Source organism: Bacteroides sp. PHL 2737, from assembly GCF_004115325.2.
Taxonomy (GTDB): domain Bacteria; phylum Bacteroidota; class Bacteroidia; order Bacteroidales; family Bacteroidaceae; genus Bacteroides; species Bacteroides hominis.
This window is the reverse complement of record NZ_CP040630.1, coordinates 2,537,545-2,595,215: the sequence shown is the minus strand read 5'-3', so window position 1 is coordinate 2,595,215 and position 57,671 is coordinate 2,537,545. Positions and strand designations below refer to the sequence as shown.

The 57,671-nt window shown below is 43.8% G+C and carries 47 protein-coding genes and 1 tRNA gene (1 of these 48 running past the window's edge); 12 read left to right on the top strand and 36 right to left on the bottom strand.

Features of this window, described 5'->3' with window-relative positions:
* The first annotated feature begins 9 nt into the window (after positions 1-9).
* The 4 genes from traN to DBK98_RS10530 are packed head-to-tail and all read left to right on the top strand — an operon-like array spanning position 10 to position 2,335.
* Complete coding sequence (gene traN, locus DBK98_RS10545; protein ID WP_007754128.1) at positions 10-945, top strand: conjugative transposon protein TraN; 936 nt, start codon at positions 10-12, stop codon at positions 943-945.
* Positions 946-948: 3 nt separating this feature from the next.
* On the top strand, positions 949-1,530 hold the full coding sequence (locus DBK98_RS10540) for a conjugal transfer protein TraO (RefSeq protein WP_007754126.1): 582 nt from the start codon (positions 949-951) through the stop codon (positions 1,528-1,530).
* Between the two features lie 13 nt (positions 1,531-1,543).
* The gene (locus tag DBK98_RS10535) at positions 1,544-2,002 is read left to right on the top strand and encodes a DUF3872 domain-containing protein (RefSeq protein ID WP_007754124.1); all 459 of its coding nucleotides are present in this window, start codon (positions 1,544-1,546) and stop codon (positions 2,000-2,002) included.
* Positions 2,003-2,014: 12 nt separating this feature from the next.
* Complete coding sequence (locus tag DBK98_RS10530) at positions 2,015-2,335, top strand: hypothetical protein (RefSeq protein ID WP_007754121.1); 321 nt, start codon at positions 2,015-2,017, stop codon at positions 2,333-2,335.
* Between the two features lie 203 nt (positions 2,336-2,538).
* On the opposite strand, the gene DBK98_RS10525 is transcribed toward DBK98_RS10530, so the two are convergent.
* The 7 genes from DBK98_RS10525 to DBK98_RS10495 all read right to left on the bottom strand — a co-directional run bounded on the left by DBK98_RS10525 (position 2,539) and on the right by DBK98_RS10495 (position 6,912).
* On the bottom strand, positions 2,539-3,021 hold the full coding sequence (locus DBK98_RS10525) for a hypothetical protein (RefSeq protein ID WP_028728958.1): 483 nt from the start codon (positions 3,019-3,021) through the stop codon (positions 2,539-2,541).
* A gap of 11 nt (positions 3,022-3,032) precedes the next feature.
* Positions 3,033-3,254 carry a DUF3873 domain-containing protein gene (locus DBK98_RS10520; protein ID WP_007754116.1) on the bottom strand — a complete coding sequence of 74 codons (222 nt, stop codon included), beginning with the start codon at positions 3,252-3,254 and terminating at the stop codon, positions 3,033-3,035.
* 22 nt (positions 3,255-3,276) lie between these two features.
* Positions 3,277-3,489: a hypothetical protein gene (locus DBK98_RS10515; protein WP_007754115.1), complete on the bottom strand. Its 213-nt coding sequence runs from the start codon at positions 3,487-3,489 to the stop codon at positions 3,277-3,279.
* 52 nt (positions 3,490-3,541) lie between these two features.
* Positions 3,542-4,075 (bottom strand): antirestriction protein ArdA, encoded by a 534-nt coding sequence (locus tag DBK98_RS10510; protein WP_007754113.1) that lies wholly within the window; start codon positions 4,073-4,075, stop codon positions 3,542-3,544.
* Between the two features lie 634 nt (positions 4,076-4,709).
* On the bottom strand, positions 4,710-5,240 hold the full coding sequence (locus DBK98_RS10505; protein WP_032536632.1) for an ORF6N domain-containing protein: 531 nt from the start codon (positions 5,238-5,240) through the stop codon (positions 4,710-4,712).
* Positions 5,241-5,324: 84 nt separating this feature from the next.
* On the bottom strand, positions 5,325-6,554 hold the full coding sequence (locus tag DBK98_RS10500) for a site-specific integrase (RefSeq protein ID WP_007478215.1): 1,230 nt from the start codon (positions 6,552-6,554) through the stop codon (positions 5,325-5,327).
* Between the two features lie 273 nt (positions 6,555-6,827).
* Positions 6,828-6,912, bottom strand: a tRNA-Ser gene (locus DBK98_RS10495).
* 816 nt (positions 6,913-7,728) lie between these two features.
* Here DBK98_RS10495 and pflB point away from each other — a divergent pair.
* Positions 7,729-9,957, top strand: coding sequence for a formate C-acetyltransferase (pflB, locus tag DBK98_RS10490; RefSeq protein ID WP_005776049.1), 2,229 nt, complete (start codon positions 7,729-7,731; stop codon positions 9,955-9,957).
* A 4-nt stretch (positions 9,958-9,961) separates the two neighbouring features.
* Positions 9,962-10,687 (top strand): pyruvate formate-lyase-activating protein, encoded by a 726-nt coding sequence (gene pflA / locus DBK98_RS10485; protein WP_022011845.1) that lies wholly within the window; start codon positions 9,962-9,964, stop codon positions 10,685-10,687.
* A gap of 192 nt (positions 10,688-10,879) precedes the next feature.
* Here pflA and DBK98_RS10480 read toward each other — a convergent pair whose 3' ends face one another.
* The gene (locus DBK98_RS10480; protein ID WP_032535430.1) at positions 10,880-12,139 is read right to left on the bottom strand and encodes a porin family protein; all 1,260 of its coding nucleotides are present in this window, start codon (positions 12,137-12,139) and stop codon (positions 10,880-10,882) included.
* 53 nt (positions 12,140-12,192) lie between these two features.
* Positions 12,193-12,741: an RNA polymerase sigma factor gene (locus DBK98_RS10475; protein WP_005776045.1), complete on the bottom strand. Its 549-nt coding sequence runs from the start codon at positions 12,739-12,741 to the stop codon at positions 12,193-12,195.
* A 189-nt stretch (positions 12,742-12,930) separates the two neighbouring features.
* Here DBK98_RS10475 and DBK98_RS10470 point away from each other — a divergent pair, with 189 nt between their 5' ends.
* The gene (locus tag DBK98_RS10470; protein ID WP_022011847.1) at positions 12,931-13,686 is read left to right on the top strand and encodes a NigD-like protein; all 756 of its coding nucleotides are present in this window, start codon (positions 12,931-12,933) and stop codon (positions 13,684-13,686) included.
* A gap of 103 nt (positions 13,687-13,789) precedes the next feature.
* Here DBK98_RS10470 and DBK98_RS10465 read toward each other — a convergent pair whose 3' ends face one another.
* Complete coding sequence (locus DBK98_RS10465) at positions 13,790-14,716, bottom strand: hydrogen peroxide-inducible genes activator (protein WP_005776043.1); 927 nt, start codon at positions 14,714-14,716, stop codon at positions 13,790-13,792.
* A 140-nt stretch (positions 14,717-14,856) separates the two neighbouring features.
* Here DBK98_RS10465 and DBK98_RS10460 point away from each other — a divergent pair, with 140 nt between their 5' ends.
* The gene (locus tag DBK98_RS10460) at positions 14,857-15,330 is read left to right on the top strand and encodes a Dps family protein (protein ID WP_005776042.1); all 474 of its coding nucleotides are present in this window, start codon (positions 14,857-14,859) and stop codon (positions 15,328-15,330) included.
* A gap of 103 nt (positions 15,331-15,433) precedes the next feature.
* Here the strand turns inward: DBK98_RS10460 and DBK98_RS10455 are convergent, their stop codons facing one another.
* The 8 genes from DBK98_RS10455 to DBK98_RS10420 all read right to left on the bottom strand — a co-directional run bounded on the left by DBK98_RS10455 (position 15,434) and on the right by DBK98_RS10420 (position 27,451).
* The gene (locus DBK98_RS10455) at positions 15,434-16,432 is read right to left on the bottom strand and encodes a glycoside hydrolase family 130 protein (protein WP_005809670.1); all 999 of its coding nucleotides are present in this window, start codon (positions 16,430-16,432) and stop codon (positions 15,434-15,436) included.
* A 53-nt stretch (positions 16,433-16,485) separates the two neighbouring features.
* On the bottom strand, positions 16,486-17,754 hold the full coding sequence (locus DBK98_RS10450) for an MFS transporter (protein ID WP_005809672.1): 1,269 nt from the start codon (positions 17,752-17,754) through the stop codon (positions 16,486-16,488).
* A gap of 245 nt (positions 17,755-17,999) precedes the next feature.
* Positions 18,000-19,013 (bottom strand): BT_3987 domain-containing protein, encoded by a 1,014-nt coding sequence (locus tag DBK98_RS10445; RefSeq protein WP_032535423.1) that lies wholly within the window; start codon positions 19,011-19,013, stop codon positions 18,000-18,002.
* A 22-nt stretch (positions 19,014-19,035) separates the two neighbouring features.
* The gene (locus DBK98_RS10440) at positions 19,036-20,172 is read right to left on the bottom strand and encodes a DUF1735 and LamG domain-containing protein (RefSeq protein ID WP_005809678.1); all 1,137 of its coding nucleotides are present in this window, start codon (positions 20,170-20,172) and stop codon (positions 19,036-19,038) included.
* A 17-nt stretch (positions 20,173-20,189) separates the two neighbouring features.
* Positions 20,190-21,242 carry a glycoside hydrolase family 18 gene (locus DBK98_RS10435; RefSeq protein WP_005818929.1) on the bottom strand — a complete coding sequence of 351 codons (1,053 nt, stop codon included), beginning with the start codon at positions 21,240-21,242 and terminating at the stop codon, positions 20,190-20,192.
* 26 nt (positions 21,243-21,268) lie between these two features.
* Complete coding sequence (locus tag DBK98_RS10430; protein ID WP_005809684.1) at positions 21,269-22,813, bottom strand: SusD/RagB family nutrient-binding outer membrane lipoprotein; 1,545 nt, start codon at positions 22,811-22,813, stop codon at positions 21,269-21,271.
* A 12-nt stretch (positions 22,814-22,825) separates the two neighbouring features.
* The gene (locus DBK98_RS10425; RefSeq protein WP_032535424.1) at positions 22,826-26,131 is read right to left on the bottom strand and encodes a SusC/RagA family TonB-linked outer membrane protein; all 3,306 of its coding nucleotides are present in this window, start codon (positions 26,129-26,131) and stop codon (positions 22,826-22,828) included.
* Positions 26,132-26,440: 309 nt separating this feature from the next.
* On the bottom strand, positions 26,441-27,451 hold the full coding sequence (locus tag DBK98_RS10420; RefSeq protein WP_005809688.1) for a FecR family protein: 1,011 nt from the start codon (positions 27,449-27,451) through the stop codon (positions 26,441-26,443).
* Positions 27,452-27,616: 165 nt separating this feature from the next.
* Between DBK98_RS10420 and DBK98_RS10415 the strand changes: the two genes are divergently transcribed.
* A complete protein-coding gene (locus DBK98_RS10415; RefSeq protein WP_005776032.1) occupies positions 27,617-28,216 on the top strand; it encodes an RNA polymerase sigma-70 factor in 600 nt (199 codons plus the stop codon).
* On the opposite strand, the gene DBK98_RS10410 is transcribed toward DBK98_RS10415, so the two are convergent.
* From DBK98_RS10410 to DBK98_RS10325, 18 genes are all read right to left on the bottom strand, one after another.
* Positions 28,193-30,208 (bottom strand): glycoside hydrolase family 97 protein, encoded by a 2,016-nt coding sequence (locus DBK98_RS10410; RefSeq protein WP_005809692.1) that lies wholly within the window; start codon positions 30,206-30,208, stop codon positions 28,193-28,195. The genes DBK98_RS10415 and DBK98_RS10410 overlap by 24 nt on opposite strands.
* 24 nt (positions 30,209-30,232) lie before the next feature.
* Positions 30,233-31,090, bottom strand: coding sequence for an endonuclease/exonuclease/phosphatase family protein (locus DBK98_RS10405; protein WP_005809693.1), 858 nt, complete (start codon positions 31,088-31,090; stop codon positions 30,233-30,235).
* A gap of 70 nt (positions 31,091-31,160) precedes the next feature.
* The gene (locus tag DBK98_RS10400; protein ID WP_005809694.1) at positions 31,161-32,255 is read right to left on the bottom strand and encodes an AMP-binding protein; all 1,095 of its coding nucleotides are present in this window, start codon (positions 32,253-32,255) and stop codon (positions 31,161-31,163) included.
* Positions 32,256-32,266: 11 nt separating this feature from the next.
* The gene (locus DBK98_RS10395; protein ID WP_005809695.1) at positions 32,267-33,286 is read right to left on the bottom strand and encodes an o-succinylbenzoate synthase; all 1,020 of its coding nucleotides are present in this window, start codon (positions 33,284-33,286) and stop codon (positions 32,267-32,269) included.
* Between the two features lie 47 nt (positions 33,287-33,333).
* The gene (gene menB / locus DBK98_RS10390; RefSeq protein WP_005776026.1) at positions 33,334-34,158 is read right to left on the bottom strand and encodes a 1,4-dihydroxy-2-naphthoyl-CoA synthase; all 825 of its coding nucleotides are present in this window, start codon (positions 34,156-34,158) and stop codon (positions 33,334-33,336) included.
* 18 nt (positions 34,159-34,176) lie between these two features.
* The gene (locus DBK98_RS10385) at positions 34,177-35,181 is read right to left on the bottom strand and encodes a hypothetical protein (protein WP_032535425.1); all 1,005 of its coding nucleotides are present in this window, start codon (positions 35,179-35,181) and stop codon (positions 34,177-34,179) included.
* A 4-nt stretch (positions 35,182-35,185) separates the two neighbouring features.
* Entirely contained in the window at positions 35,186-36,853 is a 1,668-nt protein-coding gene (gene menD / locus DBK98_RS10380) for a 2-succinyl-5-enolpyruvyl-6-hydroxy-3-cyclohexene-1-carboxylic-acid synthase (RefSeq protein WP_005776024.1), read from the bottom strand.
* Positions 36,854-36,869: 16 nt separating this feature from the next.
* The gene (locus DBK98_RS10375) at positions 36,870-37,979 is read right to left on the bottom strand and encodes an isochorismate synthase (RefSeq protein ID WP_022011861.1); all 1,110 of its coding nucleotides are present in this window, start codon (positions 37,977-37,979) and stop codon (positions 36,870-36,872) included.
* Positions 37,976-39,208: a Cof-type HAD-IIB family hydrolase gene (locus tag DBK98_RS10370; RefSeq protein ID WP_005776021.1), complete on the bottom strand. Its 1,233-nt coding sequence runs from the start codon at positions 39,206-39,208 to the stop codon at positions 37,976-37,978. The genes DBK98_RS10375 and DBK98_RS10370 overlap by 4 nt, the downstream gene beginning before the upstream one ends.
* Positions 39,209-39,401: 193 nt before the next feature.
* Positions 39,402-40,976, bottom strand: coding sequence for a peptide chain release factor 3 (locus tag DBK98_RS10365; protein ID WP_005809698.1), 1,575 nt, complete (start codon positions 40,974-40,976; stop codon positions 39,402-39,404).
* Positions 40,977-41,000: 24 nt separating this feature from the next.
* On the bottom strand, positions 41,001-41,864 hold the full coding sequence (gene rfbD / locus DBK98_RS10360; RefSeq protein WP_005809699.1) for a dTDP-4-dehydrorhamnose reductase: 864 nt from the start codon (positions 41,862-41,864) through the stop codon (positions 41,001-41,003).
* Between the two features lie 136 nt (positions 41,865-42,000).
* Positions 42,001-42,546, bottom strand: a complete 546-nt coding sequence (locus DBK98_RS10355; protein WP_005809700.1) for a DUF4924 family protein — start codon at positions 42,544-42,546, stop codon at positions 42,001-42,003.
* Between the two features lie 20 nt (positions 42,547-42,566).
* A complete protein-coding gene (locus DBK98_RS10350) occupies positions 42,567-43,220 on the bottom strand; it encodes a LysE family translocator (protein WP_005776017.1) in 654 nt (217 codons plus the stop codon).
* Positions 43,221-43,261: 41 nt separating this feature from the next.
* Complete coding sequence (locus DBK98_RS10345; protein ID WP_005809701.1) at positions 43,262-45,526, bottom strand: cation:proton antiporter; 2,265 nt, start codon at positions 45,524-45,526, stop codon at positions 43,262-43,264.
* A gap of 75 nt (positions 45,527-45,601) precedes the next feature.
* Positions 45,602-46,345: a hypothetical protein gene (locus DBK98_RS10340; RefSeq protein WP_005809702.1), complete on the bottom strand. Its 744-nt coding sequence runs from the start codon at positions 46,343-46,345 to the stop codon at positions 45,602-45,604.
* A complete protein-coding gene (locus DBK98_RS10335; protein ID WP_032535426.1) occupies positions 46,327-48,066 on the bottom strand; it encodes a hypothetical protein in 1,740 nt (579 codons plus the stop codon). Before DBK98_RS10335 ends, DBK98_RS10340 begins: the two co-directional genes overlap by 19 nt.
* 935 nt (positions 48,067-49,001) lie before the next feature.
* On the bottom strand, positions 49,002-49,634 hold the full coding sequence (locus tag DBK98_RS10330) for an HU family DNA-binding protein (protein ID WP_005809705.1): 633 nt from the start codon (positions 49,632-49,634) through the stop codon (positions 49,002-49,004).
* 300 nt (positions 49,635-49,934) lie between these two features.
* Positions 49,935-50,816: an AraC family transcriptional regulator gene (locus tag DBK98_RS10325; protein WP_005775995.1), complete on the bottom strand. Its 882-nt coding sequence runs from the start codon at positions 50,814-50,816 to the stop codon at positions 49,935-49,937.
* Positions 50,817-51,062: 246 nt separating this feature from the next.
* Between DBK98_RS10325 and DBK98_RS10320 the strand changes: the two genes are divergently transcribed.
* From DBK98_RS10320 to DBK98_RS10310, 3 genes are all read left to right on the top strand, one after another.
* Positions 51,063-53,819, top strand: a complete 2,757-nt coding sequence (locus tag DBK98_RS10320) for a glycoside hydrolase family 2 (protein ID WP_032535427.1) — start codon at positions 51,063-51,065, stop codon at positions 53,817-53,819.
* Between the two features lie 135 nt (positions 53,820-53,954).
* Positions 53,955-57,239, top strand: a complete 3,285-nt coding sequence (locus DBK98_RS10315; RefSeq protein WP_032535432.1) for a TonB-dependent receptor — start codon at positions 53,955-53,957, stop codon at positions 57,237-57,239.
* A 12-nt stretch (positions 57,240-57,251) separates the two neighbouring features.
* On the top strand, positions 57,252-57,671 hold the 5' portion of the coding sequence (locus tag DBK98_RS10310; RefSeq protein ID WP_032535428.1) for a RagB/SusD family nutrient uptake outer membrane protein. 1,602 nt of this gene lie beyond the right edge of the window; 420 of the gene's 2,022 nt are visible here — the first part of the coding sequence; the start codon lies at positions 57,252-57,254; its stop codon lies beyond the right edge, outside the window.

Here is a 57,671-nt window from a genome sequence, read left to right as displayed (position 1 = left end):
CAATTAGCAATGAAACAGATTTTTGTAATGTTCGCCCTCTTGCTGGGCGTGTGTGCGGCAAACGCACAAACCACTGACACCGTGAAGTATGCGGCTGGCAACGACTTGTACCGGGGGATTACCCGGAAACTCCCGTACCGCCAAATGGTTACGCCCTACGGCGTGGAAGTGACCTTTGCCAAGACGGTGCATATCATCTTCCCCGCCGCCGTCCGCTATGTCGATTTGGGAAGCAACCATATCATAGCGGGCAAGGCGGACGGTGCGGAGAACGTAATCAGGGTGAAAGCCACGACAGAGGGCTTTCCGGGAGAAACGAACTTCTCCGTTATCTGCGAGGACGGCAGTTTCTTTTCGTTCAACGCCAAGTACGCCCGTGAACCGGAAATGCTCAACATCGAAATGAAAGACTTCTTGGAGAATGAAGATACGTCCGACTTCTCACATACCCGGATGAACATCTATTTCCGGGAACTGGGGAATGAAAGCCCGCTATTGGTGAAACTGATAATGCAGAGCATCTACAAGAACAATGACCGGAAAGTGCGCCACTTGGGTAGCAAGCGTTTCGGCATACAGTTCTTAATCAAGGGGATTTACACCTATAACGGGATGCTCTATGTACACACGCAGACAAAGAACAGTTCCAACGTGCCTTTCGATACCGACTTCATCAAGTTTAAGATAACCGATAAGAAAGTACCCAAGCGCACGGCTATTCAGGAAACGGTGCTGGATGCGGTACGTAGCTACAACGAGGTGATAGAGATTGCAGGAAAAAGTACCGTGCGCACGGTGTACGCCCTGCCGAAGTTCACCATTCCTGACGACAAGCTGCTGGTCGTGGAACTCTACGAGAAGAACGGCGGGCGGCATCAGACCATACGGGTGGAGAACGCCGACATCGTGAACGCAGAAGTGATTGACGAACTAAAAATCAAATAGGGAATGAAAAGACACATCTTTATAATGATGCTCTTTGCGCTGTGCCTGACCTCGTTTCAGGCACATGCGCAAAGATACCTGCCGGGCATGAAAGGCTTGCAAGTCACGGCGGGCATGGCGGACGGGGTGCATTGGAACTCCGACACGGATTTTGCCTACCACATCGGGGCGGCGTACAGCGTTTACACCAAGAACGCCAACCGCTGGGTGATTGGCGGCGAATACCTGCACAAGAAGTATGACTACAAGGATATGCAGATACCCGTAGAACAGTTCACCGCAGAGGGCGGCTATTACCTGAAATTCCTATCGGACAGGCGAAAGACTTTTTTCCTTTCATTGGGATTGTCGGCTCTCGCCGGGTACGAAACAAGCAACCGAAGCGAAAAGCTGCTGCCGGACGGCTCTACCTTGCTGGATAAGGATTGCTTCATCTACGGCGGTGCGCTGACGCTGGAACTGGAAGCCTACCTGACCGACCGGATAGCCTTGCTTGTCAGTGCAAGGGAACGGGCGTTGTTCGGCTCGGACATAGGCAAGTTCCACACGCAGGTATCTTTGGGACTGAAATTCATTATCAACTGACCGCTATATAATAATGTATATGAAGAATGTAATGTATAAAATCATCATGGGCTGCTACATCGTGGCCGCCCTCGTGCTTGTCACCGCCTGTAATGACAACTTGGATATTCAGCAGGCGTACCCGTTCAGCATCGAAACACTGCCAGTACCCAAAAGGCTGAAAGTCGGGGAAACCGCCGAAATACGCTGCCGACTGGTGCGTGGCGGCTATTACCAGCCGACTACCTATCAGATAAGGTATTTCCAGCCGGACGGCAAAGGGAAGCTGGAAATGGATAACGGCACGGTGTTCCTGCCCAATGACCTCTACCCGCTGGAGAAAGAAACGTTCTGGCTCTACTACACCTCGGCATCGACCGACCAGCAGACGATTGACATTTATATCATCGACAGCTTCGGGCAGATGCAGCAACTTACACTATCATTTAATAATGACAACAGCGAAGAAGAAACGGAAACAATAACCCCCTAATAATAAAACGACATGGTAAAAATAGAATTGGATATAGAAGGCATCTCGTGGTACATAGAAACCACGTTGGAAACAGATACAGTTCCGGCAGTAGGTGACATCATCATTATGGACAAGGACTGTATTTCCGAACGTGACAGTGCTGAATTATGGAAAACGCCGTCCAATCAGGTTTTCAAATGGGCGGACGAAGAAGATGATGCGCCTGTAATGGAATGGTTCGATTGCGACACGGAAATGCTTGTCAATAAACGGACATGGAAATATGACATCGAGGAAGAAGAAACCGTGTGCATACTTGGTGTAAAATTTATTCACTATGAGGATTTATAGTTGCGACATTCGTTTTTATCATCCTCTTGGGAAACCGGGTATGGAATGATACGCAAAGCGTAAATATCGGGCAGACATCCCGCCGGGAAGCATCGGCGGGATGTTTCCATGATAGGGAAAACGAAAGGCTTCTTTGTTACTTTCTTCACCCGCTGGCAGGCTCACGGAAGAAAGTAACGGCGGCAAGCAGCCGCCGTTTTCTATCAACTGGTTTTAAGGCTCTTTATGGACGTGTATTTCTCTAACCACACCTTTACCTGCTCCATGTTATATTCGCCCGTGATGATTGCCGTATGGTCGTCTATAGCTACAAACCGGACACTTTCATAGCTGTTTACCCAGCCTTGCAGGGAACAGACACCCCACGTTGCAACATCTTCAAAAACACTGCGGTCTATCCGGCTGATTGGTTCGCCGAAAACTACCGTCATTATCTGAAAGTCCGGTTTATCCTCCAACAGTTGCAAATGGTGCAGCGTGCCGAACTCGTCTATTTTGCGCCCCCACGCCCACACATCATTATACAAATCATCGCCCCACTGGTGCGGGTGGTCGAAACGGACTTTTACCTCTATGGTGTGTTCGTTTTCTTCTGTGTCCTCGATAACGCCCGTTACCATTAAGCCCGTAAAAATGCACTCGCAACGCCTGCCGATAAGCTCCTTGTTTACTTCTGTTGTTTTCATGTCCCTAAAATTTACTTGTTTATTACTCCGTTCTTCTTCGCTATCCATTCGTCACGCCTGCGGCGGCACTCGTCCAGCGTTTTGGCTACCGTGCTGAAAAGTTCGCCGTCCGTGTGGCGGTAGTCATATTGATAATAAATTTGTCCCCTGAAAGCCCCTAAACAGCATTTCACGAACTTTTCTTCTCCCGGTGTTTGGGTAATGCTTACCCCGTTTTTGTTAAGTGACTGCATGATGTTCTATTTTTTTTAATGGTTATAATATCAGTAAAGAAAGCAACAGCAGGAAAAGCAGAGCCACGCCCAGCGCATAAAGGGCTGAAAGGCAGACCCGGAGCAGGAAACGGGCGGCACAAAACACGATATACGCCGTTATCGCCGTGCCTGCTCCGGCTACGCTGGTAAACCGCCATGCAAGGCAGAGCAGCAACACCCGCCAAAGGATTTTATAAATGCTTTTCCGTTTCATCGCTTGGTCGTTTTTAACGGGCAGGGCTTTGACACCCCGCCCGGATTGGTTGTTATGCCGCACGGAACACAAAACCGTCATCAAACCAGTAATCGCACATAAAAAGGTCACGGGCGAACTTTTCATAATCGAAATAGGTCTTTGCGAACTCCGGCAGGTCGTAGCATTCCTCGATAATTTCATAGGCGAAATCTTCTTCATCGTCATATTGACCCAGATACTCGTCCCGGAAATCACGTACAAGGTCGTCCGCATCTTCCTCGCCCAAATCATGGCTTTTATAGTTGCACCACACGAAAAAGGCTTCCTGCTCGGTGTCGCTCAAATCCTCCACCGCATCACGCAGGGCGAAGAAGTTTTCAGAAATCCAGCTTTCGCCGATTAAGCCCTCCGGCACGTTCTCCCAGTCCTGAAACATGTATTCCGCATCTTCCTCGTCCTTGTGAAGTTCCCGGCAGGCTTCATAAAATTCTTCCTTGTCCGAATAGTCCGAAAGGTCGAGCCATGCGCCGGACAATGAACCGTTGTTGTACTTGGCATAAGTGCCTACATAAACTTTTGCTTCCGATAATACCTTTGCTTCCATATTGCTGTAATTTTTTAAGTTTTTAATTTTATGCGGATTTGAGAGGTGAGGGAGTTGAAGTTTCACTGAATTTTTTTCCTGTTTCCCGTAAATCCGACTTTTTTTTTATGCGTCTTCCGGTCGGGTCGGTCGTTTTCGTTTCACATAGGCGTAAAAGGGTAGTGTTTAGAGTTTGCAAGGTTTTGGGCAAAAAATACCTCGCAAGGCAGGGAAGATTTTTTCGCCAAACCGGAACGGCTCGACCTTGCAAAATCGTGAAGAACACGTAACTACCTTTGCCTATTGAAATGATTAAAACGACTGTCCCGGCTGGGGGACTGCGTAAGAGGAAGATTTACAAATAGGGAAACTGGGGAAAAGTGCCTGTTCTCTTTCATCTTTTAGGGAACACTCCATGCGGGCGGGAAAGGCAAGGGTGTTGTGAGCTTGCTTGCAATACGCTTGTGCGGGTTTCCAACGGCTCTTTTCACGAAATACAGTCAGCCATGCCACGCACGGCTGGCGTTTCGGGAAATGTGCCAGTTGGAAAAGGATATAAAAAATGCGGGTAGTCGGTAGACTGCCCGCAAGGTGGAAGAATGTACAATGCTGGGATATAGGTTATTAAGTGGAATTTCGTTACCGAAATCGTTACCTATTCGTTCTTGCCACGGTTATAGGTAACGAAACCTACCGGACGGCGTTCTTTCTGTTGTTTCGACTGGCTCAAAAGCTGGGTAAGGGCTTGGTACAGTTCGTTGAACTGCGCATCGGTGCTTACCTCCAGTTCCTCGATGCGCCTTGACAGTTCCTCGTAACCGATTGCCATTTGGCGCATGAGGACAAAAGCCCGCATGATTGAAATGTTTACTTCTATGGCTACTTTGGAGCGGAGAACCGAAGAAAGCATGGCTACGCCCTGCTCGGTGAAAGCCATAGGCATAGCAACGCCGAAGTTGTAAGCAGGGGGTATCACATTTTGTGATACCCCTATGGATAACAGCAAGTTAGCTTCCTCTTGGGTGAGTACAAACATAAAATCACCCGGAAAACGCTCGATATTGCGCTTGACCGCCTGCTTCAAGGCTCGTGTTTCCACTTGGTAGAGTTCTGCCAAATGATAATCGAGCATCACCCGGCAACTTCTGACCTCAAAAATCTTGTTTTGGATAATCTGCAAATCCATAATCGTATATTTTAGGAGATTTAGCAATGTTGGAATAATAGTAAGGACTGGTCACAAATTGTGACCAGTTCCATATAATCAAGATTACATGGCAACTTCCTTGTAAATCTTCTCAATGCCGACAAACTTCTTGTCAAGCCCCTGCATATCGCTGCCTATCTTGCTGTTGGTGATGCGGGCGTAGATTTGCGTAGTTTCTATGTTTGTGTGTCCCAGCATCTTGGACACCGTTTCAATGGGTACGCCCTTTGACAGCGTGGTGGTCGTGGCGAACGTGTGCCGGGCAAGGTGGAATGTCAGGTTCTTTTTAATACCGCATATATCGGCAATCTCTTTCAAGTAGGCGTTTAGCTTCTGATTGCTGATTACGGGAAGTATCTTGCCGTCCGGCAACTTGCCCTTGTACTTCTTCAAAATCATCTTGGGAATATCCAGCAGGGGGACATTCACGTCCGTGTTGGTCTTTACCCGCTTGGTGATTATCCAAAGGTTGCCGTCAAAAGACTTTTGGATATTCTCCTGCCGCAAATTGGCGACATCGCTGTATGCCAGACCGCAGAAACAGGAAAAGACGAACAAGTCCCTGACGTGTTCCAGCCGTTCGGAAACCATTTTCTTTTTAAGGATAATTTTAATCTCGTCCTCTGTCAGATAACCCCTGTCCACTTTTTCCAGCCGGATTTTGTAGCTGGCGAAAGGGTCGCCCACCAGTATGCCGTTGTTACGGGCGATGATGATGATACGCTTGAAGAACTGCATGAACTTGGCGGTGGTGTTGTAGCCGCACTTGCAGGCGGTACGCAAATACAACTCAAAATCGGTAATGAACATCGGGCTTATCTCCTTTATGGATATGTCCGATACGTTGTACTTGCTTTGGATAAATTCAGCGAGGTGGCGGCGGGTCACTTCATACTTGCGGTAGGTCGCTATCGTCTTGGATATGCCTACAAGCTGCTTCACATCGTCATTGTGCTTTTGGAACAATGAAAGGATTGTTTCGTGGCTCTCGCTGTGTCCCAAGAACTCGTTTTTCACTTTCTCGGCGGTCACGTAATTGTCACGCCGCTGCATTTCGTGGTAAATGGTATTCAGGGAAGAACGTATGTCGTCCAAAAGGGCGTTTATCCTCCCGGCATCCCTGCCTTTGGCTTTGCCCGCAGTAATGCTCCAGTTGTCGGGCTGGATGCTCTGTTTCGTACTGAACTGGCAAAGTTTGCCGTCTATGGTGATGCGTGCCATAATCATAACCTCGCCGTTTTTCTTTTCAGAACCTTTCTTCAAATAAAAAAGAACCTTGAATGTCGATTTCATAACTCACTTTTTTTAGTTGCAAAATTAATTTTTACCTCTCGTTTTCGAGTTATGCAGACTATGGACTAATCAAGTCATTATCAGGTCATTTATGGACAAATCGTTACCGTTTTTGTCCGGCGGGGAATAGGTAACGATTTAGTAACGAAACTTTGTCTTTTACCGTACTTTTGAAGTCTTGGAAGCAGGACTTTCGGGCAATAAAAAAAGCCACAAATCATTGATTTGTAGCTTTTTGTCCGTTTGCTGACCATTTCTGTCCAGCACGTTCAGCGGAGAGACAGGGATTCGAACCCCGGGTACCTCGCAGTACAACGGTTTTCAAGACCGCCGCAATCGACCACTCTGCCACCTCTCCAAAACTACTTTTCAATAGTGCTTTTCTCTTAAAGCGCTGCAAAGGTACGAATCATTTTTTAATCTGCAAATTTTTCCGCAAAAATATTTGGAAAGAGTCACGGCTCTTTCATTTAACAACCGCCTTCCTCCCTTGTCCCCCCCCCCGCAAAACCTTCCATTCGCACACAGCGATGCGGAAGCAGCGCTTCGTTGTTTCTTTTTTAAGAAAGAATCCGGCCGGCTATTACCGGAGAAGTGTAGTAGATTAACCATTGTCATACAACTCTTTATCCCAGCCCGCATACCCGGGCTGATGAGCCCACATGCCCGGGCTGATGAGCCCGCATACCCGGGCCGATGAGCCCGCATGCCGGGGCTGAGATAAGGATCCGACCATTTGCACTAAAGAGAGTAAGGGAAATGAAATGCTTTTAGAGAGATGAACGGATAAGAAATTGGATATATCCATTTGTTTTCCAAATAGTTACTACTAAAATGCCCCCTAAAACAGCGGGTGGAAGATGGAAGATGGGGGTGGAAGATAAATGGCATAAAAACCGCATCTTCCACCAATCTATACATCTTACAATCAACGATATGCATTCTAAAAGGTGGAAGATGGAAGATCGAAACGTGTTTTTTGTATGAGAGGAAGGCGGGGTAAATGAAAGAGCCGTGGGAAAGAGTACTTCAACAGAGAGGAACACAACCTCCCTATAAGTAGGTATTTTTATGCTATTCAACATAAAATAGGAACCTTTTATATCCCTAAACCGAAAAAAGATCGTAAATTTGCACGCTCTAAAGGATAACTAACCACTAACTGATTAATTTTATGGAATTGAATAAGACCTTTAAAGATGGACTTTGGAGCAAAGAAATCAACGTCAGAGATTTCGTCAGTAACAACATTACTCCTTACGAAGGGGATGCTTCTTTCCTGCAAGGACCTACTGAACGCACTAAGGCTGTCTGGAACAACTGTCTCAAAGCTCTCGAAGAAGAGAGAAACAACAATGGAATTCGCGCACTTGATTACACTACAGTATCTACTATAACCTCCCACCCTGCCGGCTATATCGATAAAGAGAACGAACTGATCGTCGGATTACAAACCGATCAGGTACTGAAACGTGCCATCAAACCGTTCGGCGGAATCAATGTAGTAATGAAGGCTTGCCGTGAAAACGGAGTAGAGGTGGATGATAGAGTAAAGGATATCTTCACTCATTACCGCAAGACGCACAACGACGGAGTATTCGATGTATACACTGATGAAATCCGTTCATTCCGTTCTTTGGGATTCCTGACCGGACTTCCTGATAATTATGCACGCGGACGTATCATCGGTGACTATCGCCGCCTTGCCCTTTATGGTCTCGACCGTCTGATCGAAGCCAAGAAAGAGGACCTCCATAATCTTACAGGTCCGATGACAGAAGCCCGCATTCGCCTCCGCGAAGAGGTGGCCGAACAGATCAAGGCACTGAAAGAAATCAAGGTGTTGGGTGAATACTACGGTCTGGATCTCAGCCGCCCGGCATATACCGCACAAGAAGCCGTACAATGGGTGTACATGGCTTATCTGGCTGCTGTAAAAGAGCAGGACGGTGCTGCTATGTCATTGGGTAACGTGTCTTCATTCCTCGATATCTATCTGGAATATGAACTGAGCCAGGGAACTATTACGGAAACATTCGCTCAGGAGTTGATCGACCAGTTCGTTATCAAACTCCGTATGGTACGTCACTTACGTATGCAGTCGTACAACGATATTTTTGCAGGTGACCCGACATGGGTAACCGAATCCATCGGAGGACGTTTCAACGACGGGCGTACAAAGGTCACTAAAACATCTTTCCGTTTCTTACAGACACTCTACAACTTAGGTCCGTCACCGGAACCTAACATGACTGTACTATGGAGTCCTGAACTGCCGGAAGGTTTCAAGGCATTCTGTGCACAAGTATCCATCGATACTTCATCCGTACAGTACGAAAACGATGACTTGATGCGTGAGGTCCGCCAATCGGACGATTACGGTATCGCTTGTTGTGTTTCTTACCAGGAAATCGGAAAGCAAATTCAGTTCTTCGGTGCCCGTGCCAACCTTGCAAAAGCATTGTTGCTGGCAATCAACGGAGGACGTTGCGAAAACACAGGCACTGTCATGGTAAAAGACATCCCTGTATTGACAGGCGAAACGCTGAAGTTCGAAGAAGTAATGGCCAACTATAAAAAGGTATTGGTACAGATCGCCCGTGTATATAACGAGGCTATGAACATCATCCACTATATGCACGATAAGTATTATTACGAAAAGGCTCAGATGGCTTTCGTAGATACTGATCCGCGCATTAACCTTGCTTATGGTGTAGCCGGACTTTCAATCGCTATCGATTCACTGTCTGCCATCAAATATGCGCATGTGAAAGCGCGCCGCAATGACATCGGCCTGACTGAAGGATTCGATATCGAAGGCGCTTTCCCCTGCTTCGGTAACGATGATGACCGTGTAGACCACTTGGGTGTAGACCTGGTATACTTCTTCAGCGAAGAACTGAAGAAACTCCCGGTATACAAGAATGCCCGTCCTACCCTCTCGTTGCTGACCATCACTTCGAACGTGATGTATGGCAAGAAAACAGGTGCCACTCCCGACGGGCGTGCCAAAGGCATCGCCTTTGCACCGGGTGCCAACCCCATGCACGGACGTGACAAGAATGGTGCGATTGCTTCGCTCAGTTCAGTAGCTAAGTTGCGCTACCGTGATTCACAGGATGGCATCAGTAACACATTCTCTATCGTTCCGAAATCATTAGGCGCAACTCAAGAGGATCGTATCGACAACCTGGTGACCATGATGGACGGATACTTCACCAAAGGCGCACACCACCTGAACGTGAACGTACTGAACCGTGAAATGCTACAGGATGCAATGGAACATCCCGAAAAGTATCCACAACTGACTATCCGCGTTTCAGGATATGCCGTCAACTTCGTGAAGCTGAGCCGCGAACACCAGCTGGAAGTTATCAGCCGAAGTTTCCACGAAAGAATGTAATTGAATGATAAACGTACACTCATACGAGTCAATGGGAACATTCGACGGGCCGGGTCTCCGGCTCGTCGTTTTCCTTCAGGGGTGTAACTTCCGGTGCCTGTATTGTGCCAATCCGGACACAATCGAAGCCAAAGGAGGTACGCCAACCCATCCGGATGAAATTGTCCGCATGGCTGTCAGCCAAAAAGCTTTTTTCGGTAAGAAAGGAGGAATAACTTTCTCCGGTGGAGAACCCACTTTTCAGGCGAAAGCTCTTATCCCACTTTTTAAAAGACTGAAGGAAGCTGGAATCCACATCTGCCTCGACACCAACGGCGGACTGTGGAACAATGATGTTGAAGAACTCTTGGGGTTGACTGATTTGGTTTTATTGGATATCAAAGAGTTCAATCCGGAACACCACCAGTCTCTGACCGGAAGAAGTAACGAACAAACACTGAAAACCGCCGCCTGGCTCGAAGCCAATCAAAAGCCATTCTGGCTGCGCTATGTATTAGTGCCCGGCTACAGCGACTTCGAAGACGATATCCGGCAGTTGGGAGAACATCTTGGAACGTACCGGATGATTCAGCGTGTAGAGATATTGCCTTATCATACTTTAGGAGTTCATAAATACGAAGCGATGGACAAAGAATATCTCTTGAAAGGAGTGAAAGAAAACACTCCGGAGCAAATAGAAAAGGCCGAAAAATTATTCAGGCAATACTTCCGGACAGTACAAGTAAATTAGCTTATCATTAAGAAGGGGATGAGAGTGTATCGAAAGTCTTTTCAACACAGAGGACACAGCCCCATCCCCTTTATTTTTTTATCACTCCAGAGAGCCACCGCCATTCTAATGAAGTGCCACCGGCATTCCGATTAAATGCCACCGCCACTCTGTTCAAACGCCACCGCCACTCCGGCTTACATCTGCCTTACTTTAATAAGTGAACCGCAATCCTGCCTGCAAATTAAAGTTACAAGGTGTTTCTTTTCGGATAGTCTGTATTTTCGAACCATCGTCAAAGAAATACGAAACTCCCGGTTCCACATAAAATCCCACATGCTCCGTTGCATTGAACTGAGCTCCTACTGCACCTGCTACAGAAAATTGCAAAGGTTTCACATTCACCTTATCGCCCGCCAGTTTTCCATATACGCATTTCTCAACCATTCCACCGGCAGATACATAAAGCGTAAAGTATTTCTTTTCCAGGAAATTCCAGTTTCCACGTACCGGGATACCGATATAATGCAGTTTCTGAGTCTGCATCTTGTTATCTCCCTGTCGCTTGACATCGGAAGACAACAACGTATAAGTCAATCCGGTTTCTACGGAGAAACCTTTCGGAAGGGATTTACGTACGGACAATCCGAAACTTACCGGCTGATGATGTTCATAATCCATCACGGTAGTCGTACTGGACTTCAGATAAGGAACTCCCCCTTCAAACACAACTTCCTGATCTGCGGGAATATTCACGACCCCATTCATAATTGTCATCAGGTCTACCCTGTTGCTCATCGGACGGGGTGCAAAACTTTCCGAACCATTCGTCGGAAGTCCTCCCCCATTGCCTACCCCTACTCCCATCGACCATTTTCCATTCCGCTTTGCAGAAGAACTCTCAATGGGCAACTGGTATTTGTCTTTACCGGATGGCCTCCGGGCCTCTTTCCTTTTTTCTATTTGTGACGCAGTACTCTCTTTTTTCTCCGTTACAGCAGTTGCTTCAGAGTGTGATTTGGCAGGCTTCTCCGCCACCACAGCCTCCGGATGTTTCTCTGCCCCCGGAAAGGCTTCCGGAGTGATCTTTGGATCATTCCCTTTCGCCAAATATCCAGAAGCGGAACTCACGTCTGTCCCTCCCGCCGGCTTCATTGGCTCGGACACGGCGACCTGTACATCCGGTAAAGCCGGTTCCGGCAATATATCCGGATTGACAGCCAATGAAGGAGCCGTCGCATAGCGAATTTCATCTGCGACCGGACTATCCAGGAAATACAAACTTACAGCAGTCGTCACCACCAACACTACGGCAGCCGCGGCAACGGCCCATCGGCGGTACGGATATATTCGTCTTTCGGTTACGGGCATCAGCTCCTTTTCCAGTCGTTCCCAACCGGAAGCAGGTATCGGCTCGGAATAATCCTCGAGCTTCTCTTTGAATGCCTTTATCCATTTTTCGTTTTCTTTCATCATTCTATTCTATTTTAGAAATCCCGGGTTCACTTGGTGTCCGAAGACATACGTCAACCGTTGATCATCAACCATTCCTTTACTTTCTTGGCTAATACACTCTTTGCCCGAAAAAGTTGTGAAGCCGAAGATTTTTCATTAATCCCCAACATCTGTGCGATTTCCTTGTGCGACTTATCTTCAAAGGTGTATAAGTTGAATACGGTACGATATCCGGCGGGGAGTTCGTTAATAAATTGCATCAGCACTTTCTGAGGAATCGCTTCGACAGCCGAAGCATCGGGTTCATCATAAGTTTCGGGAACTTCATCCAGTGCCATGGTTTGGTTCATCACATCGTTCTTTCTTAAGAACTGTAAAGCCGTATTCACCATTACACGCTCCATCCATGCTCTAAGAGAGCCTTCACCCCGCCAGGTAAACTTGTCGAAGGAGTCGAAAATTTTCAGGAAACCGTCGTGTACCAGGTCCTGTGCCATGTCTCTGTCTCCGGCATAACGAAGACAGACACCAAGCATGCGCCCTGCGTACTGCTCATAAAGTTCTTTGCGGGCACGATTATCTCCCTGCCTGCAACGTTCCGACAGCTCTAATTCATTCATTCTCCTAAACACGTGTTTACCTTATAAATGCAGCAAAGATAGAAATACTGCACTGAGAGAACAACTCTTTTATCACTTTTGTTTCTTTAACATTTTACGATGCAATATTTCACGGCTCCCCGCATTTCTTCAATACAGCGAAGAATAAATCTCAATGAATAAATAGGATACTAAAACCAACAGGAACTTATGAGAAAATTTAAATTAGTAACTTTTACCCTCATTCTGGCACTACTGCCCATCCTGCAGTCTTGTCTGGACAATGAAGACAATGATTATTGGGTCACTTGTCCTCCGGGTGGAATACTGGCCATCGGTACAATGAAAATTCCCAATGCGGACACCCCGAGGGATTTTTTTATTGCCCTGGACAATGGAAATAACGTATTCCCCGCAGATACGGCCGATATTCGCAACTGGAAATACACCGTCGCAGAAGGACAGAGGGTTTTTGTGGGTTACGTGAAGATGGAAGGAGAAGAAAAGCCCGGATATGAAAACGGTAAGATATTCACGATAGAAGATATACTGACAAAGGATATCATCCCGCTGACGGAAGCAACGGCGGACAGCATTGGAGACGACCGCATCAACGTCACGGCGCATGCACTTACAAAGGATTATCTCACCATCGAATACCAATATCTGGGCAGTATGGACGAGAATAAAAAGCACATGCTGAATCTGGTACAAAACAAAATTACAGGTCCTGTTGAAGACGACGGATATATCTGTCTGGAATTCAGGCATAACGCCTTTGACGACTCTCCCAGTAAACTGGGTTCAAGCCTCGTCTCCTTCAAACTGGCCAATATAGCCGATCTGTTGCCGACAGCAAAAGGAATAAAGCTCCGTGTAAACACGATTTATGACAACATACAGTATATCACAATAGATATCAATGAAGATAAGAACTTAAAAATAAAATCATTTCATTCTCAATAAAACAACAGAAGACACCTGCACAAATTTGACAAAACTAAGAATAATTCTGATATATAAAAGAAATAAAGCGGCGATGTTTGTGAAAATATCGCCGCTGTTTTTTTTATACCAGGCACTGAACAGCCTGTAAAGTAAGCATCTCTTTGGGGACTGCTGCCTGGATCTCTTCTTTCAATACTTGCAGCAGGCTGGTACGGATAAAGTCTTTTCGTGTAACCAGGACAATCTGGCGAGTGGGCCTTGGGATGGCAAACGGACGGACCAGTTCCTTCTGTTCTTCGCTCAGTTGCATCACTGCCAGCTCCGGAATAAATGTAATGCCCTTACCGCTCTCCACCATATGCATAAAAGTCTCCATACTACCCAAGCGATAGGCCATTTGGCTGACCTTTACCGCTTCCATCTGGCAGAAACGGACCAACTGATCGCGAAAACAATGTCCTTCGTCAAGAAGCCAAAGCCGCTCTCCGGTCACGTCGGACGTACGAATCACATCGTGTTTGAACAATGGTTCCTTTTTCGAAACGTAACCGAAGAACTGCTCATAAAACAAAGTCTCCTCTGTTAATGCAGCATCATCCAGCAGGCTGGCAATGATAGCGGCATCTGCTTCACCCGTCAGCAAAGCCTTGCGGATATCCGGTGTTTTCATTTCCATAACCCGTATATCAAGATCGGGGTATTTCTCCATCAGTTGCGGAAAAAAACGAGGCAAAAGATAAGGTGCAATCGTAGGCAATACGGCCAGCCGGAACGTACCGGACAAAGAATGCTGTTCCTCATTGATAATCTCCTTGACGCAGGTAGTTTCCGAAAGGATTTTGCGTGCCTGTTCCAGCACCTTCTTACCGATGGAAGTGGGACAAACCGGAGTCATACTGCGGTCGAACAGCTTCACTCCCAATTCGTCTTCCAGCTTCTGGATCATCGCACTCAAAGTAGGTTGCGTCACCCGGCAATACTCGGCAGCTTTTGCAAAGTGCCGGAACTGATCGACGGCCAGAATATATTCCAATTGTTGTATAGTCATCGTTCTCTGATTTATTAAAGATATAGAATCTATCAATGCAAAGATAGAAATTTTCAGTTTGACACGAATCATTTTGTGCCGTATCTTTGTTCCAGATAAAAAGAAGATATATAGTATTAACTCAAAAAAACAATAGCATTATGAAAACTTTAAATTATACACATTTGGATGAAAAGGGAGCTAACAACATCGTAGTATCATTGCAGCAATTACTTGCCGATTTTCAAATTCACTATGCAAACTTAAGAGGATTTCATTGGAATATCAAAGGACACGGTTTCTTCGTACTGCACGGTAAATTCGAAGACCTCTATAACGGAGCTGCCGAAAAGGTGGACGAAATAGCCGAACGCATATTGATGCTGGGAGGAACTCCCGCCAATAAGTACAGTGACTACCTGAAGATGGCACAAATCAAGGAAGTGGACGGAGTGAGCAAAGCCGATGACGCGTTGAATCATATTCTTGAAACTTACGGGCACCTGATAGCAGAAGAGCGTAAAGTCCTGTCTCTCGCCTCTTCACACAACGATGAGGTAACAGTGGCTATGATGAGCGACTATCTGAAGGAACAGGAAAAAATGGTTTGGATGCTGACAGCATACAACGGATAACTCCAAACAGGGTTACGCCCTTTTATCTAAAGGGTGTAGCCATACAGACAAAAGGGTGTAGCCATCCCGGCAGGATAGCTACACCCTTTCTCTTTTATCCGATTCAGATGATACTTGTACGTTTTGTAAATTCTATAATTTCCGGAATATATCCGAATGCAAGTCCCGTCACCGTATCTGCACATCCGTAATAGATGGCAATTCGTCCGGTCTCCGAATCATGAAGCGCCGCGCACGGGAAGCAGACATTAGGCACATCGCCCATGCATTCGTACTCTTTCTGGGGTGAAATCAAGTAAGGCCCCGAACGGAATTTCACTTTCCAGGGTTCATCAAGGTCAAGCAATGCGGAACCGAAACTATACACAAAACCATTGCATGAAGCTAATACACCGTGATAGATCAGCAACCAGCCTTCTGATGTTTCAATCGGAATAGGTCCTGCACCGATCTTGGTGCACTGCCAGGCACTGTCTTCAAACGGAGCCGGAGACATTACATGACGATGGCGTCCCCAAAATTCCATATCGGGAGATTCACTATAAAAAATATCTCCGAAAGGAGTATGTCCATTGTCGCTCGGACGACTCAACATGGCAAAACGGCCGTTTATCTTACGAGGAAACAAAACTCCATTCCGGTTAAAAGGAATAAAGGCGTTTTCCAGCTGATGGAACGTTACAAAGTCATAGGTATAAGCAACACCAATAGTAGGACCATGATAACCGTTGCACCAAGTCACATAATAGCGGTCCTCAATAAAGCAAACCCTGGGATCATATCCATAAACCCAGTTCCCGATCTCCGCATCGTCACATTGAAACTTCAACGGCTCTTCATTGATGTCCCAATGAACGGCATCTTTACTGAACCCCACATGCAGACGCATGCGACGGTTGGTATCATCACAACGGAACACTCCTGCATAGCCATCCTTAAACGGAACTACGGCACTGTTGAATATACTGTTTGAAGTAGGGAGCAAGTCGCGCGGAATAATCGGATTTGCCGAACAACGCCACACTACATCTTTGCATCCTGCCGGACGTTCTTCCCAAGGCATGGCCGGCAAAGCAGCACCTGCAATTTTAAATTCTTCCATGATTCGATTAAATTAATATTATGTATATATCTCATTTATATTGAAATTCTCTTTTATTTCTTCTTTCCGTCCGGATACGTAAAAGGTACCAGCCAAGTGACGACAAAAGCCGGTATGGTAGCGATCAGCACCCAGACAAAGAAATCACGATAACCCAGCCAGTCGCTCAGATATCCGCTCATCATCCCCGGAAGCATTACTCCTAAATTCATGATACCGGTGGCAAAAGCATAATGTGCCATCTGGTGTTTGCCGGGGGCTACTTGCTGCATCATAAAGAGCATTAATCCGACGAAACCAAATCCGTACCCCAAATATTCAAATACAATGGCCGTACCGATAATCAACAGGTTAGAGGGTTGGTAAAGTGCCAACAGGAAGTATACCAAAAACGGAATATTAAAAGCGCAGCACAAAGAAAACAAGGTCTTCCGAAGTCCGTAAGCCGAGATGTAATAACCCGCCAAGAGCGAACCGAGGATAAATGCTCCTGCTCCGAACGTACCGTATACCAATCCGATGTCCTGAGTACTAAGCCCCAATCCGCCATCTGCAACCGGTGCTTTCAGGAACAACGGTACAATCTTCAGGGCGTATCCTTCGGCAAATCGGTACAAAATGATAAAGACAATGTAGAAAGCAATATGTTTTTTTTGGAAAAAAGAACGAATAACTTCCCAAAGCACGTTCAATGCATCTCTCACCGTATTTACTTCACCGGAAGCACCTCCTCCCGAAGGCAGAATCCGAATGTGGTAAAGGCCGATCAAAATCATAATACCCGCACACATCAACATCACAATCATCCAGGCATGTACCACTCCAAATTCATCCTTCAGCATACCTGCCAGCCAAACCAAGCCTCCGTTGGCAAGTATCTTGGCCAGATTATAAAAAGCTCCCTGCCAACCGATATACTTGGCTTGCTGGGTAGCAGTCAGCTCCGTCAGGTATACTCCGTCACCCGCAATGTCATGAGTCGCACCACTGAGAGCAATGATCCCCATCAGAGCGATGGCATAACGAAAAAAATCGGGCAACGGCAGCGAAAGTGCCACCAACGCAAATGCCAGTCCGGTAATGATTTCTGTAGCGACAACAAAGTACTTCTTCGTCTTAAACATCTCCAGAAACGGACTCCATAAAGGCTTCAATGTCCAGGGAAGCATAATGAGAGAAGTCCAGAAAGCAATCTGTGCATTCGACACTTCCATATCGGAAAACATAAGGACAGAAACCATCGAAAGGGCCACAAACGGCAATCCCATCGCAAAGTAAACAGTAGGCACCCAACATACAGGGCTTATCGGCTTTTTATTCATCAGTTAGTTTTTTATAATAATTCCATCGGTTAACAATTCCAGTAAGCAAAGATAGGGGATATTAAAAACATAGCCCAAAATTACGACAAGAAGTTGCATTCACTACATAATAATACAACTGACTTCACAAAATCACTAATCCTTACCGGTTCTTTTTTTTGCTCTGTCGGGATGAAGTACACAAAAGAAGCACCGAAACCCCATGGCCCCGATGCTTCTCCCCCTTATCTACAATCTAAACACCTCTATTGCTTCACAAATAAATTTATTTCCGCAAATCCGGTATAACTATCCGGGCTCAGACAATCAATCCTGAACTCTTTAACATCCCCGATAGGTGGTTCGATGACTGCATACTGCGGCTCGTTTCCTTTAAAGCTCCTGAAAGTCAAAGTCCTCTGATAAGTCACCCATTCTGTCGCTCCGTCTTTCCTGACTTTGATCTCCGCACTTTTCAGATTGTATGACGATCCGTAAGCACTCTGTTTAGTAACCGAAAATCCTGCCAAAGTAACAGGCCGGGGCAATACTGTATTCCACCAGCACTCTCCAGCATTGGCTACTCCCCACGAAAACCAAGATGTATTTGCTTCACCATCGATAGCCAGATGTGCACCATATCTGGCATCATCGTTTGCGTATGCATTACTGCAACTTACATCCCATGCACTGCGGTCCACTGCCGCCCAATCTGCAGGCTTCGTATAGCCGGTATAGAGTATGCTGGCATAAATCCGGATATAGACCGTATTCATAGATGTACTTACACCCTGTCCGTCCATACCGGTAACTTCTTTAAGCATCACCGGGAGTACGTATCCGTCAGGGTTGCTCAATTTCTCTATGTTCTTCAAAACCACACGGAAAGAAGACTCGGCCACAGTCTGTCCGGTTTTCAGAGTGGACTCTTTTTTCTCAATGTCATAATTATCTCCGGGCAATAACTCGCATTTCGTCTTCTTAGCCGAATTATAAGCATTTACTTTCAGGGTATCGATACCTAAAGTAGCGGTGACCTCCCGTGAAACGGGTTGTACGGCACACAGTTGTATTTCAAAATCAGAACGGTCAGCGGTAAATGAATTACTTACGCGATCTACCACTACTACAGCACTCATTTCAGCCCCCGGTGCTACTCCCGTTCTGATATATATTTTTTGATATTTGTTCATTTCATCATCATCGTTACTACACGAAGCCAATGATACAAACCCTGTTATCAAACAGATTAAGGTCACAAAATTCAAATGTCTATTCATATCTTATTCTTCTTTTACATAGTTATTGTTTATCAAAACGAACATGCTCTTTCCATACAAGGGTCCCTCCTGCCGTGAGGTCGTATCCGTGTCCGGTACAATCGGCAAAAGCATTTCCTTTGCCCTCGTCCATTTTCCAGTAGCCTATCAGGTTCGGATCAGCGGGTTTCACGGCAAAATACATGTTAGACTGAATTTGTGTCTGGCTGATCGCTGTCTTCCAAAGACGTACCTGAGCCATCTGGCAATTGTTCCGGAAGTAGCTGCCGCTTGAAACCATGTTCATCGTGTCGAACCGTACCGGGCCTCCTTTCGTTTGTAAAGTCACATCAAGCACCCCGTTAATATAAATCGATAACAATCCGGAAGAATTATAGACAAACGCCAGATGATACCATTTGTCTTTCTCAAACAAAGTCACCGTATTAACCTGACTTCCCAGCGTTTTCACCTGCAATGAATTATAAGGAATCATAGCGTCACCAAAACGGATATATACCTCATGGTCTTTGCTACCCGAATTGAAGATAGCCTGATTATTAATGTCAAAGCCATCCATTTGTACCCAGGCTTCAAGCGACCATTCGTTGGTTGTCACTCCCCACAAACCTTCTTTGGACGGTTTTACAGCATTTGTTGTATTCATAAACGGCACGGACTGTATCAGCGGCTTGTCCAGTAAAATAATAAACTTCGACGAAAGCCCGATCGTAGACACCGGTCCTTGAATTTCGGTGAGGGATACCGGAATGGCATAGAGTTCTCCGTTTTCATTCGAATAAGGTTTCACCTTAAATTCTGATGGTACGGCACTTACATCACCCGCCTGAATCTTTATCTCTTTATCATAAGAAAAATATTGTTCAGGAAGAACCTCGTACGAAGTTTCATTGGCTTCATTGTACTCTTTAAGAATAGAGGGGTCAATCGTCAAAACAGCAGTTACATCTCCGGCAACAGGCTGCCCCATGCGTACGGTCAAAGTAGTTGTGGTAACATTTTCAGGATCAACCGTAACCTTTGCCGAACCATTCTCGGATGCTTCATTCAGATAAATAGCATTGTCAATCACACGGTAATCGGCATCTTCGCATCCAGCCAGAATCATCGGCAGAACAACACAAGCAAGCAAATAAGATTTTATTGTTATTCTTTTCATAATCAAATTCATTTAAGTCATTTTACAGCGGGATTCATAATTCTGATTGCCTCACGCAAGTATTTGTATTCAACGTCGCCCGGATAATCATATTCCATATGATATGTCCCTACTCCGCCCTTTCGAACTTGTTTACCATCAATGACCGGAGTCCAGCGTGCCATTCCGGCAAGTGCCCGCATTTTATTTCCGTAACGATCTACATAATCGCCTCCTCCTGTCGGAGCATAGGATTCGAAATTTTCTGTGACGATGTACATATTAGCCACTTTTTCAGGAGTGAGTACCTCTTTAAAATTGGCAATTGTACCGGCCAGCCGCCTGTCAAGATTAGTATCGGAGTTACCCGCAAGGTTGGAGTATGCCTGCACGATGAAGTAATCAAAATAAGGTCCGGTTTCCGGATGAATGCTTTGTGGCTCACCATCGATCACAAGCAGTCGCCCCGTGCCCGATTTGGGTCCTATTCTCTCTCCTAACGCCTTTACGAAAGTGAGCATATTTTCGGGATAGCTGGCCAAATTTCCGGGAGATCCATAATTAGGTTCATAATCGATATCGAAACCATCATATCCATACTTATCGATGGAGTCACAAATGGCATTTGCATATTTTCTGATCGCGCCGTCGATAGCTTCCTGATCTCCATCTTTCCACCCCCAATATTCTTTATAATTCTCTTTATACTCTTCGGGGGTCAACTGATCGCCTACATTAGCTACGATAAAGCACATCAATGCACGCGTACCTTTCAGTTCTTTCACTTTTTTCTTATCCAGCATCCGGGCTTCATCCAGATTCTTCCAGTTTCCCCAGATGGAAACGAAGTCCACACTATCGGGAAGTCCCATCAGACTCCCCACCATCGAAGCTCCCACACCTGTCCAGCCTCCAAACCAGCCAAACGCAACCGAATGCTCCGAACGTTTATAAGCTCTCAGATTCTCGTAGTAGTCATTTCCCGGCATTTCAAAAAAATCCTCTGCTTCGGGTTTGGTCCAGTCACTGCAACCCAGAAGCATACTGACGAACAACGCAAAAACCACTATATTTAAATATCTCTTTTTCATTTTCTTTTCTCTTTTTAGCTTAAACATCAATTCTTTTTAGCCCACCAAAGGTCGGTAGCCCCAGTATCCGGGCCCCCCAACATTGAGACGGCTACCGAAACATTGGCAGCATTTCCCTGCTTCTCGGACAATGGGAAAGGCAAACGTCGCAATTGCCGGTTGGTGTCAATTACTCCGTTACTCAGATTGCTGACAGATGGAAACACTTCCGGATAACCTGTACGCCGATAATCGGCCCAACCTTCAAAGCCCAGAGGGAAATTGGCTATCCATTTCTGAGTAATGATACGCTCCAGTTTTTCTTCCGTAGGAGCACCTTCATTCCACGCAATCGTTATCTTGGTTTTCGGTGTATAATTGCATTTAACCGGGTTAGTCGGGTCGACAAAAGGTTCAGGCACTGCCACTGCATTTGCCAGATATTCTTCTGCTCCACCCACTTTCCGCTGGTCGAATGAAAGTTTAACGCCTTGTTCGTAGAAGTCACGGGCACTACCTCCCATATCCCAACCACGCAGAGCACCTTCAGCACGCAAAAAGGCTGTTTCAGCCGCACAGAACATCAACATATCGTCTTTCTGATCGTAATTGGGCATAGAGTATCCTGCATAAGTGGCCGGCTTCACTCCTTCCAATCCCGAACGCATACCCATATACGGGCTATTGCCTCCCAACTTGGATGTCGTGAAATAGACTGCGCTACGAGGATCGGAATACCCTTTCATATAACTGGCAATAGTGGCATTGATACGGATTTCGCCCCAACTGGAGGCTACCAGCCACAGCGGATTGGGTTCGGCACCTACACCGACATATGCATTATTATCATTCGTATCTATCAGTCCGCGGGCACTCTTCACCGCTTCCTCAGCTTTCGCACGGGCAAGTTCGGGCGCCACATTACTGATACGGACAGCCAGACGCAATTTAAGCGAATTAGCAAAACGCATCCACTTATTATAATCTCCATTATAGACCGGATCATAGCCCTCCAACGGCTTCAATCCGCCGACCTCGTCTACAAATTCGCCCAATATCTGTACTGCATAATCCAAATCTTCAAACATGTGTTTATATACATCTTCCTGACTGTCGTATGCAACAGCCGTTTTGCCATTGGCCACTTGACTGTAGGGAATGGGGCCGTAACAATCGGTCACACGCAACATTGTATTTACGCGAAGCAGTTTCGCCATTGCCCAATAGTGACCTTTTCCGCCGGTTGCCGTTTCCAATTTAAAGTAGTTGGAATAGAATTTCTCAAAAGGCGTATTGAAAGGAATCTGATTCCAGGATTCCGTCTGGTTGAATGTATTGAAGTTAGAACCACCCCATGAGTTAGCCATTGTCAGATAGCCGCTAAAAGGTCCCGCTACCATCTGGTCAATCATCTGATTGTCATTCTGCTGTACATTGATTCCGGTAGTAATCATTGTTGCAAACAGCATGGGCGGATTAAGTGAATGGGGTTCGTACGGATTAGTGTTGTATTCCTCAAAATTACTGGTACAGCAACACAAGAGTGGCGTGATAGCTGCGGCCAAAGCCATATTTAATATTTTATTTTTCATAATCGACTTGTTTTAAAATTGAAACTTAACATTGAAGCCAATATTACGTGTGCTCGGCTGCATAAAGTAATCTACCCCCTGATAGAAATTGCTGGTAGTGGAAGGGGTCATTTCCGGATCGAACGGTGCTTTACAATAAATCATCCAAAGATTCTTTCCTACGATACCTGCCGTTATGCCCACTTTATTGTTAAACCACTTACGAGGTAATGTATAACTCAGGTTCAACTCAGAAAGGCGTACGTTCGTCGCACTATAAGTGTAGTATTGTCCCAATCCTCCGGTAGAGCCTCCGATGGTCTGAAAATAAGACTTGGCATCTACGAATCCGTTATTGATCCATACTCCGCCGGCATCACGTGCATCGGCTGTAGCTTTGGACACACCGTAATAATCGAGTATACCCTGAGTGTTCGACACGCATAATCCACCGACACGCGCGGTCAGAACCACGCCCAGGCTGACGCCTTTATAAGAAAAGGTATTGCTGAATCCCATATTGAAATCAGGATTCATCGTACCTATTTTTTTAGGTTCGGCATAGTCCTGCACTCCGACTTTACCTGTCTGGGGATCTACCCAGATATTTCCGTTACCATCCGTACGAAGCCCCTTATCTACATACAGATCCCCCATCGTTCCACCTTCTCTCAGGATGACTCTGGGACCATAACCGTCGGCTCCCAACACAGCCATACGCAACTCCGGCATATCGATGATTTCACCGGTTATCGGATTCGTCGCGCCACTGGCCAGACGTTTCACCTTATTACGATTCATGGTATAAGTCAGGCTGCTGTTCCAGCTGAAATCCCTCCATGTATTAGTATATCCCAATGCCAGTTCCAAACCATAATTCTGGATATTACCTGTCTGTACAATAGCCGAAGAATAACCGCTCGATGACGCCAGGGTGATGTTAAAGGTTTGGTTATACGTATTCGAATGATAGTAAGTGGCATCTATACTGAAGTGGTTCCATAATCTGGCATTTAAACCCACCTCCCACGAACGTGTGTCTTCCGGCTTCAGATTAGTGGCAGGCAAAGTAGTTGAAGAGCCCCACTGATGGGACTGTTCATTGAACTCAAAGCCCGGATTCGATAAATAACGTTCGAAAGACGAAGCCACCGAACTGTATGAACCACGCAGTTTCGCATAAGAGATGAACTCGGGCAACCGGAACATCTCCGACAGAACGACAGATCCGCCGATGGAAGGATAGAAGAAAGAGGAGTGTTTAGTAAAGGCAAGCTGCGACTCCCAGTCGTTCCGTCCGGTCAAGGTCAGATATGCCATGCTGCGCCAACCTAATTCTATATTCGCAAATACTCCCTGGGACTGATCATGATATCCGAACTGTTTGGGCTTATAATTACTTTCATAATTAATATTTCTCACTGTAAAGAAATTGGGTATACCGGCCAGATCGCCTTCATTACCCATTTGTTCGTAAACCAAATCTTTAATAGATGCACCGATATTGGCATTCAGCGAGAAATCCCCTATCCTCTTATCGATATTTACCATAATATCAGCATATGTATTACGGTCTGTACGGTTCTGGTCCGAGTAGAAACCATTGGCTCCCGCAAAAGTAGTCAGGGTAGATGCATAACGCTCCTGAGTCAAACGAATATCCGAATTATCTACTTTAACACGGCCCGCAACGTTCAGCCAATCCGTAAGTTTATAAGTCAGGCTTGCATTGATCATGTAACGTTTCTTTTCTGTTTTACGGTTCATGCGTTTCATAATCCAGTACGGGTTTTGCAAACTCAGCCCCTGATGCCCGTAAGGCCAAAACTGCGCATTCACCCCACGGCTCTCGCTATAACGTTCGAACATACGGATCTCCTCAAAATTATCATTACGAGGAAACAGATATAATGCCGGCAACGGATTGAAATATTGTCCCTGTGCCGTTATATTTTTATCATTCTGGATGATGTAACTGGCACCGATGTCCAGAGTCAGTTTATCTTTCAGGAAAGTAGCCGTATTCCGGATTGAGAAGTTGTAACGGCTATAACTGTTATTAGGCAGGATACCGGTTGCATTCGTTGTTGAAGCCGATGCATAAGTCTGGTTTTTCTTTGTTCCGGTCGAGAAAGAGATGGCATTAATTACATTCACTCCGGTATTAAAGAAACGGGCAGGATCATAACTCTGTCTGGTTTTATTGCCCCAGCTTGCAAATTCTCCCGGATTATTTCCATACCGGTTTTGCATCTCCGGCATAATATACGCATCAGAGAACATGGTATTATTGCTGACTGTCAGAGTTGTCTTCTCGGCAGATCCCTTTTTCGTGTTAATCAATACAACTCCATTGGCAGCCGCATTGCCGTATAAAGCAGCTGCGGAAGGACCGGTCAGCATATTAATACTTTCAATATCATCCGGATTAAGGTCGGCCACACCGTCCGAACCACTCTGGGTAGCAAAGGAACCTTCGCTCTTGCCAAAACTGACATTGAACATTGGAATACCGTCGATTACATAAAGGGCATTGTTATCCTTTGTTATAGACTTAGTACCTCGCATCACTACCCTGGAGGCCGAACCGACACCACCGGCGGAATTGTTAATCGTTACTCCGGCAACTTTGCCCTGCAAAGAGTTAATGAAATTGGCATCTTTCACTGTATTGATGGCATCGCCACCCACTTGTTGCACATTGTAGCTCAATGCCTTTTGTGCCCGCTTGATACCTAAAGCCGTCACAACAACCTCGTCAAGCACTTCCGTGTCTTCTTGCATCACAATTTTCAGTGGCTTAGAGTCTGTCACTGTAATGACCTGCGAAGCATAGCCGATATAGGATATCTCGATGACATCTCCTTTGGCAGCCGATATTGAAAAGTGTCCGTTCATATCGGTGATTGTCCCGTTGGATGTTCCTTTCACCAGTATACTTACTCCGATCAATGGTTCGCCTTTAGCGTCCGAGACATTTCCCGTAACCGTAATTTTCTCCTGCTGAATAGCTTTATCCTTATCATTAGCTGAAAGAATGAGGTGTTTGTTCATAATAGAATAGGAAATCCCCGTCCCCCGAAGCAAACGATTCATCACAGACGTAATATTTTCATTAGTAGCTTTAACGGAAACGGGTTGATTGGGGTTAACATCCCTGGTGTTATACACGATAGATAATGAGGTTTGATGTCCGATTTCATCCAGGACATTACCTAAAGGGGCTTTAGTGAAGTCGATATTTACCCGGATATCTTGCGCTGAAGCAAAAATAAAAGCAGGCATCGACAATAGAAAAAATAGCAAGTACTGAAACTTGTGTTTCACTGATTTCTTCATCTTGTTCTTTTTTAATTAGAAAATGTTTTAGGTAAAAATTGAAAGGTTTAGCAAAAGAAAACTGCTAATTCATATTAAGGTTGGTTTTTAATTAAGGGTCCTTGTTCATCGTTACAGATTTTAGGGTTAACTATATTCACTTTTCTGCTAATAATACATTTCAACCTATAAGCATACTAAATCAAGAAGCGACTTTTTTCAAAAAAAGAATAAAAAAAGAATAAGAATACAGATTGAGAAATAAAAAAAAGGAACCATTCCACATTGGAAACAGTCCCTTTTACTGATTTAGGTTATAATAATAAATCGCTATCTACCCGCCTTGGGAGTCAATATTATGTTATTATCCTCACATTTATAATCAAAACGTTTGGTAAGAGCAAGTATAGAAAGAATTTGTCTGATATCATCATCCGTACTAAAAGTACAGGTGAAACGTTCTTTTTTCAGCTGTGCATCAGAAATAATGAAATGTACATCAAAATGCTTTTCCAGACATTGCACAATCTCCACGAGTGTAGCTTGTTCGAATTTCAGTTTTCCGTTAATCCAAAGCAACACATCACCCGGACGATCAGCTTCGGTAAGCATCAACTGCATCGTACGGGTATCCACACTCAACGTTTGTCCCGGTTTCAGTAAGATCCCTTCTTCTTCGGACTGTCCCGGCAGCTGCACTTGCACCAATCCTTTCAATAAAGTCGTCACAACCTTTGCTTCGGACGAGCGTGCCCGGACATTGAATTTTGTACCGAGCACACAAGTCCTGACATCTTTACTATTAACAACAAAGGGTTTATGCTTATTATGAGAGACCTCAAAATAAGCCTCACCATTCAAATCAACCAATCTTTCCCGCTTCCAGAAAGAAGGTTTATAAACAAGCTGCGTTGAAGCATTCAACCACACCTTCGTGCCATCCGGCAAAACAGCACGTGCCCGTTGACCGGCTTCCGTAGCAAAAACATATCCGTCAGACTTGCCGGAAGACATCCAATACAAAGCTCCGGTAGAAATCAGTAAACCGCACAAAAAGGCAGCCAAAGGTACTGCATAACGCTTCCATTTTGAAACACGCATTTTACCCACCGATTTTCTATCCGGCTCTTTCTGCTTCATCCGATCCTTCAAAGCGCTCAGTGAACTTTCGGTGTCCACCGCATCCATCACCGCTTTGCGCTCACCGACAAAAAGCATATAATATAGTTGTTCAAGTTGTTTTTTATGTTCCGCAGAGTCATGGTACCATGTCTCTACTTCCAGACACTCTTCAGCATCTGATTCTCCTTTCAAGTAGTTCAGTAGTTTTGTTTCATCCATTGTATTAACCAAATCTTTTATACCTATATCATACGTTGTTATGTATAATACATTTCAGAAAGCAAAGTTACTAAATAAAAACACAAACTTTTTTTCTTCGAAGAATCATTTTGTCAGTACCGAAAATTTAGCTACGTTTGTTCGCTAATAACAATGAAAAAAAGAATGGCACAGACTCTGACTAACCTAAACATAAATGATAATAATGCCGTTATATCAGCCTTGAGAGAAGGGTGCGAAGAAGTATTTGACAATGTTTACCGCCATTACTTTCGCGGACTATGCGTCTTTTGTTCTCAGTACGTCACACTGAGTGAATCGGAAGAAATCGTGCAGGACACCATGATGTGGTTATGGGAAAACAGAAAAACCCTCATTCCGGAACTAACCTTAAAAACTCTTCTTTTTACTATTGTCAAGAACAAGGCACTTAATAAAATCTCCCATTTCGAAATAAAGCGTAAGGTACATCTGGAAATTGCCGAAAAATATGAAAGCGAATTTTCTTCACCTGACTTTTATCTGGAAAACGAACTTTTCAGGTTGTATGAAGAGGCTTTAAGAAAGCTACCGGCAGAATTTCGTCAGGCATATGAAATGAACCGAAATCAACAACTGACTCATAAAGAAATTGCGGAGAAACTAAACGTCTCTCCGCAAACTGTCAATTATCGCATAGGGCAAGCCCTGAAAATATTGCGTTCGGAATTGAAGGACTACCTCCCTCTTATCATGCTGTTTCTATTTCTGCAAGGGCATAAATGAGATGGCTTGCCCACCACCGGCGGCCATGCGGATATTTATTGTGTCTCTTGCCGTCACCTCCTGTTCCGTAATCTGATATTCGGTCGGATTGGTTTTCCAGTCAGCCTGCTCGCCATCAGCATAGACTATTGCTTTATAAGTCTTCCCCTTTTCCAGAAAATCAAGGCTGACCGGTAAAGTCCGTGGTTCCTCATTCGTAGAGGCTCCCAAGAAATAATTCTGTTTAGCCTTGCGCACTATCACTACAAATTCTCCCGGCTCACCGGCCAATGCTTTTGATTCATCACAGTCCGGATCGAAATCACGAAAGAACTGGAAAGCGGGATGTCCTTCATAATGCTCAATCATATCAGAAGCCATCTGTAACGGGGAATATAAGATAACCCAATTTGCCAACTGTTTGGCCAGTGTCGTATTGACACGGCTATTGCCTTTATCCTGGTCATTCCACTTCTGGCGTTTAGGAGAATCTTTCGTCTGTGTAAACAATATGTCGAAAATACCCGGAGTATAATCCATCGGGCCACCCAGTAAACGGGTAAACGGTAACATCTCGTGATGGGAAGGAGGATTTCCCTCACTCCAGGCATTCCACTCCATCCCACGGGCACCTTCACGAGTCATCATATTGGGCCAGGTACGGCGTATTCCCGTATCTTTGATAGGCTCGTGCGCATCCAAAGTCATATGGTAACGAGCAGCCGTTTCAACTACCTTTTGGTAATGATTGACTCCGTATTGTCCGTGATGCGAATGTCCGTCGGGAAAAGCACCCGCATAACCGGTTTTCAGTATATGAATACCTTTTTCGGTATACCACTTGATCGCTTTTTCCATCTGGCGTTCGTAGTTGGGAATATTTCCTCCGGTTTCATGATGTCCGATGATCTGAACATTTTTCTCACGTGCATAACGGACTATTTCATCAATATCAAAATCAGCGTACGGTTTGGTAAAATCAAAATTCTGCATACCACCCCAGCTCTCCCAGCCTTCGTTCCACCCCTCGAATAATACTCCTTCGATATTATTGTCATGAGCAAAATCGATATGCTTTTTCGCATTAGCGGTTGTGGCTCCGTGACGGTCATCCATCTTCCAGGTTTCTACCCCCAGATGCATTCCCCACCAAACGCCAACATATTTAATCGGTTTAATCCAGTCGGTAGTTTCCAGTTTACAAGGTTCATTCAAATTCAGAATCAAGGATGAATTAATCAGGCCGACAGCTGCCGGAGCAATCTGAATGGTACGCCATGATGTCATGAAATTATTCCCTTTACGAGCCTTGATACCATCGGGCCAGGAAGCAAGTTCCGACTTTAGAGCATGGCCTCCATCCTGCTTTAGTGTCATCTCCGGAAAATCATAAAGAGCAGCTTCATGAATGCTGCCATATATCCCACCGGGAGTTTTGAAAGTGAAAGGAGTATTGGCATTCTTCACTTCACTGATCTTCTGTTCCGAATACAACAATTCATAGGTTTCGAAGCTGGCCGGAATTGACCAGGAAATTCCATCTTCGTGAAAGCGGAAAGCAGTCAATTCGTCGGTGACGAGCAAAGAGTCAACGCCGGGCACTTCATATTCATAACGAAAAGCTATACCGTCATCAAATGCACGAAAACGAAGAGTTAACTCTATATTGGCATCGTTCTTCAAGAAAACCGCCATTTCATTATAATGATTCCTGTTCGTTTTATTCTCTCCCCACGGTTGGGTCCAGGTTTCATCTTTATCTGTAAACGTAGTTTTCACGACACGAAATCCTTGATTAAGGTCGATCCCGTCTTTCGCCTCGAAACCAAGCGATGAGTTGTCCAACAAAAGAGTATCATTGACCGCCACCCGATAAACCATCTTTCCGTCAGGTTCTGTTGCAAAAGCCACCTTGATGTGTCCGTCCGGAGAGGATAACTCAGTCTTCGGAGTACAACTATAAAAACTCATCAGTATAAAAGCGACAAATAACAAATGCAAGTTTTGTTTCATGGTCATGTAATCTGTTTATGTGGTTTAGAATTCCAGGTCGGCCAAATGTGCGTTGTGATCAGACAAATAGGTAGAGTCTGTAATCGCGGAAGAAATAATTTCCGCATCCGCCACCTTTATTTGCGGAGTTACGAAAATAAAATCAATCTTCTCCCGCTCAGCCACCGGTACCCTTCCAAAATCATGGAAAGTATAGCTTTCTCCTGTCTGTTTCGCAGCTATCTTCCACGCATCTTTCAATACGAACTCATTGGATGTAATTGTTTTATAAGCTTCCCATTCCTCAGAAACATTAAAGTCTCCGGTCATCATAGAGGGGTGTGTACCGGCTATCTCTTTTATCTTATCAATAATAAGCAATGCACTGTTCCTCCGGGCTTCTGTCCCTACGTGATCAAAATGAGTATTTACCATCAGGAATTCTTTTCCGGTGGATTTCTCCTTCAGTTTAGCCCAGGTGGCAACACGGGTACAGGCAGCATCCCAACCAAGTTTACCGACACTATCCGGATGTTCGGACAACCAGAATGTATTGCTGTCCAGTAAGTCATATTTATCTTTCCGATAGAAAACCGGAGCATATTCACCTTGAGTTTTTCCATCCTCACGTCCCACGCCTACATAGGCATAATCGGGCAGTCCGGCCAACAAGTCTTCTAACTGATGATGTAACACCTCCTGCATACCCAGTACATCCGGTTGTTTTTCACGGATAAACTCACAAACCCGGTCTTTACGGTATTTCCAGGAATTCAAGCTATCGCCCGGATTATCGTAACGGATGTTGAAGGTAGCCAAACGGACATGTGAAATCGGACTGGAACTGCAACCCGCCAGAAGCAGGGTAATAAAAGCTCCGATAAAAAAGCAAATCTTATTCATTAGTTTATATGTGTTGGTTATTAAATTTAAAGCCATTCCGTATATGATACAACTGAAAAAGAAAAAACACTTAACGCCCCACCTGATAAGTAGCAGCTAATTGCCGGCAACCGGCACGATTTATTTTCCCTGTTTCCGTCAAGGGTATAGTGCCCACTGAAAAAACCATTTTAGGCAACTGGTACTTGGTAAGAAGCTCTTTCATCTTCTCCTCCAACCGTTCCGTATACCCTCCATTTTCTATCAAAAGAACAATGGCCTCCCCTAATGCGGCATCGGAAACGGAAGTGATGGCAAAGGGAACATGTATCCAAGGACGCAGTATATCTTCCACCTGCTCCGCCTGCACTTTGATACCTCCGGTGTTGATGGTATTGTCTTTTCTGCCCAGGATAGAAAAGCTACCGTCCGAATTTATTTCCGCCACATCATTTGTCACTAAAATCGTATCGCAAACCAGCGGAGCATCAATAATCAATGTATGCTCGGGTGACAAAGAAAGTCGTACCGAAGGAAAAGGATAATAAAGAGTACTCGCATCCGGTCCGTTCAGCCGTCTTAAAGCAATATGCGACAGGGTTTCCGTCATGCCGTACGTAGAATACACCTTACCCGGTAATTGGCGTATCTCAGCTTCCAGACCGGCATCTATCGCACCACCGCCAATTATAAGAATATCGGTCCGGCAGAGCCTTTCTCTTTCCGCGGCTATCTGCAAAGTATTGTAAACCTGCAGCGGAACCATTGCCGAGAAACGTAACGGCTGATCCAAATCCGCCATCGGATGACCGGAAGGAGTGCGGACAACCAGATTCAGCCCGGCAACCAAAGCCCGCACCACAACCATCTTTCCGGCAATGTATTGCAAAGGCATACACAATAGCGCACTATCCCCCCGCCGAAGCCCCAGATACTCACAAGTCAACCGGGCACTCTGCATCATCCGGTCTTTAAGGACCTTCATTTGTTTGGGTGTTCCGGTAGAACCGGACGTCTTTACAGTAAGATAAGGAGAATCGTTGAACCAATCGTCCAGAAAACGGTAGAGTTCACACAGAAATACCGGCGTTGCGTCTGTACAATTGGCAACAAGTCTTTTTACATCTTCCCGGGAAAGCAAATTGCCTTCCAGCATCAGCTGTTGTTCTTCCCGATTAAATATCATAAGTATTTCTTTTATTTACAAAACCATAAACAATCTTTTCGAATCTCAAGGGGCATTTCGATATTGTCTGTAAACAACAGTCCGGTTCCCAATCCCTGAGGCAGCGGACTACGGAAAGTAGCACACCATTGTGCAATAGCATTCAGTCCGATATTCGATTCCAGTGCAGAAGTAATCCACCAACCGATATGCTGCTTTTCCGCTTCTGCAATCCATTCATTACCACCACTGATTCCACCATGTAAAGATGGTTTCAATATAATGTATTGAGGACGGACAGACGTCAACAGATCTTGTTTTCCTTCGGGAGTATTACAGCCAATCAGTTCTTCGTCCAATGCAATGGGAAGCGGAGTGTCTGCCGTCAGGCGGGCCATTTCCTCCCACTGCCCGGCACGGATGGGCTGTTCGATGGAGTGTAGTTCCAATTCAGCCAACCTATTCAGTTTTTCCATAGCGTCAACGGGTGAAAAAGCACCATTGGCATCCACTCTCAACTCTATTTCCCTCGCCGAATAATGAGCACGGATATGCTTCAGCAGTGCCAATTCTTCTTCGAAGTTTATCGCACCTATTTTCAGTTTGATGCAACGGTATCCTGACTGCATCTTTACTTCGATCTGTTGCAACATCCTATCAAAATCGCCCATCCAGATAAGTCCGTTGATGGGTATACCGGTTTCTCCCCGGGAAAAAGGAGTATCCCATAATGCCCAACTCTGAGTTTCATAATGACGAAGAGCTGTTTCAAGTCCAAACAGAATCGAAGGATAATCACGCAAAGCTTCCGTATCCAATTTGCCTGTCTGCTCCAAACACCGGCAAGCATTGCAGAGTATTTGTTCATAATCCGGCAGGTCGTCACAACTCAGTTTAGGCAACGGAGCACACTCTCCCACTCCGACACGTTCCGGATACTCTGTCGTAGAAAGATAGATATACCAAACCTTCCGGGTAGTATAGGTACCGCGGGAAGTTCCTGCCGGCTGCTTGAAATGGAGGATACGGGGAATAATATTTATTGTATACATAGGAATACTATAAAGCAAAGGCCTCCCATCAAGAAGGCCTTTTTTACTTATGGGAACTTAGGATATTGCTTAAAATCTGGTTTGCGCTTTTCAAGGAATGCATTCTTGCCCTCCTGTGCTTCATCGGTAAGATAATAAAGCAGAGTCGCGTCACCGGCTAACTCTTGAATACCTGCCTGCCCGTCAAGTTCGGCATTCAAGCCGGCTTTAATCATGCGGAGCGCCAATGGACTGAGCTGCATCATCTCTTCGGCCCATTGGACATACTCGTCTTCCAGTTTTTCCAAAGGCACCACCTTGTTGACAAGTCCCATATCCAAAGCTTCCTGAGCATTATACTTGCGGCAAAGGAACCAAATTTCACGAGCTTTTTTTTGTCCCACCACACGGGCAAGATAAGAAGAGCCGAATCCTGCATCAAAGCTACCTACACGCGGTCCGGTCTGGCCGAAGATTGCATTTTCGGAGGCAATGGAAAGATCACATACTACGTGCAGTACATGTCCGCCACCGATAGCAAATCCGTTGACAGCGGCAATAACCGGTTTAGGTATCGAACGGATTTGCTTCTGTACGTCCAACACACTCAGACGGGGCACCCCGTCTTTACCGATGTATCCGCCTCGTCCCTTTACATTCTGGTCACCTCCCGAGCAGAAAGCTTTGTCACCGGCACCGGTCAGTACCACGACATTAATGTCAGGCTCTTCACGACAAATACGCAAAGCATCACTCATCTCACCCGTTGTGGTCGGTGTGAAAGCGTTGCGATAACGCTCGCGGTTAATTGTAATACGAGCAATGCCATTATAGTAATCAAATAGAATATCTTCATATTCTTTAATAGGAGTCCACTCTCTTTTCGTTTCCATCTTTATTCATTTTAATGGTTATTTCTTTAATAATTCCTGTACTTTCTTCTGGAGTCCGGGTGTCTTTACATTGGGGTTGTTCAACATTGCGATAGCGAAATTATCTGCCATCACCTCTTCCGGATCGATAACGTATCCGGTATTCCGCCCAACCTTATCAAAAAAGTCGGCAGCTTTCTGCAACGGATAAATAACCGTCTTGCCATTTTCCCGAACTGGTTTGAATGCTTTATCCAAAGGAATCAAACCGACATTGATATACTGATAGAACTTACCAACGGTATAGGGCCTGTTGGCATATATAACCATGGTACAATTCTGGGGTTTACCATCGATTGTAAAAGTGGCATAGCTGTCCCAACGGCTGACATCGGGATTGGAAATCCGGCATTCCCGAATATCTTCGGGCAATTCAATCTCTTTTGGCAGAATATTAAATTCAATAGCCTCGTACATTTTCTTTTTGAATCCGGGATTGAAACGTGTCAGGATATGAAAAATTTCATGCACCAACAGACGAGTATGCGACTGCTCGTTTCCCCGCTGAAAAGTAACGTCAGTCAGTGCTATCCAGTTACTGCGAGTATACCCTCCGGCTCCTCCTTCATCTTTCATTGTTGTTTTTACCAATACTATTTCTTTCGGGAAAGGAATCCGGTAACCATACTTACGAATCGTGTCATTCAGGCTTTTTCTGATCCGTTCAATCTGTTGCGCCTCCCGGGGAGTCCATTCACGAACTTCACCAATAGCCAGACTGACGAGATCTTCTCTTTTTCCTTCGGGATTCTCAAGACGGGCTGCAATATCAAACGGAGTCCAGTTACGCGTATAATGATCCTCAACCACTATCAGGCGTTTAGCTTCTTCGGCAGAGGCCAACCTAAAATCGATTGTATCTACATGAGCCGTCACCTCCTGTAATACGGTATTCCCGGGAGACATGGCCCCAACCTTCTCCACAAGTGGGCTTATAACAAACAGCAATAAGCCACCAATCAACATCACCCCTTGTTTAATCATAATCTTATTTTTTTAGTTGATGATAATAGTCTTTCAAAATACGTGCATCTTTATTCTTGTTTGTGAAAACTTCCATTAACACAGGCTGAGTCAATAACTCGGCTTGGGTGAAAACCTTCATTGCTTCGTCCAGCTGATTTTCATCCTGCACTTCCTGATAAAGGAAGCCACGTTCTTCAGCCCACCCTTTAGCAGACGTCTTGTGTACGGCAGTCACAAAACGATGCGAAGTACCGGACATTTCCAAGCCGGGCAGAGTATGAAAGATTTCTCCTCCCCCATTATTTAAGAGAAGTATGCGGAGATTACTTCCGAAATGATTATTCCACAACGCATTCATGTCATAGAAAAAACTCAGGTCCCCAATGACCACAAAATTCAACTTTCCGGAGGCAGCGGCATAACCGACTGCTGTCGATAAGGAACCTTCGATACCACTTGTTCCACGGTTACAGCAAACCTCTATTGTATCGGGTAAAGGGTATAGTTGAGCATAGCGTACAACCGAACTATTGGCCAGGTGTAAAGCACATGAAGCAGGCAAAGCCTTTATCAACGCTCCTATGGCAGACATCTCCGAATAGGGCAACTCTGGTTGGGGAAGTTCTTTGCAAAAATTTTCCCATTGCCGAGGATACTCTGGTGTACGGTTGTCCAGCAAGAAAGCTATTTTCTCAAGGAACTCAAACGGGTCCATTTCAATGACCGTCGTGAGTGAACCTTGGAACAGATCAATCACTTCACCATCCGTCGACACATGCCAATGCTCCTTGGGCGGATGTTGACGAAGGAATTTTTTCATCCGCTTGGAGACGATATGTCCTCCATAAGTGATTACCAGTTCGGGCATCATCTTTTCCTGCATTTCCGGAGACATGGCATATAAAGCAGCATCAAAATTCCGGATCGGAATACCGGGAACAGTCTGGTTACCCAAATGTTCGGTAAACCAAGCAAACTGCTTATACAGCATCTTTGAATATTTCTTCTCAAACAGGTAAATCAGATTCATCTGTCCGACAATTATCATGCGCCGGTTGTATTTATTAAGCCGATCAATCAGACCGTCGTAATCGCGATCATAAACATTCAGTCCCTGATAACGTGTTATAACACGCTCTTCGGGAAGAACATCTGCCGTAAACTGGAACAAAGGCTCCGAAACCGGTACATTAATATGCACAGGTCCTTTGCCATGGTGATTCAGTTCAAGTAATGCTTCGTTCAGCAAACGGTTACAATACCATTTGTCTTCGTCGGTATGTATCTCAGGCAAGTTCGCAGACATCTTCACCAACGACTGAAAGACACCCGGTTGCGGTAAAGTCTGCCCATCCATCTGGTTAATCCAGGCTGCGGGACGATCGGCAGAAATAACTACTAAAGGTACTTTCTGATAATAGGCTTCCGCCACGGCAGGATGCAAATTCAGCAGAGCCGTACCGGATGTGCAACAGACTGCCGCAGGTTTTCCGCCATGTAAGGCAAGCCCGATAGCAAAAAAACCGGCACTCCGCTCGTCTGTTACCGAATAACAGGTGAAATCAGGATGTCCGGCAAGTGTGTGTACAATCGGAGCATTCCGGCTTCCGGGGCATAAGACCACTTTCGTCACTCCGTGTGCCCGAAGCAACGCTACCAACTGCAATATGTTTTCCTTATCTGAATACATCGCTCTATTAAGTTATTTATAAAGAGTTCAAGTTCTTCATCGTCTGCATCTTCTTTTCAGTCTCTTGAAATTCATCATCCAATTCGGAAGATGCCAGTAACCCACCTCCGGCATAAAGTGTCAGAGTATCCTCTTTCACATTCATACAGCGTAGGTTGACATACAGGTCTGTCTTCCCCTCCGGTTTGAGCCAGCCGATAAATCCGGAATAATAACTGCGGTCATAGCCTTCATTATCGAGAATAAACCGATAGGCTTCCTCCTTGGGTAATCCGCACACAGCCGGAGTAGGATGCAATAGCTTCAACAAATCCCCCAATTTACGACTATCGTTCAGTGAGAAACGGAAATCGGTTTTCAGATGCGATAAAGCTCCGGCAAAAGCCGGATAAGGTCCCTTCTCCACCGGAGAAATACCTAACGATCGGAGTTGATTACGGATATATGCGGCTACATATTCCTGTTCCTCCCGGTTCTTCTCATCCCAATGCTGAGGAAGTTCACCATTTTGTAAAGACTGGGTTCCGGCCAATGCCACAGTATTCCACTCTCCCTTCTCACCCGATAAAATGATTTCCGGTGTACTGCCCATCCACACTCCCGTTTGCGGAGTATAGCAAAGATAGACATAGGAGTAAATATAACGCCTGCAAGCTTTATAGAAAGCGCTTGCAGGAGAGAACCCCGGTTCTTTCTTCACCGTCACTTTGCGGGACAGCACCAGCTTATCGAAAGTATGTGCCCGTAAAGCCCGGATAAAAATATCAAAACAGGCTGCATAAGCTTCTTTTGCTCTCACAGGCCGTTCGTTTTGTGCAGACCGGTTGCACACCTCTGTGCAGACAGGCTGCACACTCCTGCGCGGGCTGCCTGCACAGGAAGGAATTTCTTGACAGTCCGGTTGAATCAGTATGATAGGACATTGCGGAGTAACCCGGAAAGGAGCGATAACAAAACCTGTCTGTCCGTTTAGTTCTTCCATTTCCCGAACCAAACGTACTTCTCCGTAAGTCTGCATCAGAAAGTGAGGTTCTTCTTCCCCCGGATTGCGATACATCGCAAAACTTCTTCCCTGCCGGATCAACTCATCTATAATCTCACAATTATTTGTTTCTTCTGACGTCATCTCTTCTTTAATATACTATTCACCACCCGAATAGAAGACACCAACTTGTCGGTCGACGTAAATACGTCCACATTCCAGACATGAGATGAACGACCTTTGTGGATGATGGTGCCGACAGCCCGCACCGTGTCTCCTTCGTGGGCAGATGACATGTGATTACCGCTGACTTGCATACCAACGACAATCTCATCAGGCTGGCAAAGAATCATCGACCCCAATCCGGCTACTGTTTCGGCCAATGCCAGAGTAGCCCCTCCATGCAGAATGCCAAAAGGCTGTCGGGTTCGTTCGTCCACCGGCATGGTAGCCTCAACCCGGTCCTCGGACGCATAAGTATATTGAATACCCAGATTCCCCATCAATGCGTGACGAGCACGCTCGTTTAACTGATCAAGTGGAATCTCGGCAGGACGGATCTCTGCAAGAATCGCCTTTTCTACGGCAAGGGCAACTCCGTCTTCTTCGTTCGATGCAGTCACCACATCGGCACAAACTTTCACAGAGTCCTGGGCATTCCCCATGGCAATACCCAATCCGGCAAACTGTATCATCGAAACATCGCAGACACCGTCGCCTATCACAATCGTTTCTTCGGGTGTAATATCAAGGTGGGACAACAGTGCTCCCAAAGAGGTAGACTTATCGATACCGCAAGGCAACACTTCAAGAAAATAAGGTTCCGAACGGAATACATCGAGTGCACCGTTCAAACGTTTCTTCCAATGTTCTTCCAAAGCTACCAATGCTTCTTCATCATCACTGACCAACATACATTTGGAAGGAGCAAAATCTACAGCTGCCGAAAATTCGGGTTCCTCAATCAGCTCCATCCCATTGAGACGTGCTTCCCAAAGAATATGTTCATTATTAGCATAATCGGCAATCATCCGATCTTCGGTGTATGTAAAGATAGAAAATCCGTTTTTACGTGCCTTTTTCTCCAAATAGGGCAACATTTCCGGATTAATACGCCGCTCAAGCAATACTTCTCCATTTTTTGCATTAATAACCTGCGCACCGTTATAAGACACGATATATCCGCCATAGTTACCCAATTCCAGTTTTTTAGCTAATGGCAAAATCCCATAGGTAGGCCTGCCCGATGCTAAAACAAGATGTACACCCATCTGCTGCACTTTCAATAAGGTAGCGAGGGTACGTGGAGTAATCTCCTTTTCATCATTAAGCAATGTCCCGTCTACATCAAGGACTAACAATTTATACTTCATGACTTCGAGTTTTTGTTTAGATTACAAAGGTAAAATTTTTAAGGCAACATCGCCCCTTATTTAGGGAAAATTATACCATAAGAATGCGTTAACAAGGTGTTTTTATATTGTCAGAAAGAGAACAAACGGTGGACAAATTGCACTGTTCTGCAACCCGCCCACCGTCTTAATCCAATTTATTTCGTAAAGCGAATCAGAACTCGCTCGTAAAGTGGAACCTAATATTTTTGAAATCCATCTGTGCCATCTGAAGCACATAATTCGAATCGGCCAGAAAGACATCACGCCCTTCGCGATCTTTGGCCATATACTGATATTTACGTTTTTTGAATGCTTCCAGTTCTTCCAGATCATCACTCTCAATCCAGCATGCTTTGTACAGACTTAATGGCTCCCAGCGACAAGAAGCATTGTATTCGTTCAACAAACGATACTGAATGACCTCAAACTGCAATTGCCCCACTGTACCGATAATCTTGCGGCCATTGAACTGGTTGACAAACAACTGGGCCACACCTTCGTCCATCAACTGGTCGATGCCCTTGGCAAGCTGTTTCTGCTTCATCGGATCGGCATTCTCAATATACTTGAACATCTCCGGTGAAAAACTCGGTAAACCACGGAAATGAAGCTGTTCGCCTTCGGTAAGCGTATCGCCAATTTTAAACGTTCCGTTATCCGGTAAACCGATAATATCTCCCGCCCAAGCCTCATCAATAGTTGTCTTACGCTGTGCCATAAATTGGGTGGGCGAAGAGAAACGCATCGTCTTGCCATGGCGCACATGCAAATAAGGCGCATTTCTTACAAATTTGCCAGAACAAATCTTGCAGAATGCCACACATGAACGATGGTTAGGGTCGATGTTAGCTGTTATCTTGAAAATAAAACCGGTAAATTTAGGTTCTTCGGGAATCACCTCACGTTCTTCAGCATGTACCGGACGGGGAGCGGGAGCAATCTCAACAAAGCAATTGAGCAATTCCTGCACACCAAAGTTATTCAAAGCCGAACCGAAAAATACAGGAGCACACTCTCCCTGCAAATAAGTTTCTACATCAAATTCAGGATACACACCTTCAATCAGCTCCAGATCACCACGTAATTTATCAGCCAGCGTATCACCAATCTGCTTGTTCAATTCCTCGGAATGAATATCCACTTCCACTTTTTCCGTTACCACCTGTTTAGAGGGTTGATAAAGATCGAGTTTCTGTTCGTAAATATTATAAACTCCTTTGAAACGGGCACCCTGTTCGATAGGCCACGACAATGGGCGCACCTGAATCATCAGTTCTTCTTCCAGTTCATCCAGCAGGTCAAACGGATCTTTCCCTTCACGGTCCATCTTGTTGACAAAGATAATCACCGGTGTATTCCGCATCCGGCAAACCTCCATCAACTTACGAGTCTGAGTTTCCACACCCTTCGCGCCATCTACCACAATGATAACGCTATCCACTGCCGTCAGGGTACGGTATGTGTCCTCGGCAAAATCCTGGTGTCCCGGAGTGTCCAGAATATTAATCTTATAGTCCCGGTAATCGAATTCCATCACCGAAGTAGTGACTGAGATGCCACGTTGTTTTTCGATCTCCATCCAGTCGGAAGTCGCCGTCTTTTTAATCTTGTTACTTTTTACTGCTCCTGCCACCTGTATCTGTCCGCCAAACAACAACAATTTCTCAGTCAGTGAAGTCTTACCGGCATCCGGGTGTGCAATAATGGCGAAAGTGCGCCTTCTTAATATTTCTGTATTATCTGCCATATTTCAAGAATTGAGGATGAAGAATCACAGATTCTCCACTCTTAATTGATTAATGCAACGTTTCAGGCTTTCTTCCCAATGCGGGATTTCAATGCCAAATGTCTCTTTTATTTTCGTCTTATCGAGTACGGAATAATGCGGACGAGGTGCCTTTGCCGGATAATCAGCAGTATGCAATGGTTTCACCTTACATGAAGTGATTCCCGCTAAACGATGAATGGCTATTGTAAAGTCGTACCAAGAACAAACTCCCTCATCGCTAAAGTGATAGATACCACGGACAATACCTTTATTAAGGGCTGCAAAAATAGCCAGAGCCAAGTCATTGGCATAAGTCGGCGTACCGATCTGATCAAATATAACCCCCAAAGACTCACGCTCACGTCCTAAACGAATCATCGTTTTCACAAAATTATTGCCATAGATAGAATACAACCATGCCGTACGGATTACCATAGCTTTTTCACAATGGTTCATCACGTTCTGCTCACCGGTCAATTTGGTAGAGCCATAAACTGAGGTCGGACAAGTGGGTTGATCTTCTGTGTAAGGGATATGGGCTGTGCCATCAAACACGTAGTCGGTAGAAACCTGAATCATCGCAGCTCCGTTGGCTTGTGCCGCCCGAGCTAAATATTCTGGTGCGACATTGTTCAGTTTGTCGCAAAATTCAGCATCGTCTTCCGCCTTATCCACCGCTGTATAAGCCGCACAATTCACAATGACATCAATTTTGTGTTCACTCACATAGGCATAAACAGCTTGTTCATCACAAATATCCAACTCCTGCACATCCGTAAAAAAGTACGTATGCTGCAGGTTTTCTTTGGCAAGCACCTGCATTTCATTGCCAAGTTGCCCGTTGGCTCCGGTGACTAATATATTCATTTCTATCTTTTTTTGAGTTTAATTCACCACGGAGGACACAGAGAACACAGAGAATATCTTTTTCTTAAACATCTTAATAAACAAGAGATTAAAACTCTGTGTCCTCCGTGTACTCTGTGGTGAATCGTATTCATTTCTATTCCAATTTTAACTCTCCTTTTTTGTCCTTGTCGTAATAGTTAGCCAGCATAGACAGGAAACTGCTGATAGCCTCCATCGCCTTTGTAGTCTCCGGGCTGATAGGCTTCTTCTGCAAACGCAATAACATCATCCCATACAAAGCCTCGAAACAGGTTTCAAGTTCCGGTTCTTCCTTTTGACCGTTTTTATTTCGTAACTCTACAATGAAAGGCAGTGCTTTGAAGTAAGACGAACTATAGAAAGGAAACTTAGACGACGCCAGCAAAGCTGCATGCAGTTCGGTCAAGTTAATGATTACATTTCGGTTTATCTGGAGATGTCCTTTCTCACGGACTCCCTCTTCCCGCATCATTGAAGCCAGATTAGAATACCATTCCGTCAACTCACGGCGTTCTTCATCGCCAATCTTGTAACGGGATATAATGTTCTCCTTAATCCGGTCGATATCACAATCATTGGCACGGATCAGATCTTCTACCTGCCACATATATATAAGGTACTCGGCAATATTCTTTTCTTTCAGTTGTTGTGCTATTTTCATCTTCTTTCTTTTCTCCTACATTAATAGATAGATTCCCCCAACAGAGTGAATATCAATCCAAACACAGACACAGCCATCACAATACTTCCGATCACCCGGTTCAGAATCCAGATGCCACGCAAATTGAATCGTGTCCGCACTTTATTGACAAAGAAAGTAATTCCGAACCACCATGCCAATGCTCCGAGAGCTATGGCCAGATAACCGGTTATCTCTTCAAAAACCAACACACCGGGTTGCACAAATGCAAAACGGGCAAACAAACCGATGAAAAGGAAAATTATAAGAGGGTTTGAAAGTGTAACCGCAAAAGCGGTGATGAAATTGTGGAAATAAGAACCTTTATTGGCTGATACCGGACGGATGGATTGTACCGGGTTGCTACGGAATGTATATATACCAAAAACCAATAGCATAATGCTTCCGAGAAGCTGTAGATAAAAAATATTCTTATTGATATAATCGAACACGAAACTCATGCCATATCCCGTTAGAAGGGCATAAGCAATATCACTCAACGAAGCACCCAGACCGGTAACGAATCCGTACCAGCGTCCTTTATTCAAAGTACGCTGAATACAAAGGACACCTACAGGCCCCAGCGGTGCAGAAACCACAATGCCAATCACGAATCCTTTAACAAGTATATCAAGTATAGTCTCTATCTGAATCATTTCGCAAATATCGCATTTTTTTATGATATGCCAGTATCCTGTTAACGTTTTCTATCACAATTTTGCCCTATTAACCGGTATACATCTTCATTCTCACCTACCACCCATACCACATCTCCTTCTTCAAAAGGAATATTTACGTCAGGAGTCATCAAAGCCTCTCCTCCCCGCTCCACACCGGCTATCAGGCAATGGTACTTATCCCGGATACCTGATTCACGCAACGTTTTGCCCAGAAAAGCAGAATCAGTATCAATCAACAATTGTTTCAATGTCATTTCACTTTTCTCAAACACATCCCAATCAATGACAGAAACATGAGACATTTCCTCTGCAAATGTATTTAACTGATCATCAGTACCAATAACCTGTATCTTATCCATCGGGAATAAACGGACAGAACCTCCCGGAATGTTAATCCGACGCTTTCCCCGTAGAATAGAAACAACATGCACTCCATACTTTTTGCCCAAATTCAGCTCAAGCAATGTTTTTCCGGCCCAAGCCGATTCTCCGGGAATTTCAAAATCGGTCAGGTGTAAATCTCTCGACAACAAACGCCCGGCATAAGCCGGCTTTTTCTCCCCCAAGTATTCGGCACGCATATCACGGGAACGGAGATTTTGAAAAAATTTACGTTCTATCAAAATAGATTGTTTCTTCAGCTGCCGTGAAAGAACCATCAGGATTACCAGCAACAAGGCAACTCCGAACATCAATCCGACAGACGCTTTAAAAAGACGGGTAATCACGAACATGACAAACAGAACGGAAACAGCTACACGAAACACAATCGTAGAAACCAAAGGTCCCCGGTTGACACGGTTGTCATTCCACAAAGTCATGAATTCTGCCGAATGGTTTTTCTTCACCATAATGGCCCGCAGGAAAGGAGATATACACAAAATAGTAAAAACAGCTCCCGCCAGTGGTCCCCAGATACCCGGAAGATGTTCACGAAACAAGGGCACCACAAAACGAAATGAAAGGGTAATCACAGAAATACTGACAATGGAGTAAACCACCAGAATCCGTGCCAAGGCAAACAGTAATTTCCGCCAAAGGCTTTCATGATTGACGGTCCGGGAACCGTTAGTATACCGCATCAGGAAACGTCGCCACGACTCGGGCAACTTACGGTCTACAAAATTTGAAGCCGGCTCGGCAACACGGATCATATAAGGAGTCAGAAATGTGGTGATAACAGAAACAGCAACTACGATCGGATATAAAAAATCACTTGTCACATGCAAGGACAAACCGAGAGAAGCGATAATAAAAGCAAACTCCCCTATCTGTGTCAAGCTAAAACCACACTGCATGGCTGTCTTTAAAGGTTGTCCCGCCAGCATAACGCCCATTGTGCCGAAAAAAGCCTGACCCAAGATTACTGCCAATGTAATAGCTATAATTGGAACTGCATATTCAACAATCATTGCAGGATCTACCATCATTCCCACTGATACGAAGAAGATAGCTCCAAACAAATCCTTCACAGGTTTCACCAATCGGTCAATAGATTCGGCCTCAATTGTTTCGGCAAGAATAGACCCCATAATAAAGGCACCGAATGCAGCAGAAAAGCCCGTATTGGCAGCGATAGCCACCATACCGAAACAGAGAGCCAGAGAAACAATCAGCAATGTTTCTTCACTCATCAATTTCCGACAACGTTTCAGAAATTCGGGTATGGCATAAATACCTACCACAAACCAAAGAATAAGGAAAAAAAGTAGTTTACCGATACTGCTCAACATCTCTGTTCCCTCAAAATTATTGCTGACAGCCATCGTTGAAAGCATCACCATCAACACAATGGCAAGTATATCTTCAAGAATCAGAATACTGAGCACCAAACCGGTAAATTGTTTCTTCCGCAACCCCAAATCATCAAACGCTTTGTAGATGATGGTAGTAGAAGACATAGCAATCATCCCGCCCAGAAACAGACTGTCCATACGCTGCCAACCAAAGCCCATCCCGACAGCAACCCCCAACAGAATCATACAGAAGATAATGGTACAGGCAGCAATGACAGCCGTACCTCCAACCTTCACTATCTTTTTAAAACTGAATTCCAGTCCAAGGGCAAAAAGCAAAAAGATGACTCCAATATCCGCCCAGGTTTTAATATTGGCTGTATCCATCACCGAAGGCGTATAAGGCATGTGTGGACTGGCAAGAAAACCGGCAACGACATAACCCAGCACAAGTGGTTGCTTCAGTTTCTTGAATAACAAAGTCATAACACCGGCACAAATCAAAATCAGAGCGAGGTCGGCTATTAACGTTGGAAGTTGTGACATTCGAATCGGATTTAAATCGAATGCAAAATTAATGTTTTCTACTAATTAAAAACAGAAAAACAATAAAATCACGTATTATAACCTGCTCATCTCACCTTCTATCTGCCGGGCTTTCGAACTTGCGAGCGAATGTCCCAATTGTGCAGCATGCTCAAAGCACTCTTTTGCTTTGTTAAGAATATAATATCTGGTGTTTTTAATGTTTCGCTTATCCTTCCTGCCTTTCACTTTTGGCAATTCTTCTACAACTGAATGCAGTTCAACACCTAATTTGTACCACATTTCCTGTTGCTTAGCCATCAGTTCCTGACTTTGGGCATCAATCGTTACCTGCTGATTAGCTATTGTGTTTTTCTGATTAGCAATGGTCTGTTGTTGATTCGCAATCTCTTGTTTGAGATTATTTATTTCAATTTCTTTTTGTTCTATAATACTCTTCAGGTTATCCATCGTTGCCAACAGATTCTTACTGCTGTCACTACGCTTCCCCTCGACAGCGGTCAATCGTTTCTTCAAAATCTGGAGTTTCCGGTTAATCTCTTCAGCCTGGCTTAGTTCTCCGACCCCATGTTCTACATTCACACGTAAAGATTGCGTATTCCCGGCTATTTGGTTCAACTCTGTCACTACATTATTGATGATCTTACTTTTCTCTAAGTTATCTTCTATAACAGCAGCTTGCTGTTCATTTAACTCTTTATACTCAGCAATTTGAGCATCATACTTACTTTTAGCAACCATTTCTGTTGACGAGTTACTACAAGATACAAAAGTAAAAAACAGAAATGGAATCGAATAAATCATTTTGAAATTGTCCATGTCGTATGTTCATTTATAGTAAATACAACTTTAATTTTATCCAAATCTTTGTCATAATGAATGATCCCATTACCCAATTCCTCAGAAACAAATATCATTTCATCAGAGTCAAAACCAAGTTTGTACACTTTAGGTGAAGACTTGCCGGTTATCAATAATTGAAACGCACCATTTTTTATTTTTTTTATAATTCCACTGGATACCTGAACTTGTCCGGCAATAGATTTACTAACGGTATAATTCCCCTCAAGCCTATCCGATGTGACCAGTTCGGTTCTTGCCTCATTTAAATCAATCTCTTTTTTATCCGGCATAGGATTAAAAAACAATCCCATCAAAACAGTAATAAAAGCTATAATAAAAATGATAAGCAAATTAGTTATTAACGATGTCCTCCTATCTCTTTTTATTTGTTCAGGAAGTGTATTATTACTTACAACATGATAGATCTTCACACATTGTCCGGCCAAAGGATAAATGGTTAAAGCAATGCCCATAATTATCAATGGACGCGGAATCAAAAATAAAGCTGCCATCGCCAACGAAACAATAGTCATGGTTTCCCGTTGGGAAACACGAGAAGTGAATAATTCGGAATATGGTTCAGAACTTTCTTCAACTTTGCTGAGATCCGCTTCATGCCCTATAACCAAAGTAGTCTTTTGAGCATCACTCAAATTATGATAAATAGCCTGTTGCTTCTCTGGTTCCAAGAGGCTATATAAAAATATATCTGATACTATATTACGTTTCAAAGCATACATCAACACAAAAAAGAACGCAGCCACAAAAGATGTTTTCAACACATAATCGGCAGCCGCTATCTGAAAATTTTCTATAAAAGGAACTCCGATGGCCTGTAATGCGATCGCATCTTCCATACGTCCGCTGGATAAAATAATAGCCGAAGCCGCTGCTGAAATAGAAAACAACAATCCTAATCCCCAATTGATAATCTTTTGAGACCAAATAAGGCCTATAACATGTTTCTGCAATAAACGCTTCACTACTAAAAACAATGCCCAACGACACAAAAGCATTATCAGACATACAAACATGAAGGTCAGCAGCCAAGATTTAAAAACATAGTACCCCAATGACGTTGTCTTCAGAATAGGAGTTAAAACACATTTTCCATAAAAGTTCTCCGAGGGAGTTCCTATGTATTCCAGGCAAGTAGAAATAGCCGATACGGCAGAATTTATTCGATATTTTTTATACGAAGGTAAAGCATTCAACTCTTGAATGCGAACTGATGTATTTTGTAAAAACAACGGAAGAGTTTCTTCTATACCTTTTTCCCGTATTTGTTTCTGCAAGTTTAAGTAATCGACTCCGGAAGTTGCGCCAGTCATATTACAATAAACCCGATACCGACTCCCCAAACGAATTTGAATCAGCTCCGGATTCCTGGACACAAGTACCAGCATTCCCCTACGTTTAAAATCTTTTGATTCAGATATTGAATCCACAAGAGCATCAAAACATTCGTCAGCATAAGCACCCATTTTAATGGGCTCTATGCTATCTGCCGCAAAAAGAACCGGAACAATTCCAGCAGGATAATCAAAATTCAAGAATTCCTCTTTTACTTTATTACTCAATAAATTACCGGTATCAAATACTTTAGGAGAATATAAACATTGCTCAGTATCATCTGAGCAAGCCGAGAGCAAAAAGAATGCAGAAAGAAATGATAATAACAGATATATTTTTTTCATATATAGAACTTTTATATTAACGTCAATTCCGGTTATTATTCAGTGAACAAAACATCCAATGCAGCTTATCCTGTATAAATCTCGTTTTTCAACTGATATTTGAGCAATAATAATGTCAATTGACTTACTGTAATATCCTCGCATCTCCCCCCAATATTCTTGTACCTATAATAAAGTAATTTGTTATGTAAGTGTAATACCCCTATAAAATTTTATTATCAAATATATCTTTTCTTTCTCTTATTGAATTCTTATTTAACGGATCCAATAGCGTTAGCCGTACAGTTAACATTATTTCAATAAGAGCAATTCTTCATTTAGTATCTTTTAGTGTAACAGCAAATATAGCGCATAGATTTATCATTTCAAATACTTAACAGAAAAAATATTTCAAAATTTATCAATCACGTATTATTCGCTTCACTATTTGCCACCATAAAACGATATTAAATACATTTTTGTCACTGAAAACAGTGATACATATATCACTATTTAATTACATTATTATTTCATAGAGAGTAAAAACTTCACTTCTTGATCAATATAATCATTCTTTTCATTGTGATATAAAAGTGAATCAAAAATACAAATATATATTAATTCAAAGAAATCAATAAACGCAGAATATGGAATATAATGCAAATACGAGAGTTTATATGGATGTAAATAGTGATTATTTAGAGATAAAAATATTTCGTAAACAGAGAAGAAAAGAGCGGATGCATATTATAAAGAAAGCAGATCATTTAAAATCTGTCCGATACATATCCGCAATCAATGGTGTCCGGTATCTTACTTGCCCTAAAACAACTTCACACAATAATAACATGAAGTCATTTTAAGACGAGTCGGAATCAGGTTTCTTCCGCAAAAATACCGATATGTCCCGGCAACGCGATGCGTATGCACTGATTATCTTTTTTGTAAGGACACACTCATAAGTTGGAACGGACCATGTATATCTTATGCGAGCCCTGTCCCCGATAATCAATACCTGTTTCAGGTTGTTTGGTCCAGCGTTTCAACTCCCGTGCGGCCTTGTCACGCAACAACCCCGTCAAGCGACAATAATCCGCCACTTTCATAAAATGATTCACAGCCAGATAGTCTTGTGCCATCTTGAGTCGTTCCTGCTCTGAGTAGAATTGCGAAGAGTGCCTGAACTTCCATTCTGAACGCTCCAGCATACAGTGGTCTCCTGTTTCAATGATCAGTTGTTTGTCAGCACGAAAATTGATATTCTTTACACAGATGCTCATGGCATTACGTTTTTTACCACCTTTCTCACCGCTCTCACGCTCGGCTCCGTCACGTAACCCCAGTGAAGGAGTAAAGATACCCAGTCCGTCAATTTTCACTGAATGTCCCTGCCCCATTTCATAGGCAATGGCCTGCGCCAAAGCCTTCGTCAGTCCGATGATATCCCCCGGGGTAAAAGAACTTGCATAATTAATGTGTGAAGCAATGTAATTTAAGTCTACTTGCCCGGACAGCTTCATGCGCGGGAAAAGAATTTTCTTGTCTTCCTCATTGGGAAGAGTCAGTTCTTGCATTTGATATTCAGCCATAGCTTGCAATGTTTTTAAAAGGTGAATAGAGAAAACCGATAAAGAGTGGGCTTGTCGGAAGTAAAGGTAAAAACTTGCCAAGTATGCCGGACAAAGTCGCTCCGGCTACTTCAGTAAATGGCCTCCCTTAGGCGATAAGTTCATCTTGCGTCGCAAGATGTGCATCTTAGCAGCTAAGATTTGCATCTTGGCCGCTAAGATATACATCTTGCCTGCTAAGATACACTCAATTTGCCTTATAAACAAACTTTAAGTACTACTTTCCTACATTTATCAACTGTACTTTTGCATTTTCTTTTTTTATCCTTTATTCCTTTTTTTGTAACTGCTTGGTGTCTCGCCTATCTGCTTATAGAATACTTTAGAGAAATGGTATTGATCATAAAAGCCAAGTTGTTCTGCTATTTCTTTTATTTTCAAGTCTGAAAAATCAAGTAACTGACAGGCCTTTTGTATTTTCAATTGATTGAAGTAATTTAAAGGAGTGTATCCGGACTTCTTTAAAAACACTTGTCCGAAATGCGAAGATGAGTAGTTGACACTGCCGGCTATATCATCCAGCGAGAGTTTCTTTTCGATATTCTTTCTCATATAACTGATCGCTTCCTGAGTGACATCTCCTTGTTTGGCCCGATTAATTTCTCTAAACTGTGAAACAAACTTGAAGGAAGCTATAAAATGCCACAGACACAGTGTAGTATATTCCAGGTTTTCAATACTATATCCCATTTCCAGATTCTGGTAAATTTCTTCGAACAACTGCATCCGATCTTTAATACGTGCGTTGGGAGATTCATCTATTTTATGCAGTTTGTTGTAGAATGAATTAAACAAATGACTTTTTTCTCCGGTGAAATGCAACCAATATATACTCCATGGACTGTTTTCTGAAGCGGCGTAAATGTGTGGCAAGCCCGCTTCGATAATGAAGAATTGGTCTTTGCATACTTTCTGTCTTTGACCGTGAATGCTATACCAGCCCTCTCCCTCAGTGCAATATATAAGAATGTGCTGTTGCGAACCATATCTTCTGGCTCGATAGTGTCCGGTGGCATGTGGATAATACCCGATATCCGTTACATACAACAAATTAGTCAGCTCGTTGCCGACCAATATTTTTTTTATAGCTTCAGGAAGAACAATCGCTCTTTGATTGGTAAATCCTTCTTTTTTGCGTTCCATAGTTACACTCTTTTTGCAAATATACATCTTTATTATAAAACGAGATATTTTTCGACTCTTTTTATTGAATTAATCTAAAAACACTGGTTATTAGGGTATTTCTAAAGATAATCAATGATATAATCACTTAAAATTAGAGATTTTATACATCATAACAGTCCTTTCTTACATTTTCAAGGTTATATTTTCTTAGCTATTTTGCAATGTTGAAAGATCAGCTATTTGTAATATTTAAAATGTAATAATATGAAAAAACTACTATTTTCTTTATTGATCATTATTCTGTCGACATCATGTTCTTCTGAAAAGAAACAGTTGGATATTTCCGGAGAGTGGACTGTCAGGCTGGACAGTACAGATGTTGGAATAAAAGAATCATGGCAAGGCAACCTGTTTGAAACGCCCATGCAGTTACCGGGTACAACTGACGATGCCGGACTTGGAACCCTCAATGCCTTGGAACCTACACTGTCAAAACCCCAGTTATTATATCTCACACGTTTGCACAATTACGTAGGAGTTGCATGGTACTCAAGAGAGATCTCGGTCCCTGCCCAATGGAATGATAAAGAGCTGTTTCTGGATTTGGAACGAGCCTTGTGGGATACTCAGGTTTGGGTAGATAATAAGAAAGTCGAAGGACATGAAGAAAGCTTAAGCACGCCACACCGCTACAATCTGACTCCTTATATGACATGCGGTAAAAAGCATATTCTGACCATACGCGTCGATAATCGCAAGCGTTATGATATCTCCAATGGTATGGCACATGCATATACAGATCATACACAAATTAAATGGAATGGTATTTTAGGAGATATGACTGTCCGGGCCATGGAAAAAATACGTTTAGAAAGCATACAACTATATCCCGATGTAAAAAACAAACAGGTAAAAGCCGTTATTTCGTTTTCAAACAATACACCTGCCGCAGAACATGCATTGCTTTCGATGAAAGTATCTGCAAAAAACGGCTCTCAACAACTTGAAGAGCAGGTAAAAAAGATGGATGTGAAAGCCGGAGCCTCATCGGTTGAGTTGCTTTACAACATGGGAGATAACCCGATATTATGGAATGAATTTACTCCTGAAATGTATCAGGCTACGGTCACATTGGAGGCCAATGGAAGAGTATCAGAAATAAAAGAAGATTTCGGTATGCGCCAATTGGAAACAAACGGTGATAAAATGTTGATGAACAATAAACCTTTGTTCTTAAGAGGTACATTGGAGTGTTGCATATTCCCATTAACCGGAACTCCTCCAATGAATAAAGAAGGCTGGCAAAAAGTATATGCCGCAGCCAAAGAATATGGGCTGAATCATCTCCGTTTTCATTCCTGGTGCCCTCCCGAAGCAGCTTTTGAAGCAGCAGATGAAATGGGATTTTATTTACAGGTTGAACTTCCTGCATGGGTACTTACAATTGGGCAGGATTCAAGTGCCGTACGCTTTTTAAGAGAAGAAGCAGACCGGATTATCAAAAATTACGGCAATCACCCCTCTTTTTGCCTTTGGAGCCTGGGAAACGAATTGCAGGGAGATTTCACCATTCTGTCTGCAATGTTAGACGAATTGAAAGCAAAGGATAACAGACACTTATACGTAACAACTTCGTTTACGTTCGAAGGCGGACATGGCGGATGGCCGGAATCAAACGATGATTTCTTTGTCACGCAGTGGACCAATAAAGGCTGGGTACGGGGACAGGGAGTTTTCAATCAACTATCCCCTACATTCGATAAAGATTACAGTGAGTCGGTTGCAGGTATACAGGTCCCTCTGATTACGCACGAAATAGGCCAATATTCGGTTTATCCGGATTTAACCGAGATTTCCAAATATACCGGAGTTCTGAAACCCTTAAATTTTATGGCTGTGAAGAATGATCTTGAAAAAAAGAAATTACTTGATAAAGCACCCGATTATTTAATGGCTTCCGGAAAGTTAGCCGCAATCTTATATAAAGAAGAAATTGAGCGTGCATTGAAAACTGATGGAATCAGTGGTTTTCAATTACTTGATTTACATGACTTTCCGGGACAAGGAACAGCACTCGTCGGACTATTGAATGCCTTCTGGGAAAGTAAAGGAATTATCGACGGTAAAGCCTTCCGGGAGTTTTGTTCACCGGTGGTGCCGTTATTGCGCTTTCCTAAAGCAGTATATAAAAACGATGAAATGTTTCAAGCTAAGATCGAGTTATGCAATTACGGAAACGATATTCTGACAAACAAAACACTGCATTGGGATATTCTGGATAAAGGACGTTCTGTAAAGCATAGTGAAATACAAGTAGGAGAATTGAAATTTGGTTATAATGGAAAATTGGGTGAGATATCGGTACCCTTGACAGACATACAGAATGCTTCAAAACTGGAAGTGTGTGTAAAAGTAATCGGAACAGATTATGTAAACAGATGGAACATATGGGTTTATCCTGAAGGAGAAAAAGTAGAATGGGGTAATGTGAAATATACCCGTAATTATGATCAGGCCATGGCATGGCTGAATGAAGGGCAAAAAGTCCTTTTCAATCCGGATTGGAAAAAGATGAAAGGTATCGAAGGCAAATTCGTACCTGTATTCTGGAGCCCGGTACATTTTCCGAATCAGGCCGGGACAATGGGAGTATTATGTAATCCGGCTCATAAAGCATTGGCTGATTTTCCGACAGACATGCACACCGATTGGCAATGGTGGGATTTAAATAAGAACTCCAAAACCATGATAACAGATAGTATACAGGGAGGGACCCCTATTGTAGAAATGGTCGATAACTTTACTAATAATCGCCGTCTGGCTTCTTTGTATGAAGGCAAAGTGCATGGAGGCAAATTGGTATTAGCCACTTTCGATTTGCAATCTGATTTAGAGAACAGACCGGTAGCAAAACAAATGCTTGTTTCATTACTGAAATACATGAATAGCACAGATTTCGATCCTACAATCATTGAAAACTTTGAGGAAATAAAAGACATGTTCGATAGGAATTCGAAATAACCCGTATAGAAGAAAAGAACTGCGTTAGATTCGGAGATATAATCATTTTTGGCCAAACTTGATATACTTAATTTAATGACATTTATTTAGTTAACGTTAATTTTATGTGATTGGAAAATTAAAAACATGAAAAACATGAAAGTGAAAAACAATTGTAAGTTACTATTGGCTTTATTGCTGTCTGCCGGGTTTGCTCCCTCGGCTGTCTTTGCAACATCGGGCAAGCCTAATGTTGTAGTAAAAGAGACTTTTCAGCGGAAAAATACAATTTCCGGCAAAGTGACGGACGCCAATGGAGAGCCGGTTATTGGAGCCAGCGTCGTAGAAAAGGGAACCACTAATGGAGTCGTGACAAATTTAGAGGGGGACTTTTCTCTGTCTGTCCCGGATGGTGTGATAGTCGTAATTTCATATATCGGCTATAAGTCTCAGGAAATAAAAACGTCTCCGGGAAAATCGTATAATATTACTTTGAAAGAAGATTCGGAGGTTTTGGATGAAGTCGTGGTTGTGGGATTCGGTACCCAGAAAAAGGTAAACCTGACAGGGTCCGTCAGCGTTGTTTCAGCCAAAGAGTTGAAAGAACGTCCGGTGACCAATGCGGCACAAGCATTGCAAGGTATGGTTCCGGGACTACGAATCACACAGACGAACGGTAGCCTGGAAGATAAACCAAGTGTAAATGTTCGCGGTACTACCACTATCGGACAGGGAACCAGCGGTGAACCTTTGGTTTTAGTTGATGGAATGGAAGGTGATCTTAATTCCATTAATCCTCAGGACATTGCCAATATTTCTGTTTTGAAGGATGCGGCTGCATCATCAATATATGGTTCACGTGCACCATTCGGTGTAATCTTGATCACAACCAAATCAGGAAGCACGGAAGGCAAAACCCAGGTAAACTATAATAATAGTTTCCGCTGGGGAAACCCGATTAATATGAACCATATGATGAATTCGGTTGACTTTGCCAGTTGGATCAATGACACCAATACCAATGGAGGAGGTGGAACCTACATTACAAATGATCGTATGAAAAAGATTGTTGCCTATCACAATGCCAAACCTTACGGACCTGCACAACGTATCACTGACGATGGGACTATCTTGTACTCCCTCTTGGCCGGTGATAACGGATACTGGCAAGATGGCTATGTGACCGGGGTAGATGATATTGATTATTATGATATGATTTTTAAAAAGTGGACCTTCTCACAAGAACATAACTTTAGTGTCAATGGAGGCACTAAGAAGTTGAATTATTATGCTTCATTCAATTATCTGGACCAAGGTGGTTTTATGAATCTGGGAGAAGAGGGATTATCTCGCTACAATGGCACTGCAAAGATTGGTTCCGAACTGACTAAATGGCTCAAGTTTGACTATACAATGCGATTTACCCGGGAAGATTACAAACGCCCCACAACAATGACTAACTCTCTATATTCGGACATGGCTCGTCAAGGTTGGCCTGTTTTACCTTTGTATGATCCCAACGGTTACTATTTTTATGCCCCTTCTCCCATATTGGGATTAGCGGAAGGAGGAACCGGTAAGATTCAAACGGATAACATGTATCATCAAGTGAGTTTTACTTTCGAACCGGTAAAAGACTGGATTACACACGTGGATTTCAATTACCGTATCAAGTCGGCCAATAACTACTGGGATAAACAAGTGCTTTACAACCATGATGTGGAAGGCAATGCCTATGCTTGCGACAAATATTCGAATGTACACGAAGATTATTATAAAGAGAATTATTATAATTTCAATATATATACCGAATACACACACCAATTCAACCAAAAGCATGATCTTCATGTAATGGGTGGCTTCCAGGCTGAAAATCTGAAACAAACTCAATTCGGTCTGCAACGTGACGGTATTATGTTTCCGAATAAACCTCAGGTAGACTTGACTAACGGGCTCGATTACGACGGGAATCCCATAACCCCATCTGTCAATGGATCCCGCAATGACTGGGCTACAGCCGGATTTTTCGGACGTATCAATTATAGTTATGACGGAAAGTATCTGCTCGAAGCAAATCTCCGTGCAGATGGCACATCACGTTTCCGCAAAGGCAACCAGTGGAAAACCTTTCCTTCTTTCTCTTTGGGATGGAATGTTGCGCGTGAACACTTCTTTGAACCTTTGAACAATATTGTCAATATTCTTAAGTTTCGTGCTTCCTACGGTTTATTGGGAAACCAAAATACAACGAACTGGTATCAGACTTATCAAACCATGTCGGTGGGTTCTTCGAATGGCGCATGGCTGATGAGTGGCAATAAACCCAATACCGCTTCGGCTCCGGAACTTGTTTCGGCTTCATTAACCTGGGAGACAATTGAGAGTTATAATTTAGGATTGGATTGGGGAGTATTCAATAATCGTTTGACCGGATCATTCGACTGGTATATCCGCGATACAAAAAATATGGTTGGCAACGCTCCCGAACTACCGGCTCTGCTGGGTACAGGTGTACCGATTACCAACAATACAGACTTGAGAACCTCCGGATGGGAACTTTCAATCAGTTGGAATGACCGCTTGAATAATGGTTTTACGTATGGCGCGAAATTTAACGTCTCGGATGCCCGTACGAAAATCACACGATATCCGAATAATCCGACTAAAGCAGTCAGTACGTATATTGAAGGACGCTATACCAATGAGATATGGGGATATACTACAGTGGGACTTGCAAAGACAGATGAAGAAATGCAGGCCCATTTAGCAACAATGCCTAACGGTGGACAGAGCGCATTGGGTTCGGACTGGAAGGCAGGAGATATTATGTATGCAGATATAAACGGTGATGGTAAGATTTCCGGTGGTTCGGGGACACTGAATGATACGGGGGACTGGACTGTTATAGGTAATACAACTCCCCGTTATCTGTTTGGTCTTGATCTGAATGCTTCCTGGAAAGGCTTTGATCTCCGTATGTTCTTCCAAGGGGTTATGAAACGCGACTTCTGGCAAGGAAGTACTTATCTGTTTGGTGCAAGCAATAGCGGAATGTGGCATGCTACCGGAATTGAAAGTGTAAGTGATTACTTCCGTAATGATGATACATGGTCGGTTCAGGAGGGCTATCAGAGTCCTAATCTTAATTCCTATTTACCTCGCCCACTATATAGCAATAAGAATCTACAGACACAGACCCGCTATTTACAGAGCGCTGCTTATATTCGTCTGAAAAACTTACAGTTGGGATATACATTCCCTACCAGACTGACTTCTCGTTATGGAGTCCAGAATTTACGTATATACTTCTCCGGAGAAAATTTGTGGACCGGGACAAGCTTGGTCGATCAATTTGATCCGGAAACAATCTCCGGTGGTTCGGGAGGTAACGGTTATCCGTTGTCGAGAACTCTGTCATGTGGATTAAGTGTAACATTTTAATGGAAGATAACAATGAAATTAAATATTCTACGTTTTGTATCTGTAGCATTACTTGCTACCTCGGTTGTTGCCTGTGAAGATTTTTTAGATAAGCAACCTCCTTCTTATGTAGTTCCGGAAGATTATTATCAAACAGAAAGCCAGGTTCAGGCCATAGCCAATAAACTATATACAGATGTATTGCCCTCTCATGGCGGGAATTATGGAACTTTTGCCTACGATGTTCACACAGACAATCAGGCAACTTTTTCCGCAGACGGCAGATATGCAACAGATCAGTGGAAGGTTGGGCAAACCAACGGCAACTGGTCATGGAGCAATATCCGCAATATCAATTATTCCTTGAATACAATATTAGGTTATTATAATCAAGGAGGAATTTCCGGCTCAGAGCGCAATATTCGTCAATATATTGGCGAGATTTACTTTTTC

Bases quoted from the DNA above. Each gene is read 5' to 3' on its own strand.
- menB (WP_005776026.1), bottom strand. From the start codon at position 34,158: ATGGAAACGAAAAGAGAGTGGACTCCTATTAAAGAATATGAAGATATT.
- DBK98_RS10475 (WP_005776045.1), bottom strand. From the start codon at position 12,741: ATGAATGAATTAGAGCTGTCGGAACGTTGCAGGCAGGGAGATAATCGT.
- DBK98_RS10530 (WP_007754121.1), top strand. From the start codon at position 2,015: ATGGTAAAAATAGAATTGGATATAGAAGGCATCTCGTGGTACATAGAA.
- pflA (WP_022011845.1), top strand. From the start codon at position 9,962: ATGATAAACGTACACTCATACGAGTCAATGGGAACATTCGACGGGCCG.
- DBK98_RS10355 (WP_005809700.1), bottom strand. From the start codon at position 42,546: ATGAAAATAGCACAACAACTGAAAGAAAAGAATATTGCCGAGTACCTT.
- DBK98_RS10470 (WP_022011847.1), top strand. From the start codon at position 12,931: ATGAGAAAATTTAAATTAGTAACTTTTACCCTCATTCTGGCACTACTG.
- DBK98_RS10440 (WP_005809678.1), bottom strand. From the start codon at position 20,172: ATGAAAAGAATAACAATAAAATCTTATTTGCTTGCTTGTGTTGTTCTG.
- DBK98_RS10325 (WP_005775995.1), bottom strand. From the start codon at position 50,816: ATGGAACGCAAAAAAGAAGGATTTACCAATCAAAGAGCGATTGTTCTT.
- DBK98_RS10535 (WP_007754124.1), top strand. From the start codon at position 1,544: ATGTATATGAAGAATGTAATGTATAAAATCATCATGGGCTGCTACATC.
- DBK98_RS10430 (WP_005809684.1), bottom strand. From the start codon at position 22,813: ATGAAAAATAAAATATTAAATATGGCTTTGGCCGCAGCTATCACGCCA.
- DBK98_RS10405 (WP_005809693.1), bottom strand. From the start codon at position 31,090: ATGAATAAGATTTGCTTTTTTATCGGAGCTTTTATTACCCTGCTTCTG.
- DBK98_RS10525 (WP_028728958.1), bottom strand. From the start codon at position 3,021: ATGAAAACAACAGAAGTAAACAAGGAGCTTATCGGCAGGCGTTGCGAG.
- DBK98_RS10385 (WP_032535425.1), bottom strand. From the start codon at position 35,181: ATGATTAAACAAGGGGTGATGTTGATTGGTGGCTTATTGCTGTTTGTT.
- DBK98_RS10505 (WP_032536632.1), bottom strand. From the start codon at position 5,240: ATGGATTTGCAGATTATCCAAAACAAGATTTTTGAGGTCAGAAGTTGC.
- DBK98_RS10460 (WP_005776042.1), top strand. From the start codon at position 14,857: ATGAAAACTTTAAATTATACACATTTGGATGAAAAGGGAGCTAACAAC.
- DBK98_RS10375 (WP_022011861.1), bottom strand. From the start codon at position 37,979: ATGACGTCAGAAGAAACAAATAATTGTGAGATTATAGATGAGTTGATC.
- DBK98_RS10315 (WP_032535432.1), top strand. From the start codon at position 53,955: ATGAAAGTGAAAAACAATTGTAAGTTACTATTGGCTTTATTGCTGTCT.
- DBK98_RS10330 (WP_005809705.1), bottom strand. From the start codon at position 49,634: ATGGCTGAATATCAAATGCAAGAACTGACTCTTCCCAATGAGGAAGAC.
- DBK98_RS10340 (WP_005809702.1), bottom strand. From the start codon at position 46,345: ATGGACAATTTCAAAATGATTTATTCGATTCCATTTCTGTTTTTTACT.
- DBK98_RS10400 (WP_005809694.1), bottom strand. From the start codon at position 32,255: ATGATATTTAATCGGGAAGAACAACAGCTGATGCTGGAAGGCAATTTG.
- DBK98_RS10420 (WP_005809688.1), bottom strand. From the start codon at position 27,451: ATGGATGAAACAAAACTACTGAACTACTTGAAAGGAGAATCAGATGCT.
- DBK98_RS10480 (WP_032535430.1), bottom strand. From the start codon at position 12,139: ATGAAAGAAAACGAAAAATGGATAAAGGCATTCAAAGAGAAGCTCGAG.
- traN (WP_007754128.1), top strand. From the start codon at position 10: ATGAAACAGATTTTTGTAATGTTCGCCCTCTTGCTGGGCGTGTGTGCG.
- DBK98_RS10425 (WP_032535424.1), bottom strand. From the start codon at position 26,131: ATGAAGAAATCAGTGAAACACAAGTTTCAGTACTTGCTATTTTTTCTA.
- DBK98_RS10335 (WP_032535426.1), bottom strand. From the start codon at position 48,066: ATGAAAAAAATATATCTGTTATTATCATTTCTTTCTGCATTCTTTTTG.
- pflB (WP_005776049.1), top strand. From the start codon at position 7,729: ATGGAATTGAATAAGACCTTTAAAGATGGACTTTGGAGCAAAGAAATC.
- DBK98_RS10445 (WP_032535423.1), bottom strand. From the start codon at position 19,013: ATGAATAGACATTTGAATTTTGTGACCTTAATCTGTTTGATAACAGGG.
- DBK98_RS10320 (WP_032535427.1), top strand. From the start codon at position 51,063: ATGAAAAAACTACTATTTTCTTTATTGATCATTATTCTGTCGACATCA.
- DBK98_RS10510 (WP_007754113.1), bottom strand. From the start codon at position 4,075: ATGGAAGCAAAGGTATTATCGGAAGCAAAAGTTTATGTAGGCACTTAT.
- DBK98_RS10520 (WP_007754116.1), bottom strand. From the start codon at position 3,254: ATGCAGTCACTTAACAAAAACGGGGTAAGCATTACCCAAACACCGGGA.
- DBK98_RS10515 (WP_007754115.1), bottom strand. From the start codon at position 3,489: ATGAAACGGAAAAGCATTTATAAAATCCTTTGGCGGGTGTTGCTGCTC.
- DBK98_RS10455 (WP_005809670.1), bottom strand. From the start codon at position 16,432: ATGGAAGAATTTAAAATTGCAGGTGCTGCTTTGCCGGCCATGCCTTGG.
- DBK98_RS10350 (WP_005776017.1), bottom strand. From the start codon at position 43,220: ATGATTCAGATAGAGACTATACTTGATATACTTGTTAAAGGATTCGTG.
- DBK98_RS10395 (WP_005809695.1), bottom strand. From the start codon at position 33,286: ATGTATACAATAAATATTATTCCCCGTATCCTCCATTTCAAGCAGCCG.
- rfbD (WP_005809699.1), bottom strand. From the start codon at position 41,864: ATGAATATATTAGTCACCGGAGCCAACGGGCAACTTGGCAATGAAATG.
- DBK98_RS10410 (WP_005809692.1), bottom strand. From the start codon at position 30,208: ATGAAACAAAACTTGCATTTGTTATTTGTCGCTTTTATACTGATGAGT.
- DBK98_RS10370 (WP_005776021.1), bottom strand. From the start codon at position 39,208: ATGAAGTATAAATTGTTAGTCCTTGATGTAGACGGGACATTGCTTAAT.
- DBK98_RS10450 (WP_005809672.1), bottom strand. From the start codon at position 17,754: ATGAATAAAAAGCCGATAAGCCCTGTATGTTGGGTGCCTACTGTTTAC.
- DBK98_RS10415 (WP_005776032.1), top strand. From the start codon at position 27,617: ATGGCACAGACTCTGACTAACCTAAACATAAATGATAATAATGCCGTT.
- DBK98_RS10540 (WP_007754126.1), top strand. From the start codon at position 949: ATGAAAAGACACATCTTTATAATGATGCTCTTTGCGCTGTGCCTGACC.
- menD (WP_005776024.1), bottom strand. From the start codon at position 36,853: ATGTATTCAGATAAGGAAAACATATTGCAGTTGGTAGCGTTGCTTCGG.
- DBK98_RS10435 (WP_005818929.1), bottom strand. From the start codon at position 21,242: ATGAAAAAGAGATATTTAAATATAGTGGTTTTTGCGTTGTTCGTCAGT.
- DBK98_RS10345 (WP_005809701.1), bottom strand. From the start codon at position 45,526: ATGTCACAACTTCCAACGTTAATAGCCGACCTCGCTCTGATTTTGATT.
- DBK98_RS10500 (WP_007478215.1), bottom strand. From the start codon at position 6,554: ATGAAATCGACATTCAAGGTTCTTTTTTATTTGAAGAAAGGTTCTGAA.
- DBK98_RS10365 (WP_005809698.1), bottom strand. From the start codon at position 40,976: ATGGCAGATAATACAGAAATATTAAGAAGGCGCACTTTCGCCATTATT.
- DBK98_RS10465 (WP_005776043.1), bottom strand. From the start codon at position 14,716: ATGACTATACAACAATTGGAATATATTCTGGCCGTCGATCAGTTCCGG.